Source organism: Amycolatopsis sp. NPDC051373, from assembly GCF_040689465.1.
GTDB lineage: Bacteria > Actinomycetota > Actinomycetes > Mycobacteriales > Pseudonocardiaceae > Amycolatopsis.
On sequence record NZ_JBFBAE010000008.1, the window covers coordinates 286,477 to 329,794 of the forward strand.

At 69.4% G+C, this 43,318-nt stretch carries 49 protein-coding genes and 1 pseudogene (1 of these 50 cut by a window edge); 32 read left to right on the forward strand and 18 right to left on the reverse strand.

All coding sequences use genetic code 11. The annotated features are described in order from the left end of the window. Positions 1–192 carry the 5' end (the start) of an NAD(P)H-binding protein gene (locus tag AB0383_RS17505; protein WP_366187863.1) on the reverse strand. The gene continues 432 nt to the left of window position 1, outside the view, so 192 of the gene's 624 nt are visible here — the first part of the coding sequence; it begins with the start codon at positions 190–192; the stop codon falls past the left edge of the window. 93 nt (positions 193–285) lie between these two features. Here AB0383_RS17505 and AB0383_RS17510 point away from each other — a divergent pair, with 93 nt between their 5' ends. Next, positions 286–858, forward strand: a complete 573-nt coding sequence (locus tag AB0383_RS17510) for a helix-turn-helix domain-containing protein (protein WP_366187864.1) — start codon at positions 286–288, stop codon at positions 856–858. A 4-nt stretch (positions 859–862) separates the two neighbouring features. On the opposite strand, the gene AB0383_RS17515 is transcribed toward AB0383_RS17510, so the two are convergent. Further along, positions 863–1,351, reverse strand: a complete 489-nt coding sequence (locus tag AB0383_RS17515) for a MarR family transcriptional regulator (RefSeq protein WP_354872906.1) — start codon at positions 1,349–1,351, stop codon at positions 863–865. 94 nt (positions 1,352–1,445) lie between these two features. On the opposite strand from AB0383_RS17515, the gene AB0383_RS17520 reads away from it, so the two are divergent. Together AB0383_RS17520 and AB0383_RS17525 are read left to right on the forward strand one after the other, a co-directional pair. Beyond that, positions 1,446–2,339, forward strand: coding sequence for an ABC transporter ATP-binding protein (locus AB0383_RS17520; protein WP_366187865.1), 894 nt, complete (start codon positions 1,446–1,448; stop codon positions 2,337–2,339). Further along, positions 2,336–3,962: pseudogene (locus AB0383_RS17525) on the forward strand (ABC transporter permease). Before AB0383_RS17520 ends, AB0383_RS17525 begins: the two are co-directional and overlap by 4 nt. A gap of 470 nt (positions 3,963–4,432) precedes the next feature. On the opposite strand, the gene AB0383_RS17530 reads toward AB0383_RS17525, so the two are convergent. Continuing rightward, the gene (locus tag AB0383_RS17530) at positions 4,433–4,804 is read right to left on the reverse strand and encodes a hypothetical protein (RefSeq protein WP_366187866.1); all 372 of its coding nucleotides are present in this window, start codon (positions 4,802–4,804) and stop codon (positions 4,433–4,435) included. An 837-nt stretch (positions 4,805–5,641) separates the two neighbouring features. Then, positions 5,642–6,202 carry a TetR/AcrR family transcriptional regulator gene (locus AB0383_RS17535; protein WP_364171918.1) on the reverse strand — a complete coding sequence of 187 codons (561 nt, stop codon included), beginning with the start codon at positions 6,200–6,202 and terminating at the stop codon, positions 5,642–5,644. A 104-nt stretch (positions 6,203–6,306) separates the two neighbouring features. Here AB0383_RS17535 and AB0383_RS17540 point away from each other — a divergent pair, with 104 nt between their 5' ends. Beyond that, positions 6,307–7,086, forward strand: coding sequence for a nuclear transport factor 2 family protein (locus AB0383_RS17540; protein WP_366187867.1), 780 nt, complete (start codon positions 6,307–6,309; stop codon positions 7,084–7,086). Between the two features lie 319 nt (positions 7,087–7,405). Here AB0383_RS17540 and AB0383_RS17545 read toward each other — a convergent pair whose 3' ends face one another. From AB0383_RS17545 to AB0383_RS17555, 3 genes are all read right to left on the reverse strand, one after another. After that, positions 7,406–8,191, reverse strand: a complete 786-nt coding sequence (locus AB0383_RS17545; protein ID WP_366187901.1) for a metal-dependent hydrolase — start codon at positions 8,189–8,191, stop codon at positions 7,406–7,408. Positions 8,192–8,250: 59 nt separating this feature from the next. Continuing rightward, complete coding sequence (locus AB0383_RS17550; RefSeq protein ID WP_220245742.1) at positions 8,251–8,604, reverse strand: STAS domain-containing protein; 354 nt, start codon at positions 8,602–8,604, stop codon at positions 8,251–8,253. A gap of 257 nt (positions 8,605–8,861) precedes the next feature. Beyond that, positions 8,862–9,170, reverse strand: a complete 309-nt coding sequence (locus AB0383_RS17555) for a WhiB family transcriptional regulator (protein WP_220245741.1) — start codon at positions 9,168–9,170, stop codon at positions 8,862–8,864. A 151-nt stretch (positions 9,171–9,321) separates the two neighbouring features. Between AB0383_RS17555 and AB0383_RS17560 the strand changes: the two genes are divergently transcribed. From AB0383_RS17560 to AB0383_RS17575, 4 genes are all read left to right on the forward strand, one after another. Beyond that, positions 9,322–9,738, forward strand: a complete 417-nt coding sequence (locus AB0383_RS17560) for an anti-sigma factor (RefSeq protein ID WP_360602158.1) — start codon at positions 9,322–9,324, stop codon at positions 9,736–9,738. Next, on the forward strand, positions 9,735–10,508 hold the full coding sequence (locus AB0383_RS17565; protein WP_364171923.1) for a SigB/SigF/SigG family RNA polymerase sigma factor: 774 nt from the start codon (positions 9,735–9,737) through the stop codon (positions 10,506–10,508). Before AB0383_RS17560 ends, AB0383_RS17565 begins: the two co-directional genes overlap by 4 nt. A 67-nt stretch (positions 10,509–10,575) precedes the next feature. Continuing rightward, positions 10,576–10,998, forward strand: a complete 423-nt coding sequence (locus AB0383_RS17570) for an ATP-binding protein (RefSeq protein WP_366187868.1) — start codon at positions 10,576–10,578, stop codon at positions 10,996–10,998. A gap of 39 nt (positions 10,999–11,037) precedes the next feature. Then, positions 11,038–12,018, forward strand: coding sequence for an aldo/keto reductase (locus tag AB0383_RS17575; protein WP_366187869.1), 981 nt, complete (start codon positions 11,038–11,040; stop codon positions 12,016–12,018). 542 nt (positions 12,019–12,560) lie between these two features. On the opposite strand, the gene AB0383_RS17580 is transcribed toward AB0383_RS17575, so the two are convergent. From AB0383_RS17580 to AB0383_RS17595, 4 genes are all read right to left on the reverse strand, one after another. Further along, positions 12,561–13,307: a 3D domain-containing protein gene (locus AB0383_RS17580; protein WP_366187870.1), complete on the reverse strand. Its 747-nt coding sequence runs from the start codon at positions 13,305–13,307 to the stop codon at positions 12,561–12,563. A 114-nt stretch (positions 13,308–13,421) separates the two neighbouring features. Beyond that, positions 13,422–14,084 carry an alpha/beta hydrolase gene (locus AB0383_RS17585; RefSeq protein WP_366187871.1) on the reverse strand — a complete coding sequence of 221 codons (663 nt, stop codon included), beginning with the start codon at positions 14,082–14,084 and terminating at the stop codon, positions 13,422–13,424. A gap of 38 nt (positions 14,085–14,122) precedes the next feature. After that, the gene (locus AB0383_RS17590; RefSeq protein ID WP_366187872.1) at positions 14,123–14,701 is read right to left on the reverse strand and encodes a tetratricopeptide repeat protein; all 579 of its coding nucleotides are present in this window, start codon (positions 14,699–14,701) and stop codon (positions 14,123–14,125) included. 64 nt (positions 14,702–14,765) lie between these two features. Continuing rightward, positions 14,766–15,422 (reverse strand): HNH endonuclease family protein, encoded by a 657-nt coding sequence (locus AB0383_RS17595; protein ID WP_364171933.1) that lies wholly within the window; start codon positions 15,420–15,422, stop codon positions 14,766–14,768. A gap of 171 nt (positions 15,423–15,593) precedes the next feature. Between AB0383_RS17595 and AB0383_RS17600 the strand changes: the two genes are divergently transcribed. The 16 genes from AB0383_RS17600 to hypB all read left to right on the forward strand — a co-directional run bounded on the left by AB0383_RS17600 (position 15,594) and on the right by hypB (position 28,739). After that, the gene (locus AB0383_RS17600) at positions 15,594–16,646 is read left to right on the forward strand and encodes a tetratricopeptide repeat protein (protein WP_366187873.1); all 1,053 of its coding nucleotides are present in this window, start codon (positions 15,594–15,596) and stop codon (positions 16,644–16,646) included. 355 nt (positions 16,647–17,001) lie between these two features. Continuing rightward, on the forward strand, positions 17,002–17,616 hold the full coding sequence (locus AB0383_RS17605; protein WP_366187874.1) for an SIS domain-containing protein: 615 nt from the start codon (positions 17,002–17,004) through the stop codon (positions 17,614–17,616). 47 nt (positions 17,617–17,663) lie between these two features. Continuing rightward, positions 17,664–17,852 carry a HypC/HybG/HupF family hydrogenase formation chaperone gene (locus AB0383_RS17610; protein WP_220247300.1) on the forward strand — a complete coding sequence of 63 codons (189 nt, stop codon included), beginning with the start codon at positions 17,664–17,666 and terminating at the stop codon, positions 17,850–17,852. Between the two features lie 19 nt (positions 17,853–17,871). Next, the gene (locus tag AB0383_RS17615; RefSeq protein ID WP_366187875.1) at positions 17,872–18,564 is read left to right on the forward strand and encodes an SIS domain-containing protein; all 693 of its coding nucleotides are present in this window, start codon (positions 17,872–17,874) and stop codon (positions 18,562–18,564) included. Further along, on the forward strand, positions 18,561–19,610 hold the full coding sequence (locus AB0383_RS17620) for a hydrogenase expression protein HypE (protein ID WP_364171941.1): 1,050 nt from the start codon (positions 18,561–18,563) through the stop codon (positions 19,608–19,610). Before AB0383_RS17615 ends, AB0383_RS17620 begins: the two co-directional genes overlap by 4 nt. A 13-nt stretch (positions 19,611–19,623) precedes the next feature. Further along, a complete protein-coding gene (locus AB0383_RS17625) occupies positions 19,624–21,414 on the forward strand; it encodes a nickel-dependent hydrogenase large subunit (protein WP_364171942.1) in 1,791 nt (596 codons plus the stop codon). A gap of 3 nt (positions 21,415–21,417) precedes the next feature. Beyond that, positions 21,418–21,984 carry a NifU family protein gene (locus AB0383_RS17630; RefSeq protein WP_364171944.1) on the forward strand — a complete coding sequence of 189 codons (567 nt, stop codon included), beginning with the start codon at positions 21,418–21,420 and terminating at the stop codon, positions 21,982–21,984. Next, a complete protein-coding gene (locus tag AB0383_RS17635) occupies positions 21,981–22,598 on the forward strand; it encodes a DUF5947 family protein (RefSeq protein ID WP_364171946.1) in 618 nt (205 codons plus the stop codon). The genes AB0383_RS17630 and AB0383_RS17635 overlap by 4 nt, the downstream gene beginning before the upstream one ends. Beyond that, positions 22,591–23,229, forward strand: coding sequence for a DUF6084 family protein (locus AB0383_RS17640; protein ID WP_364171947.1), 639 nt, complete (start codon positions 22,591–22,593; stop codon positions 23,227–23,229). Before AB0383_RS17635 ends, AB0383_RS17640 begins: the two co-directional genes overlap by 8 nt. Next, positions 23,226–24,563, forward strand: a complete 1,338-nt coding sequence (locus AB0383_RS17645) for a hypothetical protein (RefSeq protein ID WP_366187876.1) — start codon at positions 23,226–23,228, stop codon at positions 24,561–24,563. Before AB0383_RS17640 ends, AB0383_RS17645 begins: the two co-directional genes overlap by 4 nt. Then, on the forward strand, positions 24,560–25,060 hold the full coding sequence (locus tag AB0383_RS17650; RefSeq protein WP_364171950.1) for a hydrogenase maturation protease: 501 nt from the start codon (positions 24,560–24,562) through the stop codon (positions 25,058–25,060). Before AB0383_RS17645 ends, AB0383_RS17650 begins: the two co-directional genes overlap by 4 nt. Positions 25,061–25,172: 112 nt before the next feature. Further along, entirely contained in the window at positions 25,173–25,445 is a 273-nt protein-coding gene (hypC, locus tag AB0383_RS17655) for a HypC/HybG/HupF family hydrogenase formation chaperone (RefSeq protein ID WP_364171952.1), read from the forward strand. A gap of 16 nt (positions 25,446–25,461) precedes the next feature. After that, entirely contained in the window at positions 25,462–26,589 is a 1,128-nt protein-coding gene (gene hypD / locus AB0383_RS17660; RefSeq protein WP_364171954.1) for a hydrogenase formation protein HypD, read from the forward strand. Next, positions 26,586–27,662 carry a hydrogenase expression/formation protein HypE gene (gene hypE, locus AB0383_RS17665; protein WP_366187877.1) on the forward strand — a complete coding sequence of 359 codons (1,077 nt, stop codon included), beginning with the start codon at positions 26,586–26,588 and terminating at the stop codon, positions 27,660–27,662. The genes hypD and hypE overlap by 4 nt, the downstream gene beginning before the upstream one ends. Next, complete coding sequence (locus AB0383_RS17670; protein ID WP_366187878.1) at positions 27,662–27,991, forward strand: hydrogenase maturation nickel metallochaperone HypA; 330 nt, start codon at positions 27,662–27,664, stop codon at positions 27,989–27,991. The genes hypE and AB0383_RS17670 overlap by 1 nt, the downstream gene beginning before the upstream one ends. A 106-nt stretch (positions 27,992–28,097) precedes the next feature. Beyond that, a complete protein-coding gene (hypB, locus tag AB0383_RS17675; protein WP_366187879.1) occupies positions 28,098–28,739 on the forward strand; it encodes a hydrogenase nickel incorporation protein HypB in 642 nt (213 codons plus the stop codon). On the opposite strand, the gene hypF is transcribed toward hypB, so the two are convergent. Further along, entirely contained in the window at positions 28,669–30,921 is a 2,253-nt protein-coding gene (gene hypF, locus AB0383_RS17680) for a carbamoyltransferase HypF (protein ID WP_366187880.1), read from the reverse strand. The genes hypB and hypF overlap by 71 nt on opposite strands. Before the next feature lie 4 nt (positions 30,922–30,925). Continuing rightward, on the reverse strand, positions 30,926–31,855 hold the full coding sequence (locus tag AB0383_RS17685; protein WP_366187881.1) for a helix-turn-helix domain-containing protein: 930 nt from the start codon (positions 31,853–31,855) through the stop codon (positions 30,926–30,928). Positions 31,856–32,008: 153 nt separating this feature from the next. Here AB0383_RS17685 and AB0383_RS17690 point away from each other — a divergent pair, with 153 nt between their 5' ends. The 4 genes from AB0383_RS17690 to AB0383_RS17705 all read left to right on the forward strand — a co-directional run bounded on the left by AB0383_RS17690 (position 32,009) and on the right by AB0383_RS17705 (position 34,834). Next, positions 32,009–33,019, forward strand: coding sequence for a carbon-nitrogen hydrolase family protein (locus AB0383_RS17690; protein ID WP_366187882.1), 1,011 nt, complete (start codon positions 32,009–32,011; stop codon positions 33,017–33,019). Positions 33,020–33,171: 152 nt separating this feature from the next. After that, positions 33,172–33,579, forward strand: coding sequence for a tRNA (N6-threonylcarbamoyladenosine(37)-N6)-methyltransferase TrmO (tsaA, locus tag AB0383_RS17695; RefSeq protein ID WP_364171966.1), 408 nt, complete (start codon positions 33,172–33,174; stop codon positions 33,577–33,579). 74 nt (positions 33,580–33,653) lie between these two features. Then, entirely contained in the window at positions 33,654–34,190 is a 537-nt protein-coding gene (locus AB0383_RS17700) for a sigma-70 family RNA polymerase sigma factor (protein WP_364171968.1), read from the forward strand. Further along, the gene (locus AB0383_RS17705; RefSeq protein ID WP_364171970.1) at positions 34,187–34,834 is read left to right on the forward strand and encodes a hypothetical protein; all 648 of its coding nucleotides are present in this window, start codon (positions 34,187–34,189) and stop codon (positions 34,832–34,834) included. The genes AB0383_RS17700 and AB0383_RS17705 overlap by 4 nt, the downstream gene beginning before the upstream one ends. 204 nt (positions 34,835–35,038) lie before the next feature. Here AB0383_RS17705 and AB0383_RS17710 read toward each other — a convergent pair whose 3' ends face one another. After that, positions 35,039–35,245, reverse strand: a complete 207-nt coding sequence (locus AB0383_RS17710) for a hypothetical protein (protein WP_364171972.1) — start codon at positions 35,243–35,245, stop codon at positions 35,039–35,041. Positions 35,246–35,362: 117 nt separating this feature from the next. Between AB0383_RS17710 and AB0383_RS17715 the strand changes: the two genes are divergently transcribed. The 4 genes from AB0383_RS17715 (at position 35,363) to AB0383_RS17730 (ending at position 37,687) form a co-directional block, all read left to right on the forward strand. Beyond that, a complete protein-coding gene (locus tag AB0383_RS17715) occupies positions 35,363–35,695 on the forward strand; it encodes a CGNR zinc finger domain-containing protein (RefSeq protein WP_366187883.1) in 333 nt (110 codons plus the stop codon). Between the two features lie 12 nt (positions 35,696–35,707). Next, on the forward strand, positions 35,708–35,962 hold the full coding sequence (locus AB0383_RS17720) for a hypothetical protein (protein WP_366187884.1): 255 nt from the start codon (positions 35,708–35,710) through the stop codon (positions 35,960–35,962). Positions 35,963–36,133: 171 nt separating this feature from the next. After that, positions 36,134–36,976: an MBL fold metallo-hydrolase gene (locus tag AB0383_RS17725; protein ID WP_366187885.1), complete on the forward strand. Its 843-nt coding sequence runs from the start codon at positions 36,134–36,136 to the stop codon at positions 36,974–36,976. After that, the gene (locus AB0383_RS17730; protein WP_366187886.1) at positions 36,977–37,687 is read left to right on the forward strand and encodes a flavin reductase family protein; all 711 of its coding nucleotides are present in this window, start codon (positions 36,977–36,979) and stop codon (positions 37,685–37,687) included. Positions 37,688–37,881: 194 nt separating this feature from the next. Here AB0383_RS17730 and AB0383_RS17735 read toward each other — a convergent pair whose 3' ends face one another. From AB0383_RS17735 to tkt, 4 genes are all read right to left on the reverse strand, one after another. After that, the gene (locus AB0383_RS17735) at positions 37,882–39,264 is read right to left on the reverse strand and encodes an ATP-dependent 6-phosphofructokinase (RefSeq protein WP_366187887.1); all 1,383 of its coding nucleotides are present in this window, start codon (positions 39,262–39,264) and stop codon (positions 37,882–37,884) included. A 60-nt stretch (positions 39,265–39,324) separates the two neighbouring features. Further along, entirely contained in the window at positions 39,325–40,293 is a 969-nt protein-coding gene (gene glpX, locus AB0383_RS17740) for a class II fructose-bisphosphatase (RefSeq protein ID WP_364171985.1), read from the reverse strand. Between the two features lie 61 nt (positions 40,294–40,354). Further along, positions 40,355–40,942, reverse strand: coding sequence for a 6-phospho-3-hexuloisomerase (gene hxlB, locus AB0383_RS17745; RefSeq protein ID WP_220245706.1), 588 nt, complete (start codon positions 40,940–40,942; stop codon positions 40,355–40,357). A 37-nt stretch (positions 40,943–40,979) separates the two neighbouring features. Then, positions 40,980–43,109 carry a transketolase gene (tkt, locus tag AB0383_RS17750; protein WP_364171987.1) on the reverse strand — a complete coding sequence of 710 codons (2,130 nt, stop codon included), beginning with the start codon at positions 43,107–43,109 and terminating at the stop codon, positions 40,980–40,982. Positions 43,110–43,318 lie beyond the last annotated feature (209 nt).

The following is a 43,318-nucleotide window of genomic DNA, read 5'->3' on the forward strand; positions in this document are numbered from 1 at the left end:
GCGCCCCTGCAACGCCTCGGCCAGCGAAGGGTCGCCCAGCGCGTGCACCGCGACGTCCAGCCTCGGATGGCTCGCGACGTGCAGCCGCTCGGGCGACCGGACCACGGCCGTCACGTGCCAGCCCCGGGCCAGCGCCTCCCGCACGGCCAGCGTGCCGATCCGCCCACTCGCGCCGAGAACGGTGATCTTCATGGCAGCTCCTCCTCGAACCCAGGGGTGAGTGTTCACTCACCAAGTAGGGTGAGTGAACACTCACCGCGCTGAGAACGTCCTCAGGGAGCACCGTTGGGAAGCCGTCAGGACCTCGTCGCCGCAGCCGCCAAAGTCATGCGCGAGCAGGGCTACGCACACGCGACAACCAAGGCCATCGCGCAGGCCGCGGGGTATTCGGAAGCCTTGCTGTACAAGCACTTCCGCGACAAGACGGCGCTATTCCTCGCCGTGCTGAGCGAGGAACTGCCGGCACTGGGTGCCACCGCCGAGCGCCTCACGCGCCACGCCGCCGACGCGTCGATGGAACAGAACCTGACCGAGCTCGCCGGCACCGCGCTCGAGTTCTACCGGGCGAGCTTCCCGATTTCCGTCTCGATCTTCTCGTCGCGCGACCTCCTGCGCACCCACCGCGCCGCGCTCGGCACCGGACACGGCCCCGGCCAGCCGATCCTCCTGGTGGAGACGTACCTGCGGGCCGAAGCCGCCCTCGGCCGCATACCCGGCCACGCCGACCTCGCCGCGGCCGCGCGCCTGCTGCTCGGCGCGTGTTTCCAGCAGGCCTTCCTGGACTCCTTCGAAGACACCGACAGCGGCAACGCCGTCGCGGCCCGCTTGGCGAAGACTCTGATCGCCGGCCTCCGGTGAACCGTCAGGCTTCGGCAGCCCGCCGCTTCGCCCGCTCCTCGTGCCACCGGTCGTAAAGGTTCGTGATCTCTTTCAGCGCGAACGACAGGAAGTCCTGCATCTCCGCCAGCCGCTTGCCGGCCGGCGTGTCCGCGCCCAGCGCGTCGATACCTTCCTCCGCCGCGTCGCGCCACATGATCAGGAACCGGTCGCGTTTGAGGAACGTGGCGTACCAAAGGTCGTCGTAGAGCCGGTAGTGGTCACGTCGCTCGCCCGGCTCGCGGACCTTCGTCACGAGCCCCACCTGCTCCAGGTACCGCACGGCACCGGAAACGGCCGCGGGGCTCACCGACAGCTGCGACGCCAGATCGGCGGCCGTGAGCTGACCTTCGTCGGTTGTCATCAGGGCCGCGAAGACGCGGGCGGCCATGCGCTGCATGCCGATCTGCGACAACACGAGGCCCAGGCTCTCGACGTACCGGCGGACGGCGTCCTCGTCTCGCTGCGTCGTCATCCGTCCATCCTCTCGCACACCCCAGGCCATGATCACTATATCCAGACATTTTCTTAACTTCACAACTTCGTGAAACGAGTGTAGCTTCCGAAACATGGGAAACGCCATCTCGATCTCCGGCCTTCACAAGTCGTTCGGCCGGACAAAGGCCCTCGACGGCCTCGATCTCCAGGTTCCCGTGGGGGAAGTCCACGGCTTTCTCGGCCCGAACGGCGCCGGGAAGTCCACCACTGTCCGGGTTCTGCTCGGACTGCTGCACGCCGACGCGGGCGAAGTGAGCCTGCTCGACGGCGATCCGTGGCGCGACGCGGCGAGCCTGCACCACCGCCTCGCCTACGTGCCCGGCGATGTCAACCTCTGGCCCAATCTGTCGGGCGGCGAGGTGATCGACCTGCTCGGGCGCCTGCGCGGCGGGCTCGACCAGAGCCGGCGCAAGGACCTCATCGAGCGGTTCGACCTCGACCCGCGCAAGAAGGGCCGCACCTACTCGAAGGGCAACCGGCAGAAGGTCGCCATCGTGGCCGCGCTCGCGTCCACTGTGGACCTGCTGATCCTCGACGAGCCGACCTCAGGCCTCGACCCGCTCATGGAATCCGTGTTCCAGGAGTGCATCCAGGAGGAACGCGCGCAGGGCCGCACCGTGCTGCTGTCGAGCCACATCCTCGCGGAGGTGGAAGCGTTGTGCGACGAGGTGAGCATCATCCGCAACGGCCGCACCGTCGAATCCGGCACGCTCGCCGAGCTGCGCCACCTCACCCGCACGTCGATCACCGCGGAGCTGGCCGGCCCACCCAACGGCCTGGCCAAGCTCGCCGACATCCACGACCTCGAGGTCACCGGCAACCGCGTGCGCTTCGACGTCGAGACGCGCTCGCTCGACGACGCGTTGCGCCAGCTCACGCAGGTCGGCGTGCGCAGCCTGGTGAGCCAGCCGCCGACTCTGGAGGAGCTCTTCCTCCGCCACTACACCGAGGGGACCGCGAAATGACCGCGACCCTCACGCGGGCGCCGGCCTCGAACACGGCGCTCGTCGGCACCTGGCACCTCACGCGGCTGGCGCTGCGGCGCGACCGCGTGATCCTGCCGATCTGGATCGTGCTGCTCAGCATCGTCCCGGCCGCCACGGTGTCGAGCTACGATCAGTTCTACCCCGACGCCGCCAGCCGCGCGGCGCTCACCGCGGGCGCGCTGGCCAATCCGTCGTTCTCCCTGCTCTACGGCCCGGCCTTCGACCTCACGACGGCGGGCGGCTTCATCGCGTGGCGCATGGGCGGGTTCCTCGCGCTGCTCATCGGGCTGATGGCCGTCTTCACGATCACGCGCCACACGCGCCGAGGAGGACTCGGGCCGTGCGGAGCTGCTGGCGTCCACTGTGGTCGGTCGCTACGCGGCACTGACGGCAGCCGTCCTCGTGTCCGGCGCGGCGAGCGTGCTGATCGGCGTGATCCAGGTCGGCACCATGATCAGCGCGAAGCTGCCGGCCGAAGGCGCGCTGGCCTTCGGCGCGGGCACGGCGTCGGCGGGCCTGGTGTTCACGGGCGTCGCGGCGGTGGCCGTGCAGCTCGCCGAGTACTCGCGCACGGCCAACGGCATCGGCACCGCCGTGATCGGCGTCGCCTTCCTGCTGCGCGGCGCGGGCGACTCGACGTCCGACGCCCACTGGCTCTCGTGGCTCTCGCCGATCGGCTGGTCGCAGCAGGTGCGCCCCTTCGCGGGTGAACGCTGGTGGGTGCTGTTGCTGCCCGTCGCGTTCAGCTTGGTGCTCGGCGCCGCCGGTTACGCCCTCCTGCCGCGACGCGACGTCGGCACCGGCTTGGTGCCGCCCCGTCCGGGGCCGGCGGGTGGCGCGCCTTCACTGCGCACGCCGTTCGCGCTGGCATGGCGACTGCAACGCGGCCCCCTGCTGGGCTGGGTCATCGACTTCGCTGTCGGCGGCGCGCTGTTCGGCTCCATCGCGAACGGCATCTCCGGCCTCGTCGGCGACACCGAGCAGACGCGCCAGATCTTCGAGCGCCTCGGCGGTTCCGACGCGATCGTCGATGCGTTCCTCGCGACGATGGTGAGCCTGTTCGCCATGCTCAGCGCGCTGTACGGCGTCCAGGCGACACTGCGGATGCGCACCGAGGAGACGGGCGTGCGCTTCGAACCGCTCCTCGCCACCCGCGTCGGCCGCCTCCGGCTGGCCGCGAGCCACCTCGTGTTCGCGTACGTCGGGACGGCGCTGCTGGTACTCGTCGGCGGGGTGCTGCTGGGCATTTCGCACGGCCTGCGATCCGGCGATGTCGGCGGTTCCGTGGCCGACATGCTGACGGCCGTGCTGGTGCAGGTACCGGCGACGTGGGTGATCGTTTCGGTGTGCACGCTGCTTTTCGGGCTGCTGCCGCGGTTCACCGGCCTCGCCTGGGCCGCGGGCGCGCTGGGGCTGCTGATCAGCCTGTTCGGGCCAGTGGTGAACGCGCCGCAGGCAGTGCTGGACGTTTCGCCGTTCCAGCACCCGCCGAAGCTCCCGGGCGCGGCTTTCACGGCGACGCCGATCGTGTGGCTGCTAGGGGTCGCGGTGGTGTGCCTGGTGCTCGGCCTGTTCGGCTGGCGCCGGCGGGACGTGGGTTAGCGAACGGTCCCGTCGGGCCCCACGACCAGGCGGGCTTGAACTCCCGGTTCGCCGCAGTGGCTCGCTCGGGATGCCTGGGGGCGGACGGTCGTTCGCTGGGGTTCGCCACCGTCGAACACGACCTTGACGTCAACGGCCGCGGCGGGCAGTCCGGGGATTTCGACGAACCCGTACCGCCCGCCGGTCGGCACGGCCGACGCCGCGCAGGCGGTCGGGGTGCAGGTGGTGGGGCCGGGGGTGGTTGCTGTTCGAAGCTCCACCTGGCGCGGGGTGCACTGGGCGGCCCAGCACGCGGTCACTTCGGCTCGGCTGAACTGCCCTGCCGGCACGTCGATGGCCAATCCTGCGGGCGCGGCGATCGCGGGGCACGTCGGCGTTGGTGGGCTGCAGGCGGCGAGGCTGAGCAGGAGGACAGCGGCTAGGTGTCTTCGCACGTCAGCCAGACGTGCGGTGCCGGCCCGCTGGTTGCATCACCACTGCGCCGAGGCGACGTTGGGCGCGATGACCGACGTCGGACGCAACGACGTCGGCGACCCCGACCCCGATCCCGACACCGGCGCGGGCGGCTCGCGGGTCACGGAGACTGTCGCGGTCGTCGTGCTCGGCGGCGGCGCGGGTTCCGACATCGACTGCGACTGCGTGACCGTCACCGGGGGTGGTGGCTGGCCAGTCACCGTCACCGTGACCGGCTGCGCGGGTGGCGGCGACGACGGAACAGACGAATCGGCCGGACGGGTCGGTGAGTTCCCGGCCACGAGGAGTGCCGCCACGAGCAGACCGACGGCAAAGCCGGCCAGCCCGGTTACGACGACAGAACCCCAGGTCGGAGCCGTGTTGGACAAACCGGCACCTCCCTCGCCGAGCCGACGCGCGGGTACGAGGAGTAGTCGCGTTGATCTTATGCCCCGTTACAGGCTGTGCAAGTTGAGCTGGCTGGAATCAGGTTTGTGATCAGGTGGCATCGCGCCGCAGATCCGAGGTACTCGGTGACGCGTCCCGGCTGCTCTGCCCAGGAGCAAACGTTGTTCAGCACCACCGGGTTCTGCCGATTCATCTCGCCACCAGCGTCACCCCTTGCGGCCCTGACCGCTCTGGCGGCACTCGCACCGGCGCTGCAGCTCTTCACCGCCACGGCAGCGCCCCGCTCGGCGCCCGCCAATTGCCCTTTGCGAGGCGCTCACCAGGCAAAACCCCCGCCCTCCCAAGGGGGGCGTCCCATCTCCATTCTACCGGCCGGTGCCGACAGGACCGTTGAAAAGCTGCGCAGAGGCCCGAGTTGTCCACAACTCGGTGTCACTGTGGATAACTCGGGCGAACGCGCGGGGCGGACCTCGGCGGGTTGCGGGGAAAGGTCACAGAGAGTCGAGGGTGGCAGGGCTCGAGGTTGGATGCGGCGCAGCGATCACAGGCGTTGGGTACGACTCCTCAGCCATGACCTCGGGCGCGCCGGTCGCGATTCCGGCGCTGAGCCTCACCCCCGCGATCCGGCCTGACTTCACCCCTGCGGAAACTCAACCAACCGCACGAAGGCCGTCGAGCAGGACTCGGATCCGGTCATGACACCCGGGCGAAAAGCGCTCCACCGCAAGAGCGCCGGCCATGAGCGCGGGCACGTGGCCCCGCGCCGAAGTCGGTCCGGACGGCGCCCGCGACCCGCGAGACTTCACCGCTGCGGAGCCTCAGGAACCTGCCGAACCAACCGCGCGCAGCCCGTCAAGCAGGACACGAACCAGATGATGACTACCCGGCGAATACCGCTCCACCGCCAAAGCCCCGACGATCAGCGCACGCAGGTCATCCCCATCGAGATCGGTGCGAACCGCTCCCGCCGCCTGCGCGCGTTCGAGCAGGGCGGCCAGGTTTGTGCGGAACTCGGTGCCGATCTCCGCCTTGTACGCGGAGCCCGTGGTGGCGCCCAGTGCTTCGCAGATCGCGCGGTTGAGGGAGGCCTGCTTGATGACGCGCGCGAAGTAGTCGTAGAACGCCGCGCCCGGGTCTTCGGCGTCGACGAGTTCGCGGGCTTCCAAAGCGAACTGCTCCAGGCGCTCCAGCACCACGGCCTGAAAAAGCGCCTCCTTGCTGGGGAAATGCCGATACACCGTGCCCGCGCCGACGCCCGCGAGCCGCGCGATGTCGTCGAGGGGCACGGCCAGCCCGTCGGCCGCGAAAGCCTCCTCGGCGGCAGCCAGCACCCGGGCCCGGTTGCGGCGCGCGTCGGCGCGCAGCACTGGCTTGTCCACGGGCGTCCTCCTCGATCTCGTTGACAAACGGACTGCTCACTCCGTATCGTGGGAACCGGGTGCACCGTTCCGATTCAACCTCATTCTTCCTCGGAGAAGTCCTGATGAGCAGAACCGTGTCCGAAATCTCGCAGCTCTTCGTCCACAGCATGCAGACGCTCGACCCCGCGCCGCTCGCCGACGTCTTCGCCACCGAAGCCGTGTACGAGCTCCCCTTCCACGGCCACCGCGTCGAAGGCCGCGAAGCGATCCTGGCGACGCTCGGCGACGGCGCCGTCCGCGCCCGTGCGCTCGGGCTGGACGCTGTGCGGGTCGGCATCCGCGAACTGGCCGACGGGTTCGTCGCCGAGCTCACCGTCGAGGGCCGCAACCCGCACACCGGTGAGAGCTACGGGTTTCCGTCGTCGGTCGGTCTGGTGACCGTCCACAATGGAGAGATCACGGCGTACCGCGACTTTCCCAACACCGCGGCGGCGCACGCCATGACCGGTGCTGCGACAGTGTTCCGGCGGTTCCTGGACGCGTCCGTGGAGAACCGCTGGGACGACCTCGCCGACCTCTATGCCGAGGACGTCGTGCTGGAAATGCCCTTCACGCCGGCCGGAGTGCCGCGCCTGACGCACGGGCGCGAAGAGCTGCGCCGCCGGTTCCGCGCCGCGGGCGCAGTGCGCCGGATGACCAAAGCGGACAACGTCGTCGTGCACGAAACAACCGACCCGGCTGTGCTCGTCACGGAGTTCGACCTCCACGGCGAGTTCGGTGGCGAAGCGTTCATCTCGTCGTACGTGATGGTGCTGACCATCCGCGACGGCAAGATCGTCCACACCCGCGACTACACCGACACCGCCGCGGCAGCGAAGCGGATCAACGCCGCTGCACGGTGACCAGCAGAGGCGTGGCGAGCCCGGCCAGCCAACCGGTCGCGTCGAGGGACCACTCGGCGAAAGTCCCGTAGACGGTGACCGCGTGCTGGGGGCCGGCCATTCCAGAAGCTGTCGTCGAACACGGGCGTGATCCCGATGGCAGCGTCGTCGTGCGACTGGTACGTGAACGTGGGCTGCTCGATCGACGCCAAACCGGCGCCGACGGGCAGGACCGCCGGCGACCGGCCGCTGTCGAGGGTCAGCCGATCCGGCGTCCGCAGGGCCGAATCGCTGTCGCCGAACCACTGCGCCGTGCTCGGGGACGGCAGCGGGAAGCGGATCACTGCGTCGCAGTCTGTGCCGCCGGTGGGCTGAAAAGCCGTTCGGCCGTCGAGGTCGTCCAGCCCCACACGCCGGGCACCAGGAGCACTCCCACGACCACGAAAATGGGGAACACCAACCGCGTCTCCACCTTTTTGCCTGTCCGCAGCCGGAAAACCTTCGGTGGCCGGATTTCGTACCAGGTCTCGCCCGCGATGGGCAGTGGGAAGAGGAACGGGCAGCCCGACTCCGTCAGCGAGTCGCCGAGGCAGTGCACGAAACATCCGGCCGCCACGGCGATCCCGAGCCAGCCCGAGATCTGCTGCAGCTGCGCGGCGTGGTCGGGCGGCGCGGTCAGATACCACCACAGGATGGCGCCGATGATGACCGGCAACAGCCAGTCACCCAGGGCGCCTTCCGCGAGCAGCAGACCGAAGAGCATCACACCGAACACGGCCCACGGTCCACCGGCGGAAGCGCCCCACGAAGCGAGCGCACCCAGCCCGGCCGCGAAGAGCACGGTGTGCGACAGGTGGCGGTGCTTGCCGGTCACCTTCTCGTCGCGGGGGCCCTTCGTCAGGGCGTACACGGCCGACGAGACGCGGCGCAGGAGCCACGACAACGCTCCCGTCAGCCAGCCGAGGAGACGGGACGCGCTGGCGCCGGGGTGGTCGAGGTCGGGGAGCAATGCGAAGCCGGCCGTGGTGGCGGCGAAGACCGCCGCCTGGTGCAACGAACCGGCGCCGACCGCGGGCGCGAGGGCGAGGCCCGCGCACCAGCCGGTCAGGGCGTGGGTGCGCCCCATCATCGTAGATCTCCCCCAGGTCGCGAGCGGAATTCAGGTCCGCGCGACCGTATCGGGGATCAGGCGGGCGGTTCCTCCGACACGCTCAGGTGTTCGGCCACTCCCGTGAGCTCGATGACGCGGCTCACGGCCGAGCTGGGGACCACCGCGAGCTCGACGTCCTGCTCACGGGCCTGCCGCTGGGCGTGCAGGACCACGTTCAACGCCGAGGAGTCGAAGAAGGTCACCCCGGTCAGGTCGGCCACCACGCGCTGTGAGCTCTTGTCCGCGATCAACCCGGCAAGGGCTTCCTGCAGCTGCGGGCTGGTGAGCAGGTCGAGCTCACCGTTGACCACCACCCGCGGCTCGGCGGCCTCGGTGTCCAGCGTGATGCCGAACCCGGGAGGGGTGGCGTTCTGGTCGGCTGCGGGCATGCAGTTTCTCCTCGTCAGGCGCTGCTGCTGCTGCGCCGGTACGCGCCTGTATCTCAAGCGGCAACCGTTCACGGTTCCAGGCATCTGGAAAGTCCAACCCTAACCCAGTGGGTGACTGCCGCCGCGTCGGCCGCCACTGTCCCGGACAACGGCACGGGCGGGCAAGAGCCGGACGGCGGCACGGTCATTCCGGCGAACGGCCGCGCGCACAGCGACCCGCGTGCCGACGGGGCACGCGGGGCGGGTTCGGGACTGGGTCAGGCGGACAGCGGGTCGCGCTTGGCGGCGCGGCGTTCACGCATGAACAGCTCACGGCGCTCGATCTCGCCGAGGCCGCCCCAGATGCCGTACGGCTCCTGTACGGTCAGAGCGTGCTTACGGCACTGCGCCAGCACGGGGCAGGTCTGGCAGATCGCCTTGGCGCGCGACTCACGACGCTCGCGCGCGGACCCGCGCTCGTTGTCGGTGTGGAAGAACAGACTGCTGTCCGCGCCACGGCAGGAACCTTGCAGCTGCCACTCCCATTCCTCGGCGACCACGTTGGGCAGCCGGCTCACGTCAGCCATCTCGTCCCCACCTTTCCCGGGATCAGCACTTCGACCGCTACATGCCCGCCGGTCGCGCGAATCAAACCCGGGTTTGGTTTGCTCACACCCCGGGCATGAGCAGACCGGGCAGCACAGGACACGGCCGAGTGAGCCGGAGAGAGGACCGCACGTGGAGGACAACGCCCCGCTCGATCGGGAGGACGCCCAGCTCATCGAGGTGCGGACGGCGGCCATCCCGCACGTGGTGCCCACGCTGCGCACGATCGTCGCGGACATCGCGATGCGCCAGGACTTCGACCTCGACGCCGTGGAAGACCTGCGGATGGCGGTGGACGAGGCGTGCTCGATGCTCCTGCCGTCCGCAGCCGACGGCAAGCTGACCTGCGTCTTCTCCTGGATCGAGGGGCGCATCGAGGTCACCGTGTCGGTGATCGCCGACACCCCGGACCACGGTGACGACACCGGTCTGTCCTGGCAGCTGCTCACGGCGCTGGCCACGTCGGCGCGACGCACGGTGACCCCGGCCGACGGCCGGTACCTCTCCCGGGTTCAGCTCGTCCGGGAGAGTGAGGTGGCGCGCCCGTGACCACCCCCGCCGAAGGCGACGAGACCGATGTGGCGTCGCTGTTCGACGAGCTGGCCCAGCTGCCCGAAGGCTCCCCGCGCCGTGAGGAGATCCGGGACAGACTGGTGCGCGAGCACCTGGAGCTCGCCCGCAACCTCGCGCGGAAGTTCCGCAACCGCGACGAGGCCATGGACGACCTGGTGCAGATCGCGACGGTCGGCCTGATCCACGCCGTCGACCGCTACGACCCGACGCAGGGCACCGACTTCCTGGCCTTCGCCGTCCCCACCATTTCGGGTGAACTGCGTCACCACTTCCGGGACAACAGCTGGTCGGTGCGGGTGCCGCGGCGGCTGAAGGAGCTCAACGCGTCCATCTCCGCCACGCGCGAGGAGCTCACCGTGCGGCTCTCGCGCGCGCCGCGCCCGAGCGAGATAGCGCAGCACCTCGGCGTGCCGATCGAGGACGTCTACGAAGGCCTGCGCGCCGGCCAGGGCCGCTACGGCGCTTCGCTGGACAACCTGCTGGAGAACTCCGCGCACACGCGCTTCGGCGCGCCCGACGCGAACCTCAGCCAGGCGGAGCTGCGCGAGGCGCTGCGGCCCATGTTGGAGAGCCTGCCGGAGCGGGAGCGCAAGATCGTCGCGCTGCGGTTCGGGTCGGGGATGAGCCAGTCGGACATCGCGCGCCGTGTGGGCGTTTCGCAGATGCAGGTGTCGCGTCTGCTCGCGTCGACGCTGAAGAAACTGCGCACGGGACTGGTCGAGACCGACATCACCGAGGGCACTTGATTCGGGGTCCCCCCGCTTGGGTAGTAAGCCGGTGCGAGTAACGGACAGGTCGGGAGGTGTGGAAGCCATGACGACGTCGAAGATGCCGACGCGAGGCGCCACGACACCCGCCACCGTGCGCCTGGCGCTCCCGGACGACGTCACCGCGCCCACGATCGCCCGCCACGCGGTCCGCGCCAAGCTCGATGAGCTGGCGGTGGGCTGCGAATGGCGGGACGACATTCTGCTGGCGACGTCAGAGCTGGTGACCAACGCGTTCGAGCACGGTGAGCGGCCGGATCGGCTGGAGCTGCGGCTGTCGGAGGGACGGCTGGTGGTCTGCGTCTTCGACGCCGGCCAGGAGGTGCCGCGCCTCAAGGAGCCCTCACCGGAGTCGGCGCGCAGCCGGGGGCTGCAGCTGGTCCACGTGCTGTCGCAGGAGTGGGGCTACGAGCCGTGCGCGGGCGGGAAGTACGTCTGGGCAGCGTTCGCGGTGGGACCGGTCGCGTGAGTGCCCGCGGTTGATCCGGGTCCGCTTAGGATCGCTCGTATGGAGACTCGCAAGATCACCCGGCTGGGGCGTGAGGTGTCCGCCGTCGGCCTCGGGTGCTGGCAGCTCGGCGCCGACTGGGGCACCGTCGACGAATCCGAGGCCATGGGCGTGCTGCACGCGGCGGCCGACGAGGGAGTCACGTTCTTCGACACCGCCGACGTCTACGGCGACGGCCGCAGCGAGACGCTGGTCGGCCACTTCCGCCAGGAGCGTGGTGACGGCGTGTTCGTGGCCACGAAGATGGGCCGCCGCGCCGAGCAGGTGCCCGAGAACTACGTCGAGAAGGACTTCCGCGACTGGAACGACCGGTCCCGCCGGAACCTCGGGATGGACACGCTGGACCTCGTCCAGCTCCACTGCCCGCCGACCGCCGTGTACTCGTCGGACGCCGTTTATGACGCGTTGGACCGAATGGTCGACGAGGGCCGGATCAAGGCTTACGGCGTCAGCGTCGAGACGTGCGACGAGGCATTGACGGCGCTTTCGCGGCCGAATGTCGCTTCGGTGCAGATCATCCTGAACTGCCTGCGGCTCAAGCCGCTGGAGCGCGTGCTGCCGACGGCGGTGGAGACGGGCGCGGGGATCATCGCGCGGGTGCCGCTGGCGTCGGGTCTGCTGTCCGGGCGCTACACGGCCGCGACGACCTTCGGGACCGACGACCACCGCAACTTCAACCGGCACGGCGAGGCGTTCGACGTCGGCGAGACCTTTTCGGGGGTGCCGTTCGAGGTCGGGCTGGAGGCTGTGGAGCGCCTGCGGGGGCTGGTACCGGAGGGGCAGACGCTGGCGCAATTCGCGTTGCGGTGGATTCTTGATCAGCTGGGCGTTTCCGTGGTGATCCCGGGCGCGCGCAACGCGGAGCAGGCGCGGGGGAACACGGTTGCGGCCGGGCTGACTCCACTGCCGGAAGAAGCGGCGGCCGGGGTGCGGGCCACGTATGACGAGCTGATCCGGCCGTTGGTGCACGACAAGTGGTGATGAGGTTCGGCTGCGTCTGGGCGTCGGGTGACGATCTGCTGTGACGCGGGATTGTCTGCGCGGGTCCGTCGTGGTGCGGGACTGCCCACGCGGATCCGCCGTAGTGCGGGATCGTCTGCGCGGATCCGCTGTGGTGCGGGATCGTCTGCGCGGGTCCGTCGTGGGTGCGTGAAAGCCGGCGGCCTGTGCTGTCTTGCGCTGCACGCCGATGGCCAGGCGTCGGACTCGGGAGTGGCCGTTCGCGGATGAACCTCCGCGAACGGCCCTCGTCGGCGACCCAGGCCGGTTGTCCACAACTCGTGTCGACTGTGGACAACTCTTGTCGGCAGCGGGTTTTGTCGGTGTGCGCCGGTAGAATGGATCATGGGCGGCCCCCGGGAGGGTGGGTCTCTGGCGTGGCACGGGGTGAGCTCGACCGCAAGAGTTCCTTCGGCTGACAGCAACCGGCGGACGTTCCTCTGAGCTGACAGATACCTGAGTCCCTGAAGGTGCCCTTCTACCCGAGTCCTGAAGGTGCCCATCACCGCTCTACTTGACCGGTGTTATTCGACAGTGAGCGTCAGCCGCTGCACTCCCCAGTCGTTGGCCTGGTTGCCGGGCAGCCAGACGTCCAGGATGTCGCCGGAGATCCAGCTGCCGATGTCGGCCGCGTAGCAGTGGCCGTAGCCCGGGACGGAAATCCGGGTGCCCCAAGGGATGTTGCGGGCGTCGACGGCGCAGAAGCCCGGGCTGGCCTGGTAGCCGAGGGCGGTTTGGGCGATGTCGTTGTAGGCGGTGACGCGGTAGTTGAGCGTGGTGCCCCTGGCGAGGGCGTACGGGGCCAGCGCGCCGGACGAAGAAGCGCAGTACGCCGTGGAGATCTGGCCGAGCGAGCCGGGTGAGTTGTCCTCGGCGGTCATGGCGTAGAGCTGGTAGTTGGCGTTCTGGCAGGGGCTCGCGTCGGTGACCTGGAGCGTCGGCTGGCCCCAGTCGCTGAGCCACTGCAGGGCCTGGCCGTTGCGGAATGCGCGGTAGGCCTTGGCGCCCGGCACGCGGGAGAACGTGAAGGTGACCTTGCCGTCGCCGCCGAGGCCGCCGGAGACGCCGGTGGGCGCGGGCAGGCGGTTGCTCACGTTGACCGCGTCGACGAGGGAGCCCGGGCCGTGGCCGCCGGAGACGGGGCGATCGGGGATCGGGCCGGTGTAGAAGTGCTGGCATGCGGGCAAAGTCGCGGCGCTGGCCGTCGCGACGGGGACGGTGACGAGCGCGCCGAGCGCGAGCACGGCGGCGCTGAGGGCTCTGAGTTTCACTTTTCGGAACCTCCAGTGGGGACCGGGGTGGAGGAACCGTGCACGGGAGACCGACGTTAGGGATCGCCGGGCCAGGCCGTCAATAGGTCTGGACCATTTGGCGGCGCCGCGGTGTCAGAGCGTGGCGAAATACCGCTCGAGCCGCTCGGCCAGCTCAACCGGACGGCTCAACGCGACGCCGTGGGACCCGTCGATCTCGTCGATCGCGTCGGCCTCGAAGCCGAGCCGCTCACGTGCGACGCGCCGCTGCAGCTCGGGCGAGAAGAACTTGTCGTCGCGGCAGAGGAGCACGCGTGTGGGGATGTCGGGCAGCCGCGCGTCGGGCCACGGGTCGTCCCACTCCGCGCTGAGCTGGTCGCGGCTGCGGCTCAAGGCTTCGGCCGCCAGCTCAGGTGGGACGTCGCCGAGGTACGTCTCCGTCTCGGTGAGGCCTGAGCCAGGGCCTTCGAACCCGACGTTGCCCCACCACTGCCCCGGCGCCTCCCCGGGCGCTGGAACCATGCCGGCGAGGAAGACGAGCAACCGCGCGTTTTCCAGCCTCGCAGCGGCCAAGGGAGCGGTGAATCCGCCGTAGGAATGCCCGACCACGACGATGTCCGGCTTCCCCTCCACCGCCGCGGTGGCCGTGGCCGCGAAGTCCGCCAGCTTCGCCTCGGGGTTCCCGATCGGCAGGTCCGGGGCCACCGCTTCGTGGCCGCGCCACAGCAGCTCTTCGACGACGAGGTGCCAATCCCAGCCGCTGCCGCTGCCGCCGTGGATGAGGAGGAAGGTCGCCATGCCGGGGACAGTAACCGAGGGGCCTGACAATTCCGCCGCTACAGCTCAGAATCCGTCCGCAGCGCCCGCAACGTGCCACCACACACCGGGCACGTCGGTGCGACTCCGCTCGCACCGTTGCCGAGCACACAACGCACGCATAACACCGTCGGACAGCTCAGACACTCCATGCCCACCCGCGGTCCGTGGAACCGGACGTCGGCGTCCGAGGGCTCCTCGCGTTCGACCGGGTCACCGCACCGGCGGCAGTAGCCCAGCCCCATCCCGCGCAGGGTTTCCGGCGCCTGCGGGTGTTTGAGGTACGCGGCGTGCGCGAGGTGGACCTCGGCTTCGCCAGTCCGGCCGAGCCGGCCGAGCGCCATGGCGAGCGTGTTGTGCCCGTCGGAGTGGTCAGGCGCCAGCTCGACGCACCTCGTCAACGGCGCGATCGACGCCTTGACGTCACCGGACTCCAGCAGCGACGCGCCGAGGAGGGACTGCGCGTCCACCGACCGCCGGTCGGCGCGCACAGCGTCCTTGAAGGCCTTCGCGGCTTCCTCGCCGCGGCCTTGGCGCCACAGGCTCATCCCCAGCTCGAACGCGTCCCCGCCGTTCGAACGACGTGAAAAGATCCCCATCCCCAGCTCCATTCGGTTGCTTACCGATGCCGGGTTCGAGCCGGGAGGGGTCCCGCGACGGAGATCAGCTCGCAGCCGGGCAGCGGCGCAGCATGTCCTGCAGCGCCGTCTTCTCCCCCGTCGTGATGGTGAGGCCGTAGAAGTGCTTCACGGTCACCCAGTCCGTCGCGTAGGTGCACCAGAACGACACCAGCGGCGGCTTCCACTCGTCGGGTGCCTTGTCACTCTTCTGCTGGTTGAGGTTGTCTGTCACGGCGAACAGCTGGGGGCGCGTGAGGTCGTTGGCGAACTGCTCGCGTTTGTCCTGAGGCCAGTCGCGCGCGCCGCTGGCCCAGGCCTGGCCCAGGGGCACCATGTGGTCGATGTCGACGTCGCCGGGTTTGGTCCAGGTCTCGGCGTCGTAGACGCTGAACCAGGTGCCGGACGTCGGGTTGCAGTCGGCGCCGGCCTTCACGTCCTTGCCGTCGCGCTTGAGCACGAGCTCGCGCGTGTTGCAGTTGTGCCCCTGGTTGTCCCAGTGCGGGAATTTGTCACGGGAGTAGCCGGACATCGACGTGCGCGGCGCGATTTTCAGCTCGGCCAGCTGCTGCGTGACATCGGCGGGTGCGGCTCCCGTGGGGTCGGCGCCGCTTTGCCGCCCGGCGTACCAGATCCCGGCGACGGCCACCACGAGAACCACGACGACCAGCAGAATCCGCTGGGTGGGAAACGTCCGGGCCATGCGCGCGCGATCCTCTCGACGGGTTCGGGAGGCGGCAGTATGCCCGGCGCGAGGCCCGTGACCGCGCCGACACTCTCAGCTGCGCGCGAACCGTGTCCGGGACCACGGTGTCACGTCCGCGGCGCGCGGAGCGACTACCGGGGTGGGGGTAGGCGGAAGGGAGCGTGGCCGATGAGCGGGCGGCTGCGGAAGTGGAACTCGCGCGTCGACGACTACCTGCAGCGCAAGGCCGCGGAAGGCGGCAACGTCGTCGCGATGACACGCCTCGGAGCGGCGCTGCGCGAACGCGGCGAGCAGGCGGAGGCCGAGACGTGGTTCCGCCGCGCCGCGGCCGGCGGCGACCGCATCGCGATGACCGCGTTGGCGAACCTCCTGGCCGAGCGCGGCGTGCTCGACGAAGCCGAACGCTGGTACCACGAGGCCGCCCACGCCGGCGAGCCTCGCGGGATGCTGGGGCTCGGGCGCGCGTACGAACGGCGCGGCCGCGTCGAGGACGCCGAGTACTGGCTCCACGAGGCCGCCGTGACCGGTGACGTCGACGCGATGGGCGCGCTCGGGCACCTGCTCGCCGAACGCGGCCGCTACGACGAGGCCGAGGACTGGTGCCGCCGCGCCGCGAGCGCGGGCAACACGTCCGCGATGATCGACGTCGGCATCGTCATGCGCGAACGCGGCCGCTACAGCGAGGCCACGCGCTGGTGGCGCGAGGCCCTCTCCGACGGGGACCTCTCGGCGACGTGCCTGCTCGGCCGCCAGTCCGAACGCTTCGGCAAGCTCCAGGACGCCGAATCCTGGTACCGCCAGGGCGCGACCTCCGGCAACGTCGAGGCCACCGTCCGCCTGGGCCTGCTCCTGCACCGCCGCGGCGACGTCGACGAGGCCGAAGCCTGGTACCTCGACGCGGCCGAAGCCGGTGACGCCGCCGCGATGACCAACCTCGGCGTCCTGGCCCGCAACCGCGGCGACGAGGGCGAAGCCGCGGCTTGGTACCGCAAGGCCGCGGAGCACGGCAGCGTTCCGGCCCTCACGAACCTCGGGCACCTCGCGGAGGCGCGCGACGAGCTGGCGAAGGCGGAACGGTTCTTCCGCGCGGCGGCGGAGACCGGGGATGTGCAGGGGATGTTGAGCTTGGCCCGGATGCTGCAGGCGCGCGGGGCGGTGGAGGAGGCGGATACGTGGTTGTCGCGGGCGGAGGAGTCTCAGGGGGAGCATGACCGCGCTTGACGACGGGTTCGGGGACCGGCTGGGCACGGGCCCCGTTCAGCCGCTTGACGGAGACGCTCAGCCGCCGAGCGGAGACGCTCAGCCGCCCGGGCAGAGACACACAGCCCCCGCCCTCCCTGGGGGGCGTCCCCGTCCCATTTTATCGGCCCCCATCGACCATTCCGGGAAAACAACGCCCGAGGGGCGCAGTTGTCCACAGCTCCAAGTGGCTGTGGATAAATCAACAACCAAGATCAACGTCAGCCGCCACTCGGGTGAATTACTGCCCACCACCGCGATCTATTGTGTGATCCAACTCACAGCTCTAGTGTGAGGACAGGACTGCTCCCACCACCGAGCGCAGGGAAGTGCGGCCATGGTCGGCTCTCCGAGTACTTCTCCCGGTGCGGTAGCGGCGCTTTTCGAGCGCCGCGTCGCGCCGGGTGGAGAGCTGGGCGGGCAGGCGGAGGCGGTGGCCCAGGCGTGTCACGGGATGGCGCTGCGGTTCCACCGCGGCGGGAAGCTCGTGGTGTTCGGAAACGGGGGCGCGGGCACCGACGCGCAGCACGTGGCCGTGGAGTTCGTGCACCCCGTGATCGTCGGGAAGCGGGCGTTGCCGGCGATTTCGCTGACGGCCGACGTCGCGACCCTCACCAGCGTCGCGAACCGCCAAGGGCTCAATGAGATTTTCGCCTACCAGATCAAGTTCCTGGCCGAGCCGCAGGACATCGCGCTCGGCATCTCGTCCGACGGCGACTGCGCCAACGTCCGGCGAGGCCTCGAAGCCGCCCGTGAGCTGGGGATGCTCACCATCGCGCTCACGGGCGGGACCGGCCCGGGCACCATCACAGCCGACCACGTGCTGCGAGCGCGCTCCGACGACCCCCGCGTGGTCAAGGAAATCCACGTCACGACCTACCACGTCCTGTGGGAACTCGTGCACGTGTTCTTCGAGCAGCCCGGTGTCCTCGCACCGGAGGTGGCGTCATGAACGCCCGTGACGCCGACAGAGCACCGGCCCCCGCCTGTCACGACGGGGTGTGCATCACCTGTTCCGATATCGCGGTCGAAGTGACCGTCGTCGAACTCCTGGACCTCGGGTTCGCAGTCGTGGATACCGGCCAGGGCAGGGAAGAAGTGAGCGTCGCACTGGTGCAAGCCGGTGTCGGCGATCGCATCCTCGTCCACGCCGGCGAAGCCATCGCACGTCTGGAGATTCCCGAATAGCCGAGGGAGTTGAGCGGCCATGGCAAGGGATTCCGTGGGCGCGAGTGGACTGGAGGAGCTGTACCCGTTCCTGTACTCGGGTACGAGCGATCTCGATGCCGTCCTGACCCAGGTCCGGCAGTCCACAGTGGAGAAAGCCCGCGAGATCGTCGCACTGCGCCGCCAGGTTCTCGAGACCGACGGCGAGCGCCTCGCCGCGTGCGCGCGCGACCTCGCGCAGGCGTTCGCCGGCGGTGGCCGGTTGCTGGCCTTCGGCAACGGCGGCAGCTCCACCGACGCGCAGGACCTCGCGAGCCTGTTCCTCAGCCCCGACAGCCCCGACGGCAACGCGAGGCCACTGCCCGCGTTCGGCCTCACCAACGACATCGCGGTGATCACCGCCCTGTCCAACGACATCGGGTTCGACGTCGTGTTCTCCCGGCAGGTCGCCGCGTTCGGCCGCCGCGGCGACATCGCCGTGGGCCTGTCGACCAGCGGGAACTCGGCGAACCTGCTGTCCGCGTTCGACGAGGCCGCGCGCCGAGGCCTCGTCACCGTCGGCATCGCCGGGTACGACGGCGGCAAGATGGCCGAACTGCGCTCGATCGACCACCTCTTCGTGGTGCCGTCGCCTTCCGTGCACCGCATCCAAGAAGCCCAGACGACCCTTTACCACGCACTGTGGGAACTCACCCTCAGTGCGCTCGACGACCTCGAGGGTGAACAGCCGTGACCCACGCCCAAGAAGAAGAGAAGCCCATCCACATCCTGTGGATCAACGCCGGACTGTCCTGCGACGGCGACTCGGTCGCGCTGACCGCCGCGACGCAGCCGAGCATCGAGGAGATCGTGCTCGGCGCGCTGCCCGGCCTGCCGAAGATCCAGGTGCACTGGCCGCTGATCGACTTCGAGTGCGGTCCGGACAAGGGCGCCGACACGTTCATCGAGTGGTTCTACAAGGCCGACCGCGGCGAGCTGGAACCGTTCGTGCTGGTCGTGGAGGGGTCGATTCCCAACGAGGCCATCAAGGCCGAGGGCTACTGGTGCGGCTTCGGCAACAATCCCGCCACCGGCCAGCCGATGACCACCAGCGAATGGCTCGATCGCCTGGCGCCCAAGGCACTCGCCGTGGTCGCGGCCGGCACCTGCGCCGCGTACGGCGGCATCCACGCCATGGAGGGCAACCCGACGGGCGCGATGGGCGTGCCCGACTACCTGGGCTGGGACTGGAAGTCCGGCGCCGGCCTGCCGATCGTCTGCATCCCGGGCTGCCCGACGCACCCCGACAACTTCTCCGAGACGCTCACCTACCTGCTCTACCAGGCCGCCGGCCACGCGCCGATGATCCCGCTCGACGACCACCTTCGTCCACAGTGGCTCTTCGGCGCGACCGTCCACGAGGGGTGCGATCGAGCCGGCTACTACGAGCAGGGTCAGTTCGCCGAGGAGTACGACTCGCCGAAGTGCCTGGTGAAGCTCGGCTGCTGGGGCCCGGTCGTGAAGTGCAACGTGCCCAAGCGCGGCTGGATCAACGGTGTGGGCGGCTGCCCGAACGTCGGCGGCATCTGCATCGGCTGCACCATGCCCGGCTTCCCGGACAAGTTCATGCCGTTCATGGACGAACCGCCCGGCGCGCACGTCTCCTCGATCGCGAGCGGCGCGTACGGCTCGGTGATCCGACGCCTGCGCAAGATCACCGAACGCAAGGCCGACGCCGAACCCAGGTGGCGGCACAAGGGCAAGCAGCTCGAGACCGGCTACCGCTCCTCCTGGCGCTGAAGGGACTGGGGACATGACGCAGACACAGCCGAAGAGCGGCGGCAAGGCCGAGACCGACCTCGTCGAGATGGCGTGGGACCCGATCACGCGCATCGTAGGCAGCCTCGGGATCTACACGAAGATCGACTGGGCGGCCAAGAAGGTCGTGGAGTGCCACAGCACGTCTTCGGTCTTCCGCGGCTACAGCATCTTCATGAAGGGCAAGGACCCGCGCGACGCGCACTTCATCACCAGCCGCATCTGCGGGATCTGCGGCGACAACCACGCCACGTGCTCGGTCTACAACCAGAACATGGCCTACGGTGTACGCCCGCCGCACCTCGGCGAGTGGATCATCAACCTCGGCGAGGCCGCCGAGTACATGTTCGACCACAACATCTTCCAGGAGAACCTCGTCGGCGTCGACTACTGCGCGAAGATGGTGGCCGAGACCAACCCCGGCGTGCTGGAGCTGGCCAACCGCACCGAGGCGCCGCACGCGCGTGACCACGGGTACAAGACCATCGGCGACATCATGCGCTCGCTCAACCCGTTGGAGGGCGAGTTCTACCGCGAGGCCCTGCAGGTCAGCCGTTCCACGCGCGAGATGTTCTGCCTCATGGAAGGCCGCCACGTCCATCCGTCCACTTTGTACCCGGGCGGCGTCGGGACGATCGCAACGGTGCAGCTGTTCACCGACTACCTCACCCGGCTGATGCGCTACGTCGAGTTCATGAAGCGCTGCCTGCCGATGCACGACGACCTGTTCGACTTCTTCTACGAAGCCATCCCCGGTTACGAAGAGGTCGGCCGCCGGCGCATCCTGCTCGGCTGCTGGGGCAGCCTCAACGACCCGCAGTACTGCGACTTCACCTACGAGAACATGGAGTCGTGGGGCCGCAAGATGTTCGTCACGCCCGGCGTGGTCGTCGACGGCAAGCTGGTCACCACGAGCCTGCTCGACATCAACCTCGGCATCCGGATCCTGCTCGGCTCGTCCTTCTACGAAGACTGGGAGGGCATGGAGAAGTTCGTGACGCACGACCCGCTGGGCAACCCGGTGGACGCGCGCCACCCGTGGAACCAGCACACGATCCCGCGCCCGCAGAAGCGCGACTTCGACGACAAGTACTCGTGGACGATGTCGCCGCGCTGGTTCGACGGCACCGACCACCTCGCGCTCGACACCGGCGGCGGCCCGATCGCCCGGCTGTGGGTCACGGCGCTGGCCGGCCTCGTGGACACCGACTACGTGAAGTCCACCGGCCACAGCGTGGTGATCAACCTCCCGCGCACGGCGACGAAACCCGAGGTCAGCTTCGAGTGGAAGATCCCGAAATGGAGCAACGCGCTCGAGCGCAACCGAGCGCGCACGTACTTCCAGGCCTACGCGGCCGGGCTCGCGCTGCACTTCTGTGAGCAAGCGCTCGCCGAGGTCCGCGGCGGCAACACGAAGACGTGGGAGCCGTTCAAGGTGCCTGAGGAAGGCGTGTCGTGCGGGTTCACCGAGGCGGTGCGCGGGGTCCTTTCGCACCACATGGTGATCAAGGGCGGCAAGATCGCGAACTACCACCCGTACCCGCCGACGCCGTGGAACGGCAGCGTGCGCGACTCCTTCGGCACGCCGGGCCCGTACGAGGACGCGGTGCAGAACACGCCGATCTTCGAGGAGAACACGCAGGAGAACTTCAAGGGCATCGACATCATGCGCACCGTGCGCAGCTTCGACCCCTGCCTGCCGTGCGGCGTGCACATGTACACCGGCAAGGGCAAAACGCTCGACCGGATCCACACCCCCCACGCGTTCGGCGGAGAGGTGTTCTGAACCATGACGGAGCGCGACATCGGCCAGGTCGGCGAACGCATCGAGCAGCTCCTCGGTGAGCTCGCGGCGGAGGCGGGCGGCACCGTGGCGGACAAGGCCGAGGACCTTGTCCACACGCTGCTCGAGTTCTACGGCGCCGGCCTGACGACGATCGTGTCCGTCCTGCGAAAGGACGTCGCCGGCGAGGTGCTGCTGGAGCGCCTCGCCGGCGACGACCACGTGCGGGGCCTGCTGGTCCTCCACGACCTGCACCCGAAGTCCACTTTGGACCGCGTCAGCGAGGCGCTCGACGAGGTGCGGCCGTACCTGGGTTCGCACTCCGGAGACGTCGACATCGTCGGCATCGACGCCGAAGGCGTGCTGCGGCTGCAGCTGCAGGGCACGTGCGACGGCTGCCCGTCCTCGACCGTCACGGCGAAGATGGCGATCGAACGCGTGGTGCGCGAGGCCGCGCCGGAGCTCACCGACGTCGTCGTGGCCGGGGTGGTGCCCGAACCGACCGGCCCCGGCGGACGTCCGCTGCTGCCGCTCGAAACAGTCGAGTGCCCGGTCCCCCTGGAGCAGGCATGACGGGCGGTCTGCGCAAGTTCCTGACGCCGGCCGAGCGACCGGCGCGCGGTGAGAGGTGCGAGCTGTGCACGGAGCCGATCGGCGTCGGCCACGGGCATGTGATCGACCTCGAATCCCGCATCATCATGTGCACCTGCCGGGGCTGTTATCTGCTGTTCACGCACACCGGTGCAGGCGGCCACCGGCACCGCGCGGTGCCGACGCGGTACCGGCACGCCGCGCGGTTCGCGGCGGGCTCGGCGCTGTGGGAGACGGCCGGGATCCCCGTGCGGATGGCGTTCCTCTTCTACAACTCGATGCAGGAGCGCGCGGTCGCGTTCTACCCGAGCCCGGCCGGCGCGACGGAGTCGCTGCTGCCGTTGGACACGTGGACGGAGCTGCTGCAGGAGGAGCCCGAGTTCGCCACCGTGGCCCCCGACGTGGAGGCGGTGCTGATCAACAAGCACGACGTCGGGTTCGAGGCCTTCCTCGTGCCCATCGACGTGTGTTATGAGCTCGTCGGCCTGGTCCGCCTGCACTGGCGCGGATTCGACGGCGGCGCCGAAGCGCACGAAGCCATCGACCGCTTCTTCGCCGACCTTCGCGCCCGCGGAGAGGTCGCCGCGGATGGCTGAGCTCACCTTCGACTGCCTGGACGTGCGCCCGGTGAAGTACGCGGCGTCGCCGACGCTCGCGTTCAGCATGAAGATCACCGAGCTCACCGCCCAGCCGATCCACGCGCTGGTGCTGCGGGTGCAGCTGCGGATCGAACCGCAGCGGCGCCGCTACAGCAGCGGGGAGTCGGAACTGCTCACGAACCTGTTCGGTGACCCGGCGCGGTGGGGCGAGACGCTGCGGCCATTCCAGTTCGCGACCGTGGCGGTGATGGTGCCGAGCTTCACGCGCACCACGGAGTTCCAGCTCGAGGTGCCCTGCACGTACGACCTGGAAGTGGCCGCCGGCAAGTACTTCCACGCGCTCGCCGACGGTGTGGTCCCACTCGTGCTGCTGTTCAGCGGCACGGTGTTCGCGAAGGGTGGTCCGGGGTTCTGGGTCGAGCCGGTGCCGTGGCACACCGAAGCCGAGTGCCGGATGCCGATCGCCGCGTGGGACGAGCTGATGAACCAGTACTTCCCCAACGTCGCGTGGCTGAAGCTGCACCGGGAGACCGTCGACGCGCTGCTGCGGTACAAGTCGCGCCACGCCATCCCGACGTGGGACGCGGCGATGGAGCACCTGCTGACGAACGTGGGTGATGGCCCGTGACCAGCGTGTTCGACCAGGCTCGCGCCGTCGGCGACGCCGTGCTGTACGAGGGGTACCTGCTCTATCCGTACCGCGCGTCGGCGCGGAAGAACCGGGTGCGCTGGCAGTGGGGTGTGCTGATGCCGCCTTTGTACGCGTCGGAGGAGCGCGGCGACTACGCGACTTCGCGCACGGAGTGCCTGCTGGAGCCCCGCAAGCACACCTCGGTGCACCTGACGCTGCGGTTCCTGCAGGCCCAGGAACGCCTGGTGCACGACGGCCACGGATTCGTCGACTCCGTGACCGTGGCCGGCAAGGACTACACGACGTGGGACGAAGCCGTGGAGCACGAGCTGAACTTCGTGGTCCCCGTGGCCGAGCTGCTCGCCCAGCCCGTGGAGCTGCCGTTCTCCGTGCCGCCGGCCGAGACGCGCGAGTGCGTGGGCGACCACTGCACGCTCGTGCGCCGCTCCGGCGAGCTGACCGGTCTGCTCACGGCTCGCCTCGACGCGCTCGACGGCCCCTTCGGCGGCACGCGGCTGCGACTGGACCTGCGCAACACGAGTACGTGGCCGTCGGACGGCGTCCGCGAATCGGCGCTGCGCAGGGCGTTGCTCGCGGCGCACGTGATCCTGGCGGTGGACTCGGGCCACTTCCTCTCGATGCTCGACCCGCCCGAATGGGCGAAGCCGGCCGTCGAGGCGTGTGTGAACGAGCGCGTGTGGCCGGTGCTGATCGGCGGGTCGTCGCGAAGCGGGGTGATGCTGGCGTCCCCCATCATCCTCTACGACGACCCGTCGATCGCGCCCGAAAGCCCTGGTGAGCTCTTCGACGGTACGGAGATCGACGAGATCCTGACGCTGCGCACGATGGCGCTCACCGACGAGGAGAAACGCCAGGCCCGCGCGACGGATCCCCGGGCGGCCGCGCTGCTGGACCGCGTGGACGACCTGCCGCAGGAGCTGCTCGACCGGCTGCACGGGACGGTGCGGTACCTGCGTTCGGTGACCGGCGAGGAAACCGATCTGCGGGCGAACCCTGCTTCACCCATGAACCCTGTGCCGTGGTGGGATCCCGGAGCCGACTCGTCCGTCTCCCCGGAGACCGACGGCGTCGTGGTCGCCGGCGTCCGCGTGGCCGCGGGCTCCCGCGTGCGGCTGCACCCGAACCTGCGTGGCGCCGACGCCCAGGACATGTTCCTCACCGGCCGCGTCGCCACCGTGCGCGCCGTGCTGTCCGATGTGGACGGAACCACGCACGTGGCCGTGACCCTCGACGACGACCCGGGCTCCGACCTGCAGAACGCCCACGGCCGCTTCCGCTACTTCTCCCCCGACGAGCTGGAGCCGACATGAGACCACAGGTGCTGGTGGCGGGGATCGGCAACATCTTCCTCGGCGACGACGGCTTCGGCGTCGAAGTGCTCAAGCGGCTCGAACACGAAGAGCTGCCGGAGTGGGTGCAGATCGCCGACTACGGCGTCTCCGGCCTGCACCTGGCCTACGACCTGCTCGGCGGCTACGACACCACGATCCTGCTCGACGCGACGCCGCACGGGGTCGAGCCGGGCACGTTGTCGCTGATCGAGGCCGACGTGGACGCCATGGCTTCGGCGCCCGTGATCGACGCCCACGGCATGCAGCCCGAAGCCGTGTTCCGACTGCTGCGGCTGCTCGGCGGCGACGCGGGGCGCGTGCTGATCGTGGGCTGCGAGCCGAAGTCGGTCGAGTCCGGGATCGGGCTCAGCAAGGAGGTCGCGGCGGCCGTGCCCGCGGCCGTGCGTGCGGTGAAGGAACTGGCGTGGGGCAGCACCCCACGTCTCCCCCAAGACTCCCTCAAGACGGAGGTCTGACCATGTTCAAGCGGGTGCTGCTGCTGATCGTGCTCATCGGTGTGGTGGCGTGGGTCGCCCGGCTGGTGAAGCCGGACGTGCAGCGTTACGTCGACATGAGCCGGAAATAGCCGTGTGCCTCGGCATTCCGGGCGAGATCATCGAGATCAGCGAGGAGCGTCCGGACCTCGCGAAAGTCTCGGTGTGCGGGGTGAAGCGGGCCATCAACATCGGCCTGCTCGCCGACGACCCACCCGCGCCGGGTGAGTGGATCCTCATCCACGTCGGGTTCGCACTTTCAAAAATTGACGAGGAGGAGGCCGCCGCGGCGCTGGAGTTCCTGGAGAGCATCGGGAAGGCGTACGAGGACGAGATGACCGCCCTCCTCGAATCTCGGATCGACTGATCGATCAGGAGGAACCATGCGGTTCGTCGACGAGTTCCGGGACGCGGACAAGGCGCGGGCGCTGTCCGCGAAGATCACCGCGCTGTGCGAGCCCGGCAGGCACTACAAGTTCATGGAGGTGTGCGGGGGCCACACGCACACGATCTACAAGCACGGCCTCGAGGATTACCTGCCCGAGAGCGTCGAGCTCGTGCACGGCCCGGGCTGCCCGGTGTGCGTGATCCCGATGGGCCGGATCGACGACGCGATCAGCATCGCGCGCCGGCCCGGGGTGCTGATGACCTCGTTCGGCGACATGATGCGCGTGCCGGGTTCGGGCGGCAACTTCTTCGACTCCAACGCCGAGGGCACCAACATCAGGATGGTGTACTCGCCGCTCGACTCGCTGAAGATCGCCCGGCAGAACCCAGACCTGCAGGTGGTCTTCATGGCCATCGGGTTCGAGACGACCACGCCGTCGACCGCGATGACGCTGCTGCGCGCGGCCGACGAGGGCCTCCCGAACTTCTCGGTGTTCGCCAACCACGTGACGATCGTGCCGGCCATCAAGGCCATCCTCGACTCACCCGACCTGCGGCTCGACGGGTTCCTCGGCCCGGGCCACGTCTCGACGGTGATCGGCTGCCGGCCGTACGAGTTCATCGCGCGCGACTACGGCAAGCCCGTGGTGGTGGCCGGGTTCGAGCCGCTGGACATCCTGCAGTCGATCTACCTGTTGATGGTGCAGCTGTCCGAAGGCCGCGCCGAGGTGGAGAACCAGTACTCGCGCGTGGTGCCGTGGGACGGCAACCTCGTGGCGCTCAAGGTGATCAACGAGGTGATGGAGCTGCGGCCGTACTTCGAGTGGCGCGGGCTCGGGTTCATCTCGCACTCGGCGATGCGCGTGCGTGAGAAGTACGCGGCGTTCGACGCCGAGCGCCTCTTCGACGTGCCGGGCGTGCGGGTGGCGGATCCCAAGGCGTGCCAGTGCGGTGAGGTGCTCAAGGGCGTGCTGAAGCCGTGGGAGTGCAAAGTGTTCGGCACGGCGTGCACGCCGGAGACGCCGATCGGCACCTGCATGGTCTCGCCCGAAGGCGCGTGCGCGGCGTACTACAACTTCGGCCGGTTCAGCCGCAAGCGCGTGCGGGAGGCGAGCCACGCATGACCACCACGGAACGCGAGCAGCAGGTGCTCGACCGCATCGAACGCGCCCGGCGGCGGCGCGCGAAGGTGCGCGAGGAGCGCATCACCCTGTCCCACGGCTCGGGTGGCAAGGCCACACACACGCTGATCGAGGCGGTGTTCCTCGACGCGTTCCGCAACCCGCTGCTGGAGCCGATGGAGGACGCGGCCGCGCTCGCCATCGGCGGGGCGCAGCTGGCGCTGACCACGGACTCGTTCGTGGTGTCGCCGCTGTTCTTCCCCGGCGGCGACATCGGCGACCTGGCCGTGAACGGCACGGTCAACGACCTCGCCGTGTCCGGCTCACGGCCGCTGTACCTCACGGCCGGGTTCATCCTCGAGGAAGGGTTCCCGGTCGAGGACCTGCTGAAGATCGTCGACTCGATGAAGGCGGCGGCGCTCGCGGCCGACGTGCAGATCGTCACCGGGGACACGAAGGTCGTGCAGCGCGGCAAGGGCGACGGCGTGTACATCAACACCGCCGGCATCGGCGTCTCGATCCGTTCGGGACTGGGCGTTTCCTCGGTTCGGCCGGGCGACGCGGTGCTGGTGTCGGGGCCGATCGGGGACCACGGCGTCACGATCATGCTGGCCCGTGGCGAGCTGGACATCGACGCCGACATCGAATCGGACACCGCGCCCGTCCACGGGCTGGTGGCGGGGCTGCTCGCGGCGGTGCCCGGGGTGCGTTCGATGCGCGACGCGACCCGCGGCGGCGTGGCAACGATCCTCAACGAGGTCGCGGCCGGCGCGCAGGTTTCGGTGATCGTGGACGAGAACGCCGTGCCCGTGCGCGACGAAGTGCGCGGCGCGTCGGAGCTGCTGGGCATCGACCCGCTGTACGTGGCGTGCGAGGGCCGGATCGTGACGTTCGTCGACGGCGCCCAGGTCGACGCCGCGCTGGCCGCGCTGCGTTCGCACCCGCTCGGCGCGGAGGCGGCGGTGATCGGCCGCGTCGCCGACGACCCGCCGGGCCTGGTGCTGCTGAACACCGCGTTCGGCGGCACGCGGATCGTGGACATGCTGGTGGGCGACCCGCTGCCGAGGATCTGCTAGTGCACGAGATGTCGATCACGCAAAGCGTCGTGGACGCGATCGTCTCGCGGCTGGGTTGGCAGGCCGTGCGCAGTGTGCGGTTGGAGATCGGGCGGCTGTCCGGCGTGGTGCCGGACAGCGTGCGGTTCTGCTTCGACGTGGTTTGCGAGGGGACGTCGTTGCAGGGCGCGGAGTTGGAGATCGACGAACCGCCCGGGCGGGCCGCGTGCCGTGACTGCGGGGCGGAGTTCGGGATCGACGACCCGATCCTGCTGTGCGCGTGCGGCAGCGCGAACGTCGAGGTGCTGACGGGGCGGCAGCTGCGCATCAAATCCGTGGAGGTGGTTTGAGGTGTGTGCGACGTGTGGTTGTTCGGACTCGGCTTCGGTTCATTCGCACGCTGATGCTCATTCGCACGCGGCGGACCATTCGCACGCGGAGGGTTCTCACACTGTGGTGCTGGAGCAGGACGTGCTGGCCAAGAACGATCATCTGGCCGGGCACAACCGGTCGCGGCTCGCTGAGCTGGGTGTCTTCGCGGTCAACCTGATGAGCTCACCGGGGGCCGGGAAGACGACGTTGCTGGAACAGACCGTGCGCGCTTTGGGTGCTTCAGTGCCGCTCGCGGTGGTGGAAGGTGACCAGGAGACCCTGCTGGACGCCGACCGGATCAAGGCTTCGGGCGCGCCGGTCGTGCAGATCAACACCGGCGCGGGCTGTCACCTCGACGCGACGATGCTCTCGCGCGCGCTCGACACGTTGGCGCCGGCGCGGGGTTCGGTGGTGTTCGTGGAGAACGTCGGGAACCTCGTGTGCCCCGCGTTGTTCGACCTCGGCGAGGCGGCGCGCGTGGTGATCATGTCCGTGACGGAGGGGCCGGGGAAACCGCTGAAGTACCCGCACATGTTCGCGTCGACGGATCTGGTGCTGCTCAACAAGATCGACCTGCTGCCGTATGTGTCGTTCTCGGTGCCGGAATTCCTGCACGACCTGCAGCACGTCAACCCGGACGCGCGCGTGGTGGAGATCAGCGCGACCCGGGGTGACGGCCTGGACGAGTGGTACGGCTGGCTGCGACAGCGACCTGGCCGAGGCTGATGCCGCCGTCGTTGGTCGGCACGCGGGAATGGGTGAGGACGCGGAAACCGTTGTCTTCCAAGGACGCTACGGTTCTTTCCAGGAGCAGAAGGTTCTGGAAGACGCCACCGGACAGGGCGACTGTCTGGAGGCGGGTCGTGTCGCGCAGGCGGGTGCAGGTTTCGGTGATGGCTTCGGCGACGCCGTTGTGGAAGCGCGCGGCGACGACCGCGCGTGGGGTGCCGTGGTCGAGGTCCTCGACGACGGCTCGGAGCAAGTCCACACCGGACAGTTCCGTCGGGGTCTGCTCGCAGTGGTAAGCACTGCCTTCTGAAGGATCGGCGAGTTGTTCCAGTTCCACGGCGGCCTGGCCCTCGTAGTTGATCTCGTCGCGGACGCCGAGCACGGCGGCGACGGCGTCGAACAGCCGGCCGGCGCTGGACGTCAGCGGGGAAGCCAGGCCGGTGCGGGCGAGGCGGAGGACGTCTTCCCACTGGTCTTCGTGGCGGGCTCGGAGCGCCGTCGACTGGGCGTCTGCGGCGTCGAGGTAGGCGGCGGCCATGCGCCAGGGCTGGCGGATGGCCGTGGTGCCGCCGGGCAGCCGGATGGGCGCGAGGTGCGCCAGGCGGTCGAACCCGGCAAGGTCGGCTTTCAGGAACTCGCCGCCCCAGAGCGTGCCGTCGGTGCCGTAGCCGGTGCCGTCGAACGCGACGCCGAGGACGGGGCCGGCTTCGCCGTTGTCGGCCAGGCAGGAGGCGATGTGGGCGTGGTGGTGCTGCACGCCGACGAGCTCGACGTCTTCCAGGTCCAGGGCGTATTTCGTCGACAGGTACTCGGGGTGCAGGTCGTGGGCGACGACTGTCGGCGTGAGGTCGAACAGCTCGCGGAAGTGCGCGATGCCGGTCTCGTAGGCCTTGAACGTCTCGTAGTTGTCGAGGTCACCGATGTGGTGGGAGAGGAACGCGTGGGTGTCCTTGGCCAGGCAGAACGTGTTCTTCAGTTCGGCGCCGCAGCCCAGGATGTGCTCGGTGAGCCTTGAGCGCAGCGTCACGGGCTCCGGCACGTAACCACGCGAACGGCGCTGCAGATGCACCCGGTCGCGCCACACCCGCACCACGGAGTCGTCGGTCCGGGTGTGTATGGCCCGGTCGTGCGTGAGGAAGGCGTCAGCGATCCCGGACAGCCTCGCGAAGGCGTCTTCGTCGCGGTAGACGATGGGTTCGTCGGACACGTTCGCGCTGGTCAGCACGATCGGCCGGCCGAGATCACCGAGCAGCAGGTGGTGCAGCGGCGTGTACGGCAGCATGACCCCGACGCGTCGGTTGCCGGGCGCCACCGAGGGCGCGAGCGGTCCGTTGGCGACGCGTGGGAGCAGCACGATCGGCCGCCGGTGCCCGGTCAGCGCTGCCGCGGCGATCTCGTCGACTTCCGCGATCTCCCGCGCGGCCGTGAGATCGGGGACCATCACGGCGAACGGCTTGTCCTCGCGGTGTTTCCTGCCGCGCAGCGCGGCCACGGCCGTCTCGTTCGCCGCGTCAACGGCGAGGTGATAACCGCCGAGTCCCTTCACCGCGACCACGGCGCCCGCTGCCAATGAGTCCACAGTGGACTCGATCGGCTCCCCGCCACCTGAGAACACCAGCCGTGGCCCGCAAGCCGGGCAGCACACCGGCTGCGCGTGGAACCGCCGATCACCCGGATCTTCGTACTCCAGCTTGCATTCCGCGCACAACGCGAACCCGGCCATCGTCGTCAACGGCCGGTCGTACGGCACCCCGCGCACAATCGTGAACCGCGGCCCGCAGTTAGTGCAGTTGACGAACGGGTACCGGTACCGCCGGTCCCCCGGATCCCGCAGCTCGGCCAGGCAGTCCACGCAGGTCGCGCTGTCCGCGGACACCAACGTCGCCGCCTCGCCGCCGGCCGGGCTGGCGACGATCTCGAACCCGATTGCTCCCGTGGCCGGCACTGACGTCACCCGCACGTCGTCGATCACAGCCAACGGCGGCGCCTCGGCCCGCAGCGCCGTCACGAAGGCGTTCAGCGCCTCCGAAGTGCCTTCAACCTCGACGAACACCCCGCGGCTGTCGTTGCCGACGAAGCCCGCGAGCCCGAACCGCCGCGCGAGCCCGTGGACGAAGGGCCGGAACCCCACGCCCTGCACCACTCCGTCGACCCGCACCGCGCAGCGCCCGAGCGCCATCGGCTCAGTCTGCGCCGCCCCGGCCGGGAGCGGAAGCGATGCGCCACTCCCGTGGTGAAACCCCGTAGGCCGCCTTGAACGAGCGGCTGAAGTGCGCCGCGTCCGAGAAGCCCCAACGATGGGCGACGGCGGCGACCGTCGCACTGGTGCGGCCCAGGTCGCGGCGCGATTCCGCCAGCCGCTGTTGCTGGATCCAGCGCACGACGGACACGCCGTCGGCCGAGAAGAGCTTGTGCAGGTAGCGCACGGAAATCCGGTGCGCTGCGGCGATCGTCGCCGGCGACAGGTCGGGCTCGCCGAGGTGGTCGGCGATGAAGGTGCGGATCCGCAGCAGCAGCGTCGGCTCGGGCGTCTCGGCGCCGTCGAGGACCAGCGATTCGAGCAGGTTCAACGCCGACGCGGCCAGCCGTTCGCCCGCCGCGCCTTCGGCCGCGGTGAGCCGCGCCAGGAACGGCGAGGCGAGCGCGGGCACGCCGGCGTCGGGGCGGAGCGTGGTGGCCGTGACGCGACGCAGGTCCGCGTCGCCGACGCCGAGGAACCGGCGCGGCACCATGAAGACCTTCATCTCGAACTCGCCGGGAAACCACAGCTCGTACGGGCGCGCGGCGTCGTAGAAGACCAGGTCGCCGGGGCGGATCACGGCGCGGCGGCCGTCCTGCGTGACCACGCCGGGGCCGAGCCGCTGCAAACCGAGGAGCACGAACTCGTCGCCGGCCTCGGCCACGAGCCGCGGAGTCCGGCGGACGCGCTGCGCGGCGGCGTGCACGGTGGAGAGCTGGAGGCGGCCGAGGCGGTCGTTGGCGACGGAGCCAGAGAACGCTTCGGCGTCGGGGGTGGCGACGTTGAGCGGCACGAACGAACGGCACACGACCTCGTGCCAGAAGGCCACGCGCTCGGCCTCCGGTTGCGTGTCGGTTGTCAGCACCATGCTCATCGCACCACCACCTGAGCAGCAAGTATGCGCTGATCCGAGCGCGACACACCAGCCGTGCGCTCTCCGTCAACCCCCGGTGCACTGTGAGGCAAGCCACGGGGTTCGGGTGCTCCTACCTTCGGCCGAACAGGCAGGCGAAGGGAAGGACAGCGCGTGATCACCTACTCGGGCTCTTTCAAGGCAGCGGCCGTGCAGGCGGAGCCGGTGTGGCTGGACGCCGACGCGACCATCGACAAGTCGATCGATCTCATGGCCGAGGCCTCGCGCAACGGCGCCGGTTTGATCACCTTCCCGGAGACGTTCGTCCCGGGGTACCCGTGGTGGCTGTGGCTGGATTCGCCTGCGTGGGGCATGCAATTCGTGGGCCGCTATCACGAGAACTCGATCAGCCTCGACAGCCCGCGCTTCAAGCGGCTGCTCGACGGCGCGAAGCAGCACGGCATCAACGTGGTGCTGGGCTTTTCCGAGCAGTCAGGCGGCAGCCTGTACATGGCGCAGGCGACGATCTCCGCCGACGGCGAGCTGGTCGGCGCCCGCCGCAAGCTGAAGCCGACGTTCGTGGAGCGCACGGTGTACGGCGAGGGCGACGGCTCCGACCTGGTGGTGCACGACGTCGCCGGCATCGGCCGCGTCGGCGCGCTGTGCTGCTGGGAGCATCTGCAGCCGCTCACGAAGTACGCGATGTACGGCATGGACGAGCAGGTGCACGTGGCTTCGTGGCCGAGCTTCTCCGTCTACAAGGGAGCGGCGTACGCGCTCGGGGCGGAGGTGAACACGTCGGCTTCGCGCATGTACGCGGTGGAGGGGCAGTGTTTCGTGATCGCTCCGTGCGCGCTCGTGGGTGACGCCGGGATGGAGCTGTTCTGCGACACCCCGATGAAGGAGCAGCTGCTGCAACGCGGCGGCGGGTTCGCGCGCATCTTCGGCCCGGACGGCAGCCCGCTCGCCGAGCCGCTGGCGGAGGACGAGGAAGGAATCCTGTACGCGGACATCGATCTTTCGGCGATCCCGCTCGCGAAGGCGGCGGCGGACCCGGTCGGGCACTACTCGCGGCCCGATGTGACGCGGCTGCTGCTGAACCGCACCCCGCGTCGTCCGGTGGAGGAAACGCGGCCGGCGCCTGAGCAGATCGAGGAAATCCCCGCCGAGCCGGCGGCTGTCTGACCCGTTTCGCCCCCCCGGCGTTGGCGCGCTCATCCCCCGTCACCGCTGGGTCCCCAAGGTTGTCCACAGCCATCCGGGCGTTGTGGACAACCTTGGTCCATTTCGGCTTCGTGGCCGGTTGTTGTCGGATGGCGGCGCTAGCTTCTGCAGGCATGACCCACTTCGAGCTCCAGCCCATCGCCCACGTCGAATCCTCGGTGAAGGATCTTGACGGGGCGCCGAAACAACCTGATGAGGGCGCGCCCTCGGCGTGGCTTGTGTTCTTGCCGTCGTTTGCCGAAGGCCTGCGTGATTTGAAGGCCGGTCAGCAGGTGCTCGTGTTCACCTGGCTGCACCTGGCCGACCGCTCGGTGCTGTCCGTGCGCCCGCGCAGCGACCCCTCACGGGCGATGGCCGGGGTGTTCAGCACACGCTCGCCCGCGCGGCCGAATCCGATCGGGCTGCACCGCGCGGAGATCGTCGAGGTCGACGGGTTGCGCGTGCTCGTTTCGCAGCTCGAAGCGATCGACGGCACCCCCGTGGTCGACGTGAAGCCGGTGCGATCTCCGGACGACGGGTAGAAATCTTCGCGATCGGTGAACCGCCCCCAGGTCGGCGTCCGTTTTCAGAGCATCGGACGAGAAGGTGGTGACGGATGACCGGGATGCGAGCCCGCCGGCAGGTGGCCGACGAGGCACTCGTGCGGACGTTGTTCGCCGAGCACGGCAAGGCGATGCTCGCCTACGCCACGCGGCTGCTCGGGGATCGCGCGGCGGCGGAGGACGTGGTGCAGGAGGCGCTGATCCGTGCGTGGCGCAACCCGGACAGCCTGGTCAACGGCAAGGGTTCCGTACGGGCGTGGCTGCTCACGGTCGTACGCAACCTCGTCGTCGACAAGGTCCGGGCGCGCGCCGCCCGGCCCACGGAGGTCGCCGAATCGCCGACGACCGTGCCGGTCGCACGTGACCACTCCTCGGCGGTGGTCGACTCGATCGTGGTGCGGGAAGCGCTCGACGGCCTGTCGCCCGAACACCGCGAGGTGCTGGAGCAGGTGTACCTGCACGGCCACACAGTGCCGGAAGCCGCAGCACAGCTGGGCATTCCGGCAGGCACCGTGAAGTCCCGCTCGCACCGCGCCCTGCGCCTGCTGCGCGAATCGTTCGGCGGCCGGCAACCGGTGGGTGCCGCGTGAACCACGACGCCCTCGACCACACCCACGCGATGACCTGCGAGCACTGCCGGAAGGAGGTGGATTCAGTGCGCGAGATGCAGGAGTTCCTCGAGGCGATCCCGCCCGAACTGCTCCTCGACGGCCCACCCGACGACGCGGACCTGCTGCTGCAACGCACGTTGCGGCAGGTGCGCTCCGAAGCGTCGGGTGCGCGCCGGCGCGGCAGAACGCTGGCCGCCACGGCTGCCGTGGCCGTGGTGGCCGCCGCGCTCGGCCTCGGCGCGCTGCTCGGCCACACCGGCACCGCGCCGCCCCTGCTCCCGGCCGCCGCCCCTGACCCGGACCTGGCAGTCGCGCCGAGGCCCGACCCCGTGCTGCTCACCGGCTCCGCCGGCCCCACCCACCTCTCCGCCGCCGTCACCCCGGCCCGCGGCTGGGTCCGCGTGGAAGCCCACGTCCGCGGCCTCCCGGACGGCACCCAGTGCCGCCTGGTCGTCCTCGGCAAGGACGGCACCCGCCAACTCACCGGCGGCTGGCAGTTCTCGACTTCGGCCACCGATGACGAGGCTGAGCTGTACGGCTCCGCCAGCATGCCCGCGTCGGAAGTCGCCGCGGTGACCCTGGAAGACATGGCCGGCCACGAGTTCGTCCGAACGGGGGTGTGAGCGGAAGTTCGTTGTGGCACAACCGAAAACCGGCGCCCGGTTCGGCAGTCCCGAGCGCCGGTGGTAGCCCGTGCTCGGCAGAGATGGTGCGGACAGTGGGTGCGGGCACTGCCGCTGGAGGACGGCAACACCCGCACCCGCTGTCGAATATGACCGGTCGTCTTACCGAATGTCAAGGAGGTCCCGACATCCGAAGCGCCATTCTCAGAAGGTGAACAGCACCTTGCCCGCGCGGCCGGGCTTGCGAGCGTGGTCGAACGCGGCCTGGTAGTCGCCGAGGGCGTAGGTTGCCTCAACCGCCGCTGCCAGCTCCCCGTTGGCCACGAGGCCGGCGAGCTCGCCGTAGACCCGCTCGATCTCCTCGCGCGGGGTGGAGCGGGCCTGCTCAACTCCCGTGCTTACGCCATCCACGCCGACAAACTCGACGACCCGGCCCTCGCCCACACCCTCCTGGCCCCCTTCGGCCAGGAGGCCGGCGCCATCCCGCCTCAGCGCCTGGACCTGGTCCGTGGCCTGCGGGGCAACTTGATGACGCTCCTGAGCACTGAAGACCCGGCCGAGGCCTGGGCGACGTTCACCGAACGCACGTCCGGCGTCGCCTTCACCCAGGACTTCTCGACCCCCGGCCAGGTCGTCCCCCACCAGATCACCGGCGACGCGGTCGTCGGCGGCATCACGCTGCACGTCGCCGAGCTCGTGGCGAACGGCACTTGGTCACGGCTTCGGATCTGCGCCAACCACGAGTGCGCCAGCGTCTTCTACGACACCACCCGCAGCCGCACGCGCCGCTGGCACTCCTACGAGATCTGCGGCAACCGCGCCAACGTCGCGACCCACCGCGCCCGCAAATCCGGCCGCTGACCAGGAGAAACCATGTACTTCCTCGCGACGGGTCGGATTCTTCGCCCCGAAGAAACCGCCGCCCACGTGCCCGAAGAGGTCCGCGAATTCGACCGCCTGCGCGCCGAGGGCTTCATCCAGGAAGTTTTCTTCCTGCGGCCCGGCCCGGGCGTGGTGAACGTCGTCGAAGCCGCTTCACGCGAAGACGCGGAAGCCAAGCTGGCGCAGCTGCCGTTCGCCTCCCTCGGCCTGATGGAGTTCGAGCTGGCAGAGGTCACGCGGCACTGATGGTCCTTTGTGGACTCCGTCCTTCGTTAGGGACAGACGTGTAGCTCGTTCGACTATTTCTTCGTCTGGCGCGAGACCTGCATCACTCCACCACGGCAACGTGCTCACCTCGACGCATACTGTGAAAAGACAGAGCTAACACAGTTACAGTTATGTCGAGAGGCGAACCTCATGACCACCCTGTGCTACGACGTCCTGGTCACCGCCGGCGCCAGACGTGAGCGCGGCCAGACGCTTCCGACGGGCGAGCCGATCATCTCCTCGCCGGTCTCCACCACGCTCATCACCGGGGCCGAGGACGCCGTGCTCGTGGACCCGCCGTTCCTCGACTTCCAGATCCGCGAGGTCGCCGACTGGGTCGTCCGCAGCGGCAAACGCCTGCGCCACATTTTCGCCACCCACGGCCACGGCGACCACTGGTTCGGCACCGCCGAGCTGCTCGAACACTTCCCCGGCGCCCAGGTCTACGCGACCCCCGGCACCATCGACGTGATGCACAAGCAGGCCACCGACGGCCGCGCTCAGATGTGGGACCTCGACTTCCCCGGGCGCATCCCGCCGTCACCCGTGCTGGCGCAACCGGTCCCCGAAGCCGGTTTCCTGTTGGAGGGCCACGTCCTGCGCGCGGTCGACGTCGGCCACACCGACACCGACGCCACCTCCGTGCTCCACGTGCCGGACCTCGGCCTCGTCGTCGCCGGCGACACCGTCTACAACGGAATCCACCAGTACATCCTCGAAGGCGGCAACGGCGGCCTGCAGGAATGGCTCCACGCGCTCGACCGGATCGCCGAACTCGAGCCGCGCGCCGTCGTCGCCGGCCACAAGAACCAGGCCCTGCCCGACGACCCGCTCACCATCGACCAGACGCGTACCTACCTGCTCGACGTCATCCGCCTGCTCGACACCAAACCGACCGCCCGCGAGTTCTACGACGAAATCCTGCGCCTGCACCCAGAGCGCCTCAACCCGGGCCCCGTCTGGTACGGCGCCGTCGCACTGCTGGGGGACTGAATGAACATCGAATCCGCGGGCCTGGACGCGAAGTCCGCGTACAAGCTCCTCATCGGCAGCATCATCCCGCGCCCCATCGCGTGGATCAGCACGGAGTCGACGTCCGGCGTCGGCAACCTCGCGCCCGTGTCGTTCTTCACCTGCGTCGGCCGCAAACCGCCCAAGGTTTCCCTGTCCATCCAACCGAAATCCGACGGCGCGACGCTCAAGGACAGCTTTGTCAACATCCGCGACACCGGCGAGTTCGTCACCAACATGGCTACACTGCCCCAGGTCTTCGCCCTGCACCGCAGCGCCACCGAGTTCGAACCCGACGTCGACGAGTTCGATGCGGTCGGCGTCGAAAAGGTCGCCTCGGCCCTCGTGAAACCCCCGCGCATCAAGGACGCGCCCGTCGCCCTCGAGTGCAAAGTGGACCAGATCTTCTCCGCCCCCGACGGCCTCCACCACATCGTCTGGGGCGAAGTCGTGAACTTCTACGTCCGCGATGACCTCTACGTCAACGGCCGCATCGACTTCGGCGCCATCGCCCCCATCGCCCGCCTCGCCGCCGAATACACCGTGGTGGACAACGCCTTCGTGCCCCCTCTGGACCCCGCCGTCCTCACCGAGCGCGCCTCCCGCCGCATGCGCCGCCTCGACGGCCAGGGCGAGGAATACTCCGCGGTGGACTCCCCGACGTGGTCGGCGTCGGGCTCCGTGCAGGGGTGAGGTTTCAGCGCTCGTTCCACCGGCGAGTACCACCAAGCCGTTGGTATCGCTGGCGCATGCCTTGGCGCGTCAGGCCACACGCCTCGGCGGCGTCGAGCTCGCGCCGACGAGCTCGGGGAACACGTGCAAGCCGTGGTTCACACCGCGCTGATCGGGCGGCAGGAAGTGGTCGAGCTGCGACCTGCTCCGAAGTGTCAGCAGAACCCCGAGCGCACCCGGACCCGGTCCGGTACCGAGCCGAACTCGGCCGGTTGGCAGGTGGTCTCGAGAACCGACATCCACAGGTCGCCGTCGGGGTCGACCTGGTTGCGGCGGCTGGTCATGAGGGACAGCGGGACGTGGACGAAGCGGCGCCGCCAGCGGGCGACGGCGGCTTCGGTGTGGCCCGCCATGGCGGCGTGCACCGCGGCGTGGGCCAGCCGCAGGCAGTAGACGGCGTCATAGGCGTTGGCGGCGATGCTGCGGACCGCGTAACTCGGGTCGATGTAGCGCATCGTGGGGGGCAGACCGACGGAAACGAGGTGTGCTGTGATGCGCTCTTTGAGCAGCTCCCCGATGTTGCCGAGTTTGACGTTGCCCGAGGCGTCGGTGCCGCGGCCGTTGAGCTGCGGCAGGCCGTGTTCTTCGAGGAGGTCCTGGCCCGCTCCCTCGGCGAGGACGATGACGACGAAACCCTTGGCTCTCACGCGCTGCTCCACGTGGGCCAGCAGGCCGTCGGCTCCCCCGAGAGCGAACGGGATCTCGGGGATCAGGACGATGTCGGCGGCGTTGGCGGACAACGCGGCGTAGCTGGCGATGAAACCCGAGTGCCGGCCCATCAGCTTCACGATCCCGACGCCGTTCGGGCTGGCCGCGGCTTCGACGGAGACCGCGGTGATGAAGTCGGTGGCCCGCGCGAACGCGCTTTGAAACCCGAAGGACTGGTCGGTGAAGGGCAGGTCGTTGTCGATCGTCTTCGGCACACCGATGACCGCGATGTCGAGACCACGCGCCCGGATCGCCTTGCTGAGGAACGTCGCCGCGCGCATCCCCCCGTCGCCGCCGATGACGAACATGATGTCGACGCCGCGCAGGACGAGGCTGTCGACCATTTCGTCGGCGTCCTGGCCGCCGCGCGAGCTGCCCAGGATGGTGCCGCCCGCGTTGTGGATGTCGCGAACGCGATCCGGCGTCAGTTCGACGGTGTCGTAGCGGTGCTGTTCCGTCAGGCCCTGGAGACCGTTGCGGAAACCCAGAATCCGCTTGACCTTGTAGTGCACCGCGAGTTCTTGCACGAGACCACGGATGACGTTGTTGAGCCCGGGGCACAACCCTCCGCAGGTGACGATGCCGGCGGTCACGCGCGCGGGGTCGAAATAGATCTTCCGCCGAGGACCGGCGGCTTCGAAACTCGGCACCTGGCCGGGCGGGAGGCTGTGCTCGGCGAGCATGGAAACGGTGTCCTCGAGCAGGACCCGGTCGCCCTCCGCGACGTAGTGCGGAGAGGTCTGCTTGGTGGAGAGCATCTCGGAGAACGGCGAGTCGTAACGGCACTCGCCGAGGCGGCGAACGCCGAGGTCGTCCAGGTGCAACGTCACCGTGTCTCCTTGATCTCGATGGTCAACGGGGTTCGCGTTGAGCGCGAACCAGCCGGGAAGTCAGTCGAAGGTGGTGTGTGTTACGTGGCGAACCTGGCCCCGGGAAATCAGGAGCGATTCGGTGATGGTCGCCCCGGCACCGCTGCGTGGCCGCCCGACCAGTGGCCCGCCGTTGACGCCGGTGGCGACGAAAAACGCGTCGCCGGTCACGAGCTCGCCACACTCGTAAACGCGGTCGAGGGACATGCCCGCGGCGCGGATGGCGTCCGCTTCGTCGTCACGTTGCGGGGCCAGGCGGCCCAGCATCCCGCCGCCCAGCGCGCTGACCGCCGCGGCGGTCAGCACTCCCTCGGGCGTGCCGCCGACTCCGATGAGCAGGTCGACGTCGAGCGTCGGCAGGAGCACCGCGAGGCTGCCCCCGACGTCGCCTCCCGCCGGGGTCTGCACGGCCGCGCCGGCCCGCACCACCCGGGCGATCAGGTCCTTGTGCCGCGGCTTGTCCATGATGACCACGCGCAGCTCGCTGACCTGCTTGCCAAGCGCCTTGGCGACGTTGGCCAAGGTCTCCTCGGTGGGATCGTCGAGATCGATGACGTCCTTCGCCGCGGCGGGCACCACGATCTTGTCCATGTAGAACCCGGGCCCGGGTGACCACAACGTTCCCGACTCGCCGAACGCGATCGTGGCCAGCGCACCGGGCAGGTCCTTCGCGCAGAACGACGTTCCCTCAAGGGGATCGACGGCGATGTCGAAGTCCGGGCCGTGGCCGTTGCCCACGACCTCACCGTTGAACAACATGGGCGCGTCGTCCTTCTCGCCCTCCCCGATGACGACGGTCCCGCGCCCGGGTGCGTCGGCCAGAGCCGCCCGCATGGCCGCGGTCGCGGCCGCGTCGGCGCCTTTCTGGTCGTGCCGGCCCACCCAGGCGTAGCTGGCCACCGCGGCGTGGCAGGTGGCGGCCAGCGCCACCGCCTCCAAAGTGTGGATGTCAACGCAAGCCCGCGCTTCGACCTCAGTCTGATACTGCATCTCGAACTCCTCTTCTCGTCTGTAGCATCAGGACAGTGAGATCGCGGCACTTGCGTTGCGGTCACTCGAGATTCGCGTGCAGCCGCCAAAGTTCGCGGGCCTGGCTCCCGCTGGTCTTCCACAATGCGTGGAACAGCGCGTCGGTGGTCAGTAGCACCGACTGCTCGAACAGGCTGCCGGCGTACTGCACGGAGGCGGCGCCGTCGAAGTCCTGCTTGTCCGCGGCCGGGATGATGAGCACCTCGGTCGCGGTCTTGGCCAGTGGTGACTCCGCCGCCGTGGTCAGCGCGATCACGTCCGCGCCCTGGTCACGGGCGGTCTGAGCGGCCCGCACCACGCGCGCCGTGGTCCCCGAGCCCGACGCCGCCACGAGGACGTCGCGCGCGCCGATCGCCGGCGCGGTCACCTCACCGACGACGTGGGTGGGGAGTCCGAGGTGCATGAACCGCATCGCGGCCATCTGCAGAGCCAGCCCGCTGCGGCCGGTGCCGATCGTGAACACGGCCGGAGCCTTGAGCAACAACGCGCCGGCCCGGATCCAGGACGGGGATTGCACTCCCGCGCTCACCCGGTCGACTTCGCCGATGACAGCTCGCGTTGCGTCCACGAACAGGCCGGTGTCGAGCTTCTTCGAAATCGAGTGCGTCACCGAGATCTTCCTCCACAACTCAAGTAGGACAACGAATTCACGGCCGCGCGGCGCGCACGCTCCGCCGGGCCGCTTCGACCACGGCCTCGGTGGTGATGCCGAACTGGCTGAACAGGGTCTTGAAGTCGGCCGAAGCGCCGAAATGCTCCAGTGACACGATTTCTCCCGCGTCGCCGGCGAACCGGTGCCACGGCTGCGCGATACCGGCTTCGACGATCACCCGCGCACGCACCGACGGGGGCAGCACCTTGTCCCGGTAGGACCGGTCCTGCCGGTCGAACCACTCCACGCACGGCACCGACACGACCCGGGTGGGCACCCCTTCGGCCTCGAGCACCTCCCTGGCCGCCACGGCCAGCTGGACCTCGGAACCAGTACCCACGAGCAGCACCTCGGGCCGCCCCGTGGACGCCTCGGCGAGGACGTAACCGCCACGGGCCACCCCCTCGGCGGAGGTGCCCTCCAGCGTCGGCAGGTCCTGGCGGCTCAGCGCCAGCCCGGCCGGACCGGCGGTGTCCTCCAGCACGGCCTTCCAGGCGTACGCGGTCTCGTTCGCGTCGGCCGGGCGGACCACCGACATCCCGGGGATGGCGCGCAGGGACGCCAGCTGCTCGACGGGCTGGTGCGTCGGGCCGTCCTCACCGAGGCCGATCGAGTCGTGCGTCCACACGTAGATGACGGGCAGCCGCATCAGCGCGGCCAGGCGCACAGCCGGGCGCATGTAGTCACTGAAGATGAGGAAGGTACCGCCGTACGGGCGGGTTCCGCCGTGCAGCGCGATGCCGTTGAGGATCGAACCCATCGCGTGCTCGCGGATACCGAAGTGCAGCGTGCGACCGTAGGGATTGGCCTGCCAGGCGTTGGTGGAGATCTCGACCGGGCCGAAGGAGTCCGCGCCCTTGATCGTGGTGTTGTTGCTCTCGGCCAGGTCCGCCGATCCGCCCCAGAGTTCCGGCAGCACGGCGCCGAGCTTGGCCAGTACCGCGGCCGACGCCTTGCGAGTGGCGACGCCCTTGGCGTCGGGCTGCCAGGTCGGCAGATCGTCGGCCCACCTGGCCGGCAGCGCGCGCCTGCTGATGCGGTCGAGCAGCGCCTTTTGCTGCGGGTTGCTCTTCGCCCAGGCGTCGAACTCCAGCTGCCACTTCTCGTGGTCGGCCCGCCCGCGCTCGGCCACCTCACGGGTGTGGCGCAGCACGTCGTCGTCGACCTGGAAACTCTGCTTCGGGTCCAGGCCCACGGCGCGCTTGACCGCGGCGAGCTCGTCTGCGCCCAGCGCGGCACCGTGCGCCTTGCCGGTGTTCATCTTGGTCGGGGCCGGGTACCCGATCACGGTGCGCAGCACGATCAGGGTCGGGCGGGTGGTCTCTGCCTTCGCCTGCTCGATCGCCGCCAGGATCCCGGTCACGTCCTCACCGCCGTAGACCGTAACGACGTGCCAGCCATACGCTTCGTAGCGCTTCGCGGTGTCCTCGGACAACGCGATGCGGGTGTCGTCCTCGATGGAGATCTCGTTGCTGTCGTAGATCACCGTGAGGTTGCCGAGCTGCTGCGTGCCGGCCAGCGACGAAGCCTCGGAGGTGACGCCCTCCTCGATGTCGCCGTCCGAGGCGACCACGTAGACCTGGTGGTCGAACGGGCTCTTGCCCGGCTCGGCGTCCGGGTCGAACAGGCCACGCTCGCGGCGGGCGGCCATCGCCATCCCGACCGCGGTGGCCAGGCCCTGGCCCAGCGGGCCGGTGGTGGTCTCCACGCCCTTGGTGTGCCCGTACTCGGGGTGGCCCGGGGTCAGCGAACCCCACTTGCGCAGGGCTTTCAGGTCGTCGAGCTCCAGGCCGTAGCCGGAGAGGAACAGCTGGACGTACAGGGTGAGGCTCGAATGCCCGGCCGACAGTACGAACCGATCCCGGCCGAGCCACTGCGCGTCGGCGGGATCGTGCCGCATGACCCGCTGGAACAGCGCGTAGGCGACGGGCGCGAGGCTCATGGCCGTGCCGGGGTGCCCGCTCCCGCAGTGCTCGACCGCGTCCGCCGCCAGCACGCGGGCAGTGTCCACCGCACGCCGGTCCAGCTCGGTCCAGTCTTCGGGGAGTCGCTTCGTGGTCAAGCGAACAAGCTCTTCGGCTGATTCAATCGCGCGGGAACGGGAGATCGATCCGTTTGCTGCCATGGACGCGCACTCCTGATAATTCTCACTCGGCACATTCCGGCCAAATTCGAAAATGTGATATGGGGTCTTTTTCGCTGTGTGCCGAGCCGGTGCCCGGCACACAGCGAGTGGGTTCGGTCAGGCGGTGGCGCGTTTTTTGAGTTCCTTCGCCGCGGCACCCGGGTCGGCGGCGTTGTAGATCGCGCCCCCCGCCACAGCGACGGTCGCGC

Bases quoted from the DNA above. Each gene is read 5' to 3' on its own strand.
- AB0383_RS17615 (WP_366187875.1), top strand. From the start codon at position 17,872: ATGGCAAGGGATTCCGTGGGCGCGAGTGGACTGGAGGAGCTGTACCCG.
- AB0383_RS17630 (WP_364171944.1), top strand. From the start codon at position 21,418: ATGACGGAGCGCGACATCGGCCAGGTCGGCGAACGCATCGAGCAGCTC.
- AB0383_RS17540 (WP_366187867.1), top strand. From the start codon at position 6,307: ATGAGCAGAACCGTGTCCGAAATCTCGCAGCTCTTCGTCCACAGCATG.
- AB0383_RS17635 (WP_364171946.1), top strand. From the start codon at position 21,981: ATGACGGGCGGTCTGCGCAAGTTCCTGACGCCGGCCGAGCGACCGGCG.
- AB0383_RS17515 (WP_354872906.1), bottom strand. From the start codon at position 1,351: ATGACGACGCAGCGAGACGAGGACGCCGTCCGCCGGTACGTCGAGAGC.
- hypE (WP_366187877.1), top strand. From the start codon at position 26,586: ATGACCACCACGGAACGCGAGCAGCAGGTGCTCGACCGCATCGAACGC.
- AB0383_RS17545 (WP_366187901.1), bottom strand. From the start codon at position 8,191: ATGGGGCGCACCCACGCCCTGACCGGCTGGTGCGCGGGCCTCGCCCTC.
- AB0383_RS17575 (WP_366187869.1), top strand. From the start codon at position 11,038: ATGGAGACTCGCAAGATCACCCGGCTGGGGCGTGAGGTGTCCGCCGTC.
- hypF (WP_366187880.1), bottom strand. From the start codon at position 30,921: ATGGCGCTCGGGCGCTGCGCGGTGCGGGTCGACGGAGTGGTGCAGGGC.
- AB0383_RS17520 (WP_366187865.1), top strand. From the start codon at position 1,446: ATGGGAAACGCCATCTCGATCTCCGGCCTTCACAAGTCGTTCGGCCGG.
- AB0383_RS17725 (WP_366187885.1), top strand. From the start codon at position 36,134: ATGACCACCCTGTGCTACGACGTCCTGGTCACCGCCGGCGCCAGACGT.
- AB0383_RS17595 (WP_364171933.1), bottom strand. From the start codon at position 15,422: ATGGCCCGGACGTTTCCCACCCAGCGGATTCTGCTGGTCGTCGTGGTT.
- tkt (WP_364171987.1), bottom strand. From the start codon at position 43,109: ATGGCAGCAAACGGATCGATCTCCCGTTCCCGCGCGATTGAATCAGCC.
- AB0383_RS17685 (WP_366187881.1), bottom strand. From the start codon at position 31,855: ATGAGCATGGTGCTGACAACCGACACGCAACCGGAGGCCGAGCGCGTG.
- AB0383_RS17730 (WP_366187886.1), top strand. From the start codon at position 36,977: ATGAACATCGAATCCGCGGGCCTGGACGCGAAGTCCGCGTACAAGCTC.
- AB0383_RS17720 (WP_366187884.1), top strand. From the start codon at position 35,708: ATGTACTTCCTCGCGACGGGTCGGATTCTTCGCCCCGAAGAAACCGCC.
- tsaA (WP_364171966.1), top strand. From the start codon at position 33,172: ATGACCCACTTCGAGCTCCAGCCCATCGCCCACGTCGAATCCTCGGTG.
- AB0383_RS17715 (WP_366187883.1), top strand. From the start codon at position 35,363: ATGACGCTCCTGAGCACTGAAGACCCGGCCGAGGCCTGGGCGACGTTC.
- AB0383_RS17555 (WP_220245741.1), bottom strand. From the start codon at position 9,170: ATGGCTGACGTGAGCCGGCTGCCCAACGTGGTCGCCGAGGAATGGGAG.
- AB0383_RS17700 (WP_364171968.1), top strand. From the start codon at position 33,654: ATGACCGGGATGCGAGCCCGCCGGCAGGTGGCCGACGAGGCACTCGTG.
- glpX (WP_364171985.1), bottom strand. From the start codon at position 40,293: ATGCAGTATCAGACTGAGGTCGAAGCGCGGGCTTGCGTTGACATCCAC.
- AB0383_RS17640 (WP_364171947.1), top strand. From the start codon at position 22,591: ATGGCTGAGCTCACCTTCGACTGCCTGGACGTGCGCCCGGTGAAGTAC.
- AB0383_RS17585 (WP_366187871.1), bottom strand. From the start codon at position 14,084: ATGGCGACCTTCCTCCTCATCCACGGCGGCAGCGGCAGCGGCTGGGAT.
- AB0383_RS17600 (WP_366187873.1), top strand. From the start codon at position 15,594: ATGAGCGGGCGGCTGCGGAAGTGGAACTCGCGCGTCGACGACTACCTG.
- AB0383_RS17570 (WP_366187868.1), top strand. From the start codon at position 10,576: ATGACGACGTCGAAGATGCCGACGCGAGGCGCCACGACACCCGCCACC.
- AB0383_RS17550 (WP_220245742.1), bottom strand. From the start codon at position 8,604: ATGCCCGCAGCCGACCAGAACGCCACCCCTCCCGGGTTCGGCATCACG.
- hypD (WP_364171954.1), top strand. From the start codon at position 25,462: ATGCGGTTCGTCGACGAGTTCCGGGACGCGGACAAGGCGCGGGCGCTG.
- AB0383_RS17605 (WP_366187874.1), top strand. From the start codon at position 17,002: ATGGTCGGCTCTCCGAGTACTTCTCCCGGTGCGGTAGCGGCGCTTTTC.
- AB0383_RS17625 (WP_364171942.1), top strand. From the start codon at position 19,624: ATGACGCAGACACAGCCGAAGAGCGGCGGCAAGGCCGAGACCGACCTC.
- AB0383_RS17590 (WP_366187872.1), bottom strand. From the start codon at position 14,701: ATGGGGATCTTTTCACGTCGTTCGAACGGCGGGGACGCGTTCGAGCTG.
- AB0383_RS17650 (WP_364171950.1), top strand. From the start codon at position 24,560: ATGAGACCACAGGTGCTGGTGGCGGGGATCGGCAACATCTTCCTCGGC.